Genomic DNA, 56541 nt, shown 5'->3' on the forward strand with positions numbered 1-56541 from the left:
CCGTCCCGTCGCCGGCAAAGCCGATGGTCGGGGTGTGGCCGCTGTTGTTGACGCTTGCGGCTTCGAGCGAGGTCAAAGAGATTCCACCGTTGATGATGCTGCCGCTGTTGTTGACGAGGCCGAATTGACCGGCACCGAGCAAAGGCGAGCCGGCGACATTGACCGTGTGATCGATGGTGCCGGCATTATCGACGGTGCCGCCGCCGAACAGGACCACGCCGAAGCGGTTCCCTTGGATGAAGCCGCCGGCGAGATTGGTGACCGAGCCGATGCTGGTCATGCCCGCGGTGTTCTGGCCATTGTAGGCGAACATCGAGATACCGTCGGCGCCAACACTCGTCCTGCCCGAGATGTAGCCGCTGTTGGTGACCGTTCCGCCGCCGATGAGCCGGATGCCATCATCGTTCTCGCCGATGATCGAACCGCCGTTGCCCACCGCGGTACCGATCGCACGGCCAACGGTCGAATTGTCGGGATTGGTAAAATAGATGGTAGAGATGCCGAAGCGCGCGCCGGAGATGTCGCCGGTGTTCGTGATCGCTGCCGGCCCTCCGGAAATGATGATTCCGCCATCCGAGTTGAAGACGCTGCCATTGCCGCCGTTGCCGCGGATCGTCCCGTCATTGGCAACCGTCAGCGACGGCCCGCTCGTCCGAATGCCGCTGGCGGAGCCGGTGATTGATGCGGTATCCGTATTGTCGACCGTGAGCGTGCTGTTGCTGATGATCGCGTCGCCCGTCGGGTTGGCGATAGTGCCGCTGTTGGTGACGGTCGCGCTGTCGAGCGAGTCGAAGTCGATGTTGCCGTTGATCGTGCCGCTGTTGTTGACTGCCCCGGCGCGCCCCGGGTCCCACCAGCGCGCGATCTCGACAGCGCGGAAGTCGCCGGTGATCGTCCCCGCATTGTTGACGGTTCCGCCGTCACCAATGAAAACGGCGAGCGAGCCCTGGATCAACCCGCCGGCAAGGTTGTTGACGGTGCCCAAGTCGGTGACCTGGCTGAGGTCCTGGTTACCGAATGCGAACATCACCACGCCGGACGCGTTGAGGCCAAGGAGCTGGCCGCTGTTGGTGACGGTACCGCCGCCGATCAGGTGGATGGCGTCGTCGTTGTCGCCCGAGATGACGCCGCTGTTGTTGATCGTGGTGCCGGTCGCGAGGCCGCTTTGCTGGCCGGTTTCGGGGTCGGTGAAATAGATCGTCGATATGCCGTACCTGGCGCCCGAGATGATGCCGCTGTTGGTGATTGTTGCCGGCCCACCGGCGATGATGACACCGCCGTTCCCATCGAAATAACCGCTGCTGGACCCGTCGCCGCGGATCGTCCCGGCATTGTCGAGGGTCAGGCTCGAGCCATTCGAGGTAATCCCGTTGGTCGCACCGTAGATGTCGCCGGTGGCTGCGTTTGTCAGCGATAGCGGGTTCCAGCTCTCGACGCCTGCGCGCAGCGGTGAGCTGCCATTGTTATTCGCGCTGGTGATGATCCCGGCATTGTCCAGGCTTGCGCTGTCGAGACTGTTGAAGCGAACACCTCCGAGGATCGATCCGGTGCCGCTGTTGGTGACTGTTCCGATCTTCCCAAGGTCCGAGTCACTCTGAGCCTGGATGAGGATGCCGCCGCCGTCAGTTCCCTGGATCAGGCCGCTGTTTTCGATGTTCCCGCCGCCGCTAAGGATCACGCCGAAGCGCTGGCCTTGGATGGTTCCACCAAGAAGGTTCGTGACCGTGCCGATGCCGGTCATTGCGCTCGTGTCCTGGTCTTCGAAAGCGAACATCGAGACGCCGTCCGCAGACGAACCGCTCATTCCCGCGATGTAGCCGCTGTTGGTGATTGACCCACCGCCTATCAGCCGGACACCGTCGTCAGAATCACCGATGATGGTTCCGCCGTTATTGGTCACCGTCGTGCCTGTCGCGCGGCCCTCCAATTCGCCTGTGGCGCTGTTGAAAAAATACGCGGTCGTGATCCCGAAGCGTGCGCCTTCGACGACGGGTGGGCTGACGGCAGGATCCTCAAAGACCAGGCTGATATCAGCGCCATCCCCGTTAATGACGATGCCACCGTCGGGTGAGACTGCGCCTCCATGGCCGCCATTCCCGATGATCCAGGTATAGCCGGAGATCGAGAGATTGAGCCGTCCGCCAGTTGAAAGCAGCCCGGTTTTGTCCCCGGTAATAAGCGAACCGTTGAATAGATTGAGGGGCGCTGGGTTCGGGTCCGAGACCAAGATGCCGTAATCGGCCGCGTAGGCGGAGCTGGTCGTCAGCCCGAGTGCCGTCGCGGCAAGCAGCCGCGCCGTGAATGGCGTCGCACGCATATTTATATGCCCCCCTTATGTATTCTTCCGGCACGAACGCTCACTGGCCAGGACGGCCGGCGCCCCTTCTCGCCGACTCGATCTAGCAACCGAAGTGCTTGCGCTAAGTGACTAATCGCTGTCATGACGTCGTTCTGAAGGTTTTCTGAAGGGGCGTGGGGGATGCCCGATTCGAGGCCGAGTGGAGTTGAGCAGCGTCGTCGTCGCCGCTGGGTGTTTGCGGACTGCGTTTTCGACGAAGCGAATTGGGCGCTGGTCGTCGCCGGGCAGCGCGTGCCGATCGAAACCAAGCCGCTCGAGCTGCTCCGCGAGCTGCTCGGCCGCGCCGGCGACCTCGTGTCCAAGGAAGAGCTGCTCGACCGCATCTGGCCTGACGTCACCGTCGTCGAAGCTTCGCTGACGACCGCGATCCACAAGCTGCGGCATGCGCTTGGCGACGAGCATCGCAACCCGCACATCATCGAGACGGTGCCGAGGATCGGCTACCGGCTCAGCATCCCGGTCGAGGTCGAGGGCAGCGAGACTGCGCCGCGGCTGTCGTGGGCGAACAGCGGCGAGTTGCGGCCTGCAGCTCCCGCGGCGCCCGTTAAGACGCTCCCGGCATGGACCGCCTCGCCGCGCCTGCTGTCGGTCTCAGGAGGGCTGCTGATTGCAGTTCTCGTCGCGGTGTTCGCGCTCGGGCCGGGGCAATACGTATCGGCAACGAGGACCAATGTGGCCGCCCCCGGCCTCACTCAACGCGACGCCGCCAACGCGCTTCGGAAGCTCGACGTCGGCACTATCGAGCGGATGCTAGCCGCTGGCTGGAACCCCAACACGCCTTTCGACAATGAGGGCAATGCAGCGATCAACTATGTGCTCGGCATGTGCGAGTGGGACCGCGGCCACAATCAGGAGCAGATGGTGCTGATGGTGCGCACCCTGATCGACGGCGGCGCCAGGCTCGACCATCGCAATGTCTGGGGTGACACGCCCTACAGCATCGCGAAGGCGATCCGTTACTGCGGGCCGAACCACCCGGTGACGCAGAGCATCCGGACGATGTGTTTCGCAGGCTACAGGCCGTACGGCGACCGCTGCCTGGCATCATACGAAATCGCGCGGCGCTAACGTCAGCTTCTCTGATGGGTCATTATGTCAAGCTTCACCGGTTGACCCTGCCGCCGGTTACTTGCCTCTGTTCGCGGCCAGCCTGCGCTGTCAGTTCACGGGCGCAGTTAAGCTGATGATTTGATTGGTGACCCCAACGGGACTCGAACCCGTGTTTTCGCCGTGAAAGGGCGACGTCCTAGACCGCTAGACGATGGGGCCGGTTAAGGGCGGCTCGCCGGTTAGGCGAGGGGCCCAAGGGCGTCAAGCAAAGGCGGCATCCTCAAGGTGCATCTCGGCGGCATTGCCGCCATTCCATTCGTCCCGCTTGATGGTGCCCGCCAGCCACCAGCGTTGATCGGCCGCCGACGAGAGCAGAGCCTGCCCAAGGGGGCCTGCGGCGCTTCTGAAGGCGATCCACTTGAAGGTCTTGCCGTCATCCCCGCAGCCAAGGCCGCGGACATGGCTGTCACCCACGATACCGGTCTTGAGTAGACGCACGGGCCCCGCGGCCACCCGCGGGTTCGGCCATCCGGCGCCATAGGGGCCCGCCGAATCGAGGGCGTCGCAGAGCGATGCTGCGACCCCGCCGGGGGCAATAAGTGCATCGAGAAGAAGGGCCCGGTCGCCCCGCGCCTTCTCGACGTCGGATGCGAGCCGTTCGCTGATGAAGTTCCGGAAAGCCTCGAGGCCTCCTTTTGGGAGCGTCAGTCCTGCCGCCATTGCGTGACCGCCCCCGGCAATGAGGAGGCCGGAGTCCTTCGCAGCAAGCACCGCCGCGCCAAGGTCGACACCCGAGAGCGAGCGTCCGGAACCCTTGCCGGTGCCATCTTCCGTCTCGGCGATGACGATCGCGGGACGGCCAAACCTTTCCTTCAATCGACCCGCGACGATCCCGATGACACCCTGGTGCCAGCCCGAACTCATGACCGTGATGACGGGGGAGCCCGCCTGCTCGGATGCCTGCGCCTCCGCCTGCTCGCAGACCAGCATCTCGATGGCCCGGCGTTCCTCGTTGAGACGGTCGAGCTCGGAGGCAATTGTCCGGGCTTCCTCGGGGTCATTGGACGTCAAGAGCCTGACGCCGAGATCGGATTTGCCGACGCGGCCTCCCGCATTGATCCTGGGTCCGAGCGCAAAGCCCAAGTCGCGGCAGGATGCGGGTTTCACCAGTCGCGCAGCCTCTGCGAGCGCGGACAGCCCGATGTTTCGCCGCGCCGCCATCACCTTCAGACCCTGCGCGACGAAGGCACGGTTCAGAGTTCTAAGCCGTGCAACGTCAGCGACCGTTCCCAGCGCAACGAGATCGAGGAGATCAAGGATTGCGGGCTCCGCAAGTGCTTCGAAAAAGCCGCGGCTTCTCAACTCGCGAAGAAGCGCGACGCCAAGGAGGAAAGCCATTCCGACCGCGGCGAGATGGCCGTGCGCGGCTCCGTCCGCATTCTCATCGAGCCGGTTCGGGTTGATGAGTGCAAAGGCCACCGGAAGAATGCTTGCACACTGGTGGTGATCGACAACGATTACGTCGAGCCCGGCGTGGCGCGCTTCTTCTAGCGCATCAAAGGCCTGCGCCCCGCAATCGACGCAGATTGCAAGACTTGCTCCTCGCGCCTTCAGCTCGACGAGTGCTTTGCCGGAGGGCCCATATCCCTCCATCAGCCGGTCAGGGATATAAATGATGGGCTCCCCGCCGAGCCGGCGCAGCAGTATGACGAGAAGCGCTGCGCTCGTTGCTCCGTCGACGTCATAATCGCCGAAGACCGCGATGCTCTCGCCGCGCTGAAGTGCATCGGCGAGCCGTGCTGCGCCCTTGTCCATGTCCTTGAAGCAGCTTGGATCGGGAAGGAAATCACGGATCCTGGGCTCGCGGTGCCGTGCGAGGTCCTCGCGTTCGATGCCCCGCGCCAGCAGCAGCTCGTCGACCAGCTCATCCATTCCAAGGGAAGCATCGGGTGGACGGCGCCAGCGCCATGGCTGCCCGGTCACCGAAATATCGATGTTGAGCGCGGACGCGCCGGCAGTCGGACAGTCGTTGCGAACGGAGTGAAGCAATCCTCGAGGGCCTCCCGCCCTATGAATTGCTTGGTTAGAGCGTTCCCCGCAATGGAGAATCAGAGGCCGCGGTGCTTGAGGTCGCGATATTCTGTGGAAACGCGCCTCACAGTACCCGTGCTTGCCCGCATCACGACGCTCTCGGTCGAGACGCAATTGTTGCGCCGATGAACGCCTTTTAGCAGCGAGCCGTCGGTGACGCCCGTTGCCGCAAAGATGCAGTCACCCTGCGCCATGTCCTCCATCGTGTAGATCCGCTCGAGATCCTCGATGCCCCAGCGGTGCGCCCGTTCCACCTCATCATCGTTCCTGAACACCAGCCGGCCCTGCATCTGGCCGCCAACGCAGCGCAGCGCTGCCGCGGCAAGAACTCCTTCGGGCGCGCCTCCGGTGCCGACATATACGTCGATGCCCGTATCGGGATCGGCAACTGCAATCACGCCGGCGACGTCACCGTCCGGGATCAGCCTGACGCTGCACCCAAGTGAACGGAGCTCCTGGATGATCTCCTGATGCCGGTCGCGGTCGAGTACGCAGGCGGTGATCTCGCCGGGCGCGACGCCCTTGGCCTTTGCGATCGAGCGGATGTTGTCGCTCACCGATCTTGAAAGGTCGATCGTGCCCTGAGGATAGCCTGGTCCCACAGCGAGCTTCTGCATATAGGTGTCCGGCGCATTGAGGAGGCAGCCGTTTTCCGCGATGGCGAGGACCGCGAGCGCGTTCGGACCTGCCTTTGCGGTGATGGTCGTACCCTCGAGCGGATCAAGTGCAATGTCGATCCTGGGGCCGCTACCCTGCGCCGAGCCCACCCGTTCCCCGATGTAGAGCATCGGAGCCTCGTCGCGCTCGCCTTCACCGATTACCACCGTGCCGTCGAACGGCAGTTCGTTCAGCGCCGCACGCATCGCTTCGACCGCGGCCGCATCCGCGGCCTTCTCGTCGCCGCGACCGATCAGTTTCGAGGCCGCGATCGCGGCCGCTTCGGTGACCCGTACCATTTCAAGAACGAGGACTCGGTCGAGTACGTGACTGCCGGCGGCGGACATGCGCGATTGGCTCCTGTTGTGGAGCGCCAGCCGATAGGGTTTAGGCCCATCCTTGTCGAGCGCGCCGGCTCAGGGCCGCTTGGCGGCTGAGGGCGTCGCGCGCTTTGGGAACTTGTCGTCGGCAGCTCTCAGCTTTTGCATCAGTTCGGGCATCAGTTTCATCAAATCGGGCATGCTCGAGAAGATCGAGCGGATCGTGTCGGGATCGATCCAAAGCTGCATATACTGGCCGGCGAACGCCTTCCCGGTCGGGCTGGCGAAGAAAAGATCGATTTCGCCGAGCTGTCGCGCATCGAAACGCCGCGCCATCGCGCGCGCAAGGCCCTCGCGCATGCGCGGATCGATGATCGCCGAGATCTTTCCCATTTCGGCGTCGACCGCCTCGTGCATGGCAACCATGCGCTGGTCGAAATAGGGGTCCTTGGCCGCAACCTGTTCGTGGAGCGGCACGTCTTTTCCTGCGGCCGCGGACTTGTGCGGCTTGCTCGAGAGCCCGTCGAGATCCGAGGTCTTGAGCTGCAGCATGCGATCGAACGTGCCGCCGATGAAATCCGACATCATCTTCCCATAAGCGCCGTTGGGCCACATCGCCTCGGTCGCGGTGCGCGCAAGCGCAAGGCGGGCGGAATCCGGGTCGGGCTGCGGCGGGAAGAGCTTGTCCATGAAGGCGAACATCGCATCGAAATCGGGCGGCGATTTTGCCGACTTGTTGGCCGGCAGCGCCGTGACCGGGGCCGGCGCCGCCGCTGCATCCTTGCCGGGCGAACCCCGAGCGGGGGCGGCTACCGATAGGCTTGCGAGCCAAACTGTTGCTGCAAAGGCAAGGGTCAAGCCGGACTTCTTCATCGTTGTCCCCCGTGCTGAGGGGCACGACTATGCGCAGCACTCTTTGCTGCGTCTAGCTTTCTTCTGCCTGGTGCTGGAGCAATTCGGAGCGCACCCGAACGGCCCGCGCAGCGACAGTGGTTTCAACCAGAAATACCGCGAAAGCGGTACCGATCGCGACCATCGAGGCCATGAACAGCCAGGCGATCTCCGTCCCCAGATGGGTGCGGATGAGATTGGCCGCAAATAACAGGATCACCACGAGACAGGTGAGGATGGCCGACAGGACGGATAGCCCCGTGGCCCAGCTGATCAGCGACATGCGCCGATCCAGGATCCTGAGGTCGGCGATCCAGCGGTCATGCTCGGTGCCACGGCTCGAAAGGAGGAGCGGCTCGATCTGCCGCGACCGGTCGACGATGCGCGACAGGCGCGATGCGAGCACATTGAGGAAAGCCCCGATGCCGCTGAGGAGAAAGACAGGAGCCAGTGCGACCCGGACGATCTCCGCGACCGTGTTGACCGAAAGATCGGGCGAGGTTTCGAACATATTTTTCCGTCTTAGGCGGCTGCCTCTCGTTCGCAACTGGCGACCTCAAGCAGCATCAGACCATTGGCGACAAAGCTCGCGGCGAGGAACCAGGCGAAGCTCGCGATGAGCTCGCGCGTCGGTCCAAAGAGGCTGACGACGAGGGTGGAGGCCGAGAGGCCGGCAATCAGCAGCACTGCAAGAAGAAAATCGACACCTGCCGAAAAGGCGGTCCAGATGCGCACGTTTCCCGATGTCTCCGTAAGCGCGCCAGCGAGGATCAGGCCGCGGATTAAAAGCCAGCCCACGATTGGCCAGACAGTAGGAAAGAAATGCGTTTCCGGATTGAGGATGAAGAGAAGCCCGGCCAAGGCAGTGACGATCCCGGCCGCCATGGCGAAGTGGCGAGCCTCGCGTCGAAGCGAACCGGCGATCGTTTCGATGAGGCCCGCAGTAATCAAAAGGGCGCCGATCATTTCGGAGTGGATCGTCTTTCCGGCAGGCAGCAGCGCGGAACCCGCGCCCAAGAGGATGATGAGCAAACCCGCAATGCGCAGTCCCTGTGCCCGTCTGCGGTCGGATAAGCCTCGATAGACGCGAGTGGCCAAGAAGCAGCCCCTTCCGTTCGGTGCCCGAACCCAGTCAGGCGCCTCGCGGTTCCCTGTCGCCCGTTATGGCGCGATCACCCGAAGTGCCTTCTTGCGGATCTTATAATCTAGTGGAGTCTCGGCGCGCACCACTTCTCCGTCAAGCGAGACAGCCAGCGCCTTGCGGCGACTGGAAACCCGCAGCCGCTCGACATTCTCGAGCTTTACCATGTCGTCATCGCGCGTGCGGTTGAGGAGTGCCCTGATGCTCGCCCCGATGAACCCGCGGCGGGTCTTCTTGCGCATGACGAACACGCTCAGGCGTCCGTCTTCGATGCTTTCCCGCTCGCCAGGAGCACCAATGTCGATCCGATAGTCGTTGTTGCCGACGAACAGCAAGGGAGTGTCGATCCGCGCCTTCTCGTCGTTCACGGTAAGTGTCAGCCGCTGGTGTCCGAAGCGCAGCAACGTCCTTGCCGAGGCAACGATCATCGCGAGCCGCTTGCTCCGGCCCAGTCTTCGCTGCTGGATGTCGCGGTCCCGGACCATCAACGGATAAAGCCCGATCGCGCTGTTGTTGATGAAAACGTGCTCATTCATTTCTGCAACGTCGACCTGGCGCGCGGAACGCTTGGCGATCAGCTTGGCCGCCTCCTCGATCTTCATTGGAACGCCAAGGTCCTTGGCGAAGTGGTTGAGGGTGCCGAGCGGGAGGATGCCAAGAAGGGTCTTCGTACCGACCAGCGCCGAAGCGGCAGCGCTGATCGTCCCGTCCCCCCCGCCCACGATCAGCAGTTCGTCGCCGCGCTCGGCAATTGCCCGGCAGCGAACCGGGCAATCGCTGCCGGTGACCAGCTCCACGTCGACCTTGAGACCTGCCGCGCCGAGCGCGGCAGCGACCTTGTCCCCGATCCGAGGGTCGGCTGCAGCGGCGCCGCCACCGCGATTGAGAAGCACGGTTACCGGCGTCATCGCCCTCCCTAACGCTTCGAGGGCTGCTAGCTATCCCTCCTTGCCTGTGCACTCTCCGATTCGGTGAGAATCGACATGCATTTTCATGGTCATGCCATTTTGCATGCCTCCGCCCGTGCCCTTGCTCGACATGTCCATCGAATAGCTCGTCGGCGTATATGTGCCGGCCATGTTGGTCGTCTGGGTCGCGCCTTCTTCACTGCACACCATCTGGATGTCGATCTTGCCGCCGCCCATGGTGAAATGCTCGTAGCGGCACGACTTGTCGGCGCCGAAAAAATCTTCCTTGGGCCGTTTCACATCCGCAGCGGTGACGCAGTGGCTGCTGGCGTCGTTTCGATGCTCCGCCATCGTCTCCTTCATCTTCTCGGCATATTGGGCCGGGAGTCCGGGGACGTTCATTTCCTGGATGTCGACCTTTGACTGCCACAGGCCCGGCTCGATCATCGTGTCGCTGGACATGATGCCGGCTTGCTTGACTGCAGCTGTGACCTCGTTTCCGCTCGCATTGTGGAGCTGCACCGACGGCCCCTTGTTGCAGGCGCTGAGCAAAGCGATCGACGCGGCGACGCACACGGCATGTTTCATACAAAGCCCCCTTTGTTGAGGCGCCCACCCATAAATCGACCGCTCAACGAGTGCTAGCGCCGCTTGTCGGTGGGCGCATGAAAGTCTGGCTCCTTGTTGGAGATCCACCTGAGGAAACGCCCGATGCGAGGATCGGCACGAATGGCCGCGAGGCTGCCGTCCAATAGGGAGACCTCGGCATTCGAGAATGTCCGGTGAAGCATCCGGTGGCAGATCGGATGGATGGGGACTGTCCGGCGGCCACCGCGGCTCTTCGGCACGGGATGGTGAAGTTCGATCCTCCTGCCAAGCGCGCGGGCGCACAGCCAGCAATGTTCCTCGGTTGTTCCTGCCATTGCCGGCGACCATATAGCGACGAATGGCGATTCAAATCCGGACCAGTCTTGCCGAACCGGAAACGGGTGAGAGCTTCGTCCCGCACAAACCCGCGCGTCCCGACAAGGCTGAAGGTGGCAAGAGGTTCAAGCTCGTAGCCGACTATGAGCCGGCGGGTGACCAACCCCAGGCGATAAAGGAACTGGTCGAGGCCGGCGAAAATGGCGAGGAAAGCCAGGTCCTCCTGGGCGTCACCGGCTCGGGCAAGACCTTCACCATGGCCAAGGTCATCGAGACCCTGCAGCGGCCCGCACTGGTGATGGCGCCGAACAAGATCCTCGCGGCCCAGCTCTACGGCGAATTCAAGAGCTTCTTCCCCGACAACGCGGTCGAATATTTCGTCAGCTATTACGATTACTATCAGCCCGAAGCGTACGTTCCGCGCACCGACACCTACATTGAGAAGGAGTCGAGCGTGAACGAGGCGATCGACCGGATGCGCCACTCGGCGACCCGGTCGCTGCTCGAACGCGACGACGTTATCATCGTCGCTTCGGTCTCGTGCCTGTACGGCATCGGTTCGGTCGAAACCTATTCGGCAATGACCTTCAGCCTGAAGAAGGGACAAAGCGAAGACCAGCGTGAGGTCATCCGCAAGCTCGTCGCGCTGCAGTACCGTCGCAACGACCAGGCCTTCGCGCGGGGCAACTTCAGGGTACGTGGCGACAACCTCGAGATCTTTCCCTCGCACTATGAGGACATGGCCTGGCGGGTCAGTTTCTTCGGTGACGAGATTGAGGATATCAGTGAGTTCGACCCGCTGACGGGCAAGACGATCGCAAGTCTCGAGAGCATCAAGGTCTATGCCAATTCCCACTATGTAACGCCGGGCCCGACGCTGAAGCAGGCGATGGAGGCAATTCGCCACGAGCTCATCGAGCGGCTGAAAGAGCTGACGGCCGAGGGCCGCCTGCTGGAGGCGCAGCGCCTCGAACAGCGTACCAACTTCGACCTCGAGATGATCGCCGCGACTGGATCATGCGCGGGCATCGAGAATTACTCGCGCTTCCTCACCGGCCGCCTGCCAGGCGAGCCGCCGCCGACCCTGTTCGAATATCTGCCTGATAATGCGCTCCTGTTCATCGATGAGAGTCACCAGACCGTTCCGCAGATCGGCGCGATGGCGCGCGGCGACCATCGCCGGAAGATTACGCTGGCCGAGTACGGCTTCAGGCTTCCCAGCTGCATCGACAACCGGCCGCTCCGTTTCAACGAGTGGGACGCGATGCGGCCTCAGTCCGTGTTCGTCTCGGCGACCCCCGGGCCCTGGGAGATGAATGAAACCGGGGGTGTCTTTTCCGAGCAGGTGATCCGGCCCACCGGCCTCATCGACCCGCCGGTAGAGATCAAGCCGGTCGAGGACCAGGTTGACGACCTCGTTCACGAGGCCAGGGAGACTGCGCGCAAGGGATATCGGACGCTTGTCACGACGCTTACGAAGCGGATGGCCGAGGACCTTACCGAATATCTGCACGAGGCGGGCCTCAAGGTCCGCTACATGCACTCGGATGTCGAAACCCTCGAGCGCATCGAGCTCATCCGCGAGCTTCGGCTCGGAGTTTATGACGTGCTGGTCGGAATCAACCTTCTTCGCGAGGGCCTCGACATCCCCGAGTGCGGGCTCGTCGCCATTCTCGATGCGGACAAGGAAGGGTTCCTGAGGTCTGAGACCTCGCTCATTCAGACCATCGGCCGCGCGGCCCGCAACGTCGAGGGGCGGGTCATCCTCTATGCCGACAGGGTCACGGGCTCGATGGAGCGGGCGCTCGCCGAAACCGGTCGCAGGCGCGAGAAGCAGCTCGAATATAATGCGGAGCATGGGATCACTCCGGAGAGCGTAAGGCGCAACATCACCGACCTCCTCGCGGATGTCTCCGAACGCGATCATGTGCTTGTCGACACCGGCGATGAGGAGCGCACGCACCTCGTCGGTCACAACCTCAAGGCCTACCTTTCTGATCTTGAGCAGCGCATGCGCAAGGCTGCCGCGGATCTCGAGTTCGAGGAGGCGGCCCGCCTTCGGGACGAGATTCGCCGCCTCGAGGAAGATGACCTTGGAATTCCTCAGCACGACCGCGTTGCTCCGCGTGCCCTCGGTCACTCGACCGAAGGAAAGCCGGGCACCCGCAAGGGGCGCTTCGGCAAGCAGCAGCGTACCCGTTTCGGAGGCCGCAGGGGCCTTGGCTAAAAGGCCGCCTTCACTCCGGCCTGCGCGCCGACTTCCTGGCCGTGGTTGCGACCCAGCGTCGTGGTTGCAAAGGCATCGACGCTAAGGCTGGAGGCAAGGCTTGCGCTGGCACCGCCCGAAAGACGCCCGTACGTCTCCTTCCGGCCGCGGACCTGCCAGCTGTTAACGATGGTGGGCGCATCGGTCTGCGCAAAGGTGATCAGGCGATCATCGCTGCTGAAATTATGCTCGGCAGTCACGTCGAGGAACGGATGGAGACCTGCAAGGTCGCCCCGGACTTCAAGGCCCGCCTGGCCCTTGAGGGCCTTGTAGCTCTGTGCCCCGACATTGAGTGAAAGCGCAGCGTCGCCGGTTTCGGTGTAACCGTTTACCTTCGCGCGGGCATAATCCAGCGCGACGATCGGTCCTGCACCAACGCCGGCGAAGGACATGAGATAACCGCCCTTGGCGCCGGCGATCCAATGATTGCCGTGGGCCGTCGCAGCGAGGTCCGAGACGACGCCGGTCCGGACGATACGATCGCGGTCCTTGCCGTAGCCCACGTAAGCCTGGCCGAAGAGGCCGCCCATGCCGAGGCTGCCGTACGCGCCCACCTGCCACGTCCGGCCGCGGATGCGCGATGCGTCGTTCCCGAACTTGACCCTTGGGCGACTGTAGTTGCCGGCGACACCGATGATGCCGCCTGTCATCCCATATTCGGCGCCGACGCTCGCGCCGTAGCTGTGGACTTCGAAGGCGCTGTTGGTGCTGGTCGCACCAATGTCGTGCTGGAGCATGTCACCCACGGCGTAAACACGAAGGCCTTCAGGACCACTTCCGCGGCCGTAAAGGTCGCCGCGGCTCGAGAGAGTCCGGCCCCATTGCTGGGCAGTATCGAGCCCGAGGTCCGAGGGCGCCTGGAGTGTCAGGGGCGCTGCGAGCTGGCGCGCGATATACTGGCCAACCAGCGCAAAGCCCTGCGAAGTGAGGTGCAGCCCGTCGCCGTAGAACAGGTAGCCGTTTGAACTGACGACGCACGTCGTGTTCGGGAAGGCTGGACAGACGAGGCCATTGGTGAAGCCGTAGGCGCTGGGGTTCGCGGCAACCTGTGCTGCGAGAACCGTGCCATCGAGATAGTGGACGATCGCCCCGTTCGACGCGTAGCCTGCAAGCACCGGCTGCAGGGCATTGTAAAATGCCGTCGAATAAGCGCCCCTTATCGCCTGCGCCGCCGGATTATTGGCGACCTCGGGCGCGACTGCACCGTTCAAGGCAAGGAAGCTGATGGTGGGATTGCCCTGGGCGACCAGCCGGTTGAGCTGCAGTCCCGTCGCGACGCCTGCCGCGGTGCCCGCCGCGGGTGCAGTTGCAAGAGGGCCGCCGGCCAGCTGGTAGACGCGGGCATCATTGCCGCCGATGGAAATGGCGAGGAGGTCGCTCCGGGTGAAGCTGGTGGAGGCGCTTGGGAATACCGCTGACTGGGTTCCGACGTTGAGGAACTGGTCGACTTCATATTGCAGGCCCTTGCCGCACAGCGGCGCTCCGTAGGTCGGGTCAAAGCAGAGCGTTCCGTTGTTGGTGCCGCCCATGGCACCGCCGATGGCGAAATTCTGCACAGGGACCCTGAGGATCTGCGAGAGCGTATCGATGTAGTTGCTTCCGCCCGAGAAACGGCCGGTCGGATAGACGGCGAGCGCCTGGGGGTTGGCGTAGCCGAGCGCAAAGGCGTTGCCCGTGTCGGCATAACTGTCGCCGAACGCAACGATCCGCTGGATTTGCTGCGCGGCAACGGGCGAGCCGATTGCCGCGAGCGAGATCAGCGATACGGTTGCAAGTGTGCGCAGCGTGCGACAACGGTTCATAATCAGTCTCCCCACCAGCCGCGGTCTGCTCCGCAGGCTCTCCGGAGACCATGGTCGCCATTATCGACATGGGTGCAAGTAGCATCGCACGCCGGGGCCCGAGAGCCCGGCAAGTGAAGCAATTCGGCAACAGCCCTTGGCAAGGGGCCGCGCGGGCGCGGCTCCCCTTTGCGGTCCTAGTGGAGGACGCCCTTCTTCTGCATCGCGTTTGAATAAGCGAGGAGCGCCGCGCCTATGACGATGATCACGTAGGGCATCATCGTATATAAGGCGCCCTGGGGCGCGCCCGGGAGCTTTGGTCCCGCGACGAGCTGGTAGCCGATGCTGAGCACGATCCCGATCATCGAGAGTGCGAACGCCCAAAGGGCATAGCGCGAACGGATCAGCAGCAGGATTGCTCCTAACAAACCGCCCCACACGCCAAGCGCCCAGCCGACCTTCGCGTAGATTGGAAAGGCGTCCATCCAGGCCAGCGCCGCGGTCGGATCAACCCCGGGCATCGCGCTTGCGATATAATGTGTGTCGCGCATGTGGCTCATCACGTAGTCGTAGGCGCCAAAGCAGTTCCAAAAGACAGACAGGATGCCGACAATCCAGAGGTGGGCCGGCGTACGAGCTTGTGCAGTCGTTGCCATTGTCTTGTCCCCAACGATGGCCGTGCCAACCATTGCGCGGCCGAAAGGATCAGGCTCTCATTCGCCCGAACTGTCAATGCCGCCGGCTTAGACCGTTCAATCGACGGGGATTTCCCGCTTCAGCACATTGCCGATCGCGGTAGCGAGGCTCTGGATTTCATAGGGTTTCTGAAGCAGCGGAAACTCGTGCTGCGCAGCGACCTGCTCGCTGTAGCCGGTGGTAAGCAGGATGGGCAGCTCCGGAAAGCGCTCGCGCACCTTGCGGGCAAGTTCGATGCCGCTGATCCCGCCCGGCATCACGATGTCCGTAAAGACGAGACTTGGCCGGCGATCGCCCGACAGGCGCTCCAAGGCTTCCCTGGCGCTGTGGGCGACCACGGTGTCGAAGCCCAGTTCGTCCAGCATTGCTGCTGCAAGTTCTGAAACGAGATGATCATCCTCGACCACCAGCACCCGGCCATTGCCATGACCCTGGCCATTCCTGGGCCCGTTGGGATCGCCGCGGCTGGCCGGCAGGTAGAGTGTAAAGGTCGCGCCCTTACCCGGTTTCGATTCGACCGCGATCGAGCCGCCGATCTGCTTGGCGAAGCCGAACACCTGGCTGAGCCCAAGTCCGGTTCCCTCGCCGAACGCCTTGGTCGTGAAGAAGGGCTCGAACACGCGGTTCATGGTGTCGCTGCTCATTCCCTCGCCCGTGTCGGACACGCGAAGCGCGACATAGTCGCCGGTAAGTCCGTCGGGTTTGCCGCTCAGCGTCTCGTTGGTCGCGCTGAGCTTCAGCGCTCCACCCTCCTTCATCGCATCGCGCGCATTGAACGCGAGGTTGAGAAGCGCGAGTTCAAGCGCCGCGGGATCCGCCTCTATGTCCCAGACATTGGCGGAAATCTCGATGGTGAGCTCGATGTTGCTGCGTACGGAGGGACGCAGCAACGTCGTGACCTCCGGAAGGAAGGTTTTCAGGTCGATCGCCTTGAGGTCGAGCGGCTGGGCACGCGCGAAGGCGAGGAGCTGCCTTGTAATGCCTGCACCGCGCTGCGCGGAATTGCGAATCCCGTCGAGCATCCGCCGCAGGCGCTCCTCATCGCCAAGATTTCGCAGCGCGAGATCGGTCGCGCCGAGGATCGCGGTCAGGAGATTGTTGAAATCATGCGCAAGGCCTCCCGTCAGCTGCCCGAGCGCCTCCATTTTCTGTGCCACGAACAGCTGCTCGCGCGACTCTTCGAGCCGAAGCTGCGCTTCGCGCTTCTCGCTCATGTCGCGGGTGATCTTTGCAAAGCCGACCAGCTCGCCGTTCTCGTCACGGATCGCATCGAGGATCACGCTTGCCCAGAAGCGGCTGCCGTCCTTGCGCACGCGCCAGCCCTCGGCTTCGTACTTCCCTGTCTCGAGCGCCGTGCGGAGGGCCTTTTTGGGCAGCCCGGCGGCAAGGTCCTCGGGGGTGTAGAAGCGGCTGAAGTGCTCGCCGATGATCTCCTCGGGCCTGTAGCCCTTGATGCGCTGGGCTCCCGCATTCCAGTTGGTCACCAGGCCCTCGGGGTCGAGCATGAAAATCGCGTAATCGGTCACGCCCTGAACGAGAATCCGGAAGCGTCTTTCGGCTTCCAGCAGCGCCTGCTGCGTCGCCCGCGTTTCGGTCATGTCGCGCGTGATCTTGGCGAACCCGATGAGCTCTCCCGTGTCGTCGTTGATCCGGTCGACGACGACATTCGCCCAGAAGCGGGACCCGTCCTTGCGCACGCGCCAGCCTTCGCCGGCAAATTTGCCCTCGCGCCGGGCCGTTTCGAGGACCTTCGCCGGCATTCCGGCCGCCTGGTCCTCGGGGGTGTAGAAGGTCGAGAAATGCTTTCCGACGACTTCGTGGGTCTGGAAGCCCTTGATGCGCTCGGCGCCTGCATTCCAGCTCGTCACGATGCCCGTGGGGTCGAGCATGTAGATGGCATAGTCGACGATCGACTGAACCAGCAGCCTGAATTGGTCGTCGGGACGTGATACGTCCGGTTTTCTAGGCGCCCCCGCCAAGATCAAACTCCTTACACCAGTGCAACGGACAGGCCGCCGCGAGACGCACAACACGCGAGTCGGGTGTCGGTTTCCTTCTCCGCCTGATTTCTGGTCCCGCCGCGATGAGCTAGCGCTTTTCCCTGGCGATGCGGCTCATCAGAATGGCTGCGCGCTTTGCCTGCTTAAAAATCGATGGAACGTCGACCACTTCCTTGTCGGTGTGGGATCCCTCGCTTGCTGGCCCGAGGCCAGCGAGGCCGTCAACTTCGGCCGCGACGAAGCTGATATCGCCCGCGCCCCGCTTGGCGGGATCAAGCTCGCCCATCTGCGGGAGACCCATGTCGGCATTGACCATGTTCAGCTGCTCGAGAAGCCGGCGATTGCCCTTTGTTGGCGGCATTGGCGGGTAGCCGTCCTCGTCGAAGCTGATCTCGGCCTTCGCACCGGCGAGCGAGCGCGAGACGATGGCGCGCATCTTGGCCCTAGTGCGATCGATCTGGTCCTGGCTGATCGCGCGCAGATCGCCTCGCGCAACGGCGGTTGCGGCAATGATGTTGGTCTTGCCGGTCGCCTCGATCCTGATCCTGCCCGCATCGAGCGCAGCTGTCTGGCCCCCGCCGATCAGTCCGACATTGTAGGTGAGCTTGTCTTCGGGAAGCTCGCGCCGAAATTCGTCGAGGATCCGGGCAAGCTCGTAGATAGCGCCATAATTGCCTGCTCCCACGCCGGCCGAATGGGCGCTTCGTCCAGTGATGGTCACGGTCCAGCTGCCTGCACTTCGCCGCGCGGTCGAACCCATGTCGAGCGGACCGCCGGGGCCATCCTCCTGCGCGAGGTCCTCGAAGTCTAGTGCGGCGTCGGCCTTCTTCGCTTCGGCAACGAGATCTCGTCGCGATATCGACAGCGGGTTTCCGGCGTCCTCCTCGTCTCCCGTGAGGAAGACGGTGATGTTGGCCTGCTTCAGTGTGCCCGCAGCCTGCATGGCGCGGAACGCTGCGACAATTACCGCTATTCCTCCCTTGTCGTCGCCTGCGCCCGGACCGTGCGCGAACCGGGCGTCAGCTACCCAGTGTTGGAAGGGCGAATCGGGCTCGAAGACCGTGTCTAGATGCGCGATGAGCAGCAGGCGCTTGCCGTTCCGGCTTCCGGCATGCCGGGCGACGAGATGTCCCGCCCGGCCCGCGGCCTTCATGTCGATCCACTGTGTCTTGAACCCCAATGCCTGGAACTCGGGCTCGACCATGCGCCGCACGGCCTCGACACCGGCAAGGTTCAGGGTGCCGCTATTCTGGTCAACCCAGTGCTGCAGCAGGGAAATTGTCCGCTGCTGCTCGCCGTCTACGGTCCGGACCATGATTTGCTCTGTCGGCGACAGGGCCGCTGTTGCGGGAGCGGATCCAGCGAGCGCGAGAGTTCCGATGAGGAGAGGGAATCCTGATTTCATGGGGCGAGGTTAGCGAAGCCCCCATCAGGGGTCACTATCCTTAGTTGGCTCGTTTTGTGAAAGATAACTTTACCAATTTGGTTCTTTGGACATCAGATGCTGACCGCTGGGTGTGGGTTCGAGAGCGTCGAATTCGCCGGGAATGGTTGACAATGGCCCTCCGGCAGTAGCGAGTTTGCGGCAGTACCAAGCGCCCCGGGGGGAAGCGGATGACACCGACCCGTCTCAATGCCCTTACCGATGGCGTGGTTGCGATCGTCCTCACCATCATGGTGCTTGAGCTCAAGATCCCGGCCGAGCCTACTCTTCGTGCAGTTCTCGCCGTCCTTCCCCTTCTTGCAGCTTACCTCGTCGCCTTCGTCAACGTCGCCATTTACTGGAACAACCATCATCACATGATGCAGTCCGCAAGAAGGGTGACGGGAGGCGTCCTGTGGGCCAACCACGCGCTGCTTTTCTTCCTGACGCTCTTCCCGCTCATGATCCGCTGGATCGACGACGCGGGCATCACCGCATGGCCGGTCGCATCCTATGGGCTCGTGCTCGTCGGAGCGGCACTTGCCTACCAGCTGCTCGAGCGCGCGCTGATGGCAGCGGAAGGTGAAAGCTCGGCCATTAAGCGCGCCGTGGGCGTTGGCGGAAAAGAGCTCATCAGCTTCGCTCTTTACGTGGCATCCGTGCCCGCGGCGTTCGTGTCGCCCTATATTTCGGTCGCGATGGTCGTTGGGGTTTCCGCGCTGTGGATAGTCCCGGACCGGAGGTTCGCGCCCGACCGGAACGCGGCCCCCAAGGATCAATAAAGCGGAAGATCGACATCCAGCGGGATCACGACCTCCTCATCGACCGGTGCTGCTTGCAAGCAACGCCGCCGCCTCCCACCTCAATTCCAAAGGAGAAAACTTTGGAAAATTGGCACGGAACGACGATCCTCGGCGTCAAGAAGGCCGGCAAGACCGTCATTGCCGGCGACGGCCAGGTCTCGATGGGCAATACGGTTATGAAGCCCAATGCGAAAAAGGTGCGCCGGATCGGCGAAAAGGGCGAGGTCATCGGCGGGTTCGCTGGCGCGACCGCCGACGCGTTCACCTTGTTCGAGCGGCTGGAGCGCAAGCTCGAGCAGTATAACGGCCAGCTGATGCGCGCCGCCGTCGAGCTCGCCAAGGACTGGCGCACCGACAAATATCTGCGCAACCTCGAAGCGCTGATGATCGTCGCCGACAAGGACATCATGCTCATCCTGACCGGCAACGGCGACGTGCTCGAACCGGAGGGCGGTATAGCTGCCATCGGCTCGGGCGGGAATTATGCGCTATCGGCCGCCCGCGCTCTTGCCGATTACGAGCAGGACCCCGAAGTGCTTGCCCGCAAGGCCATGGGGATCGCTTCGGAAGTGTGCGTGTTCACGAACGACCGGCTGACGCTCGAGACGATTGAAGCCTGAGCGCGAGCGGCTAGGCTGGCGTCCGTGCTGATCGACCGCCGTGCCTTCACCGCCGCCTCTGCCGCGCTTGTGTCCGGATGCGCGAGTGTTGGAACAAGGCGCATCGTCCGCTGCACGCCGCTTGCCCCGGTGCTTGCCGACGAGAGCCGGATCATTCGAACCATGGCGGGCCTCCGGCCCTATCGACGGAAGGGCTTCGTGGTCCGCGCCGACCAGTTGGCGGAAAAGCGGCTGGTTCATAATTATGGGCATGGCGGCGCCGGCATCACCTTGAGCTGGGGCACGTCCAAGCTTGCCATCGAGCTTGGCCTCAAGGGCCACAATGGCCCCGTCGCGATACTGGGTTCAGGGGTCGTCGGTCTCTCGACCGCGCGGCTTGTCCAGGAAGCCGGCTTCCCGGTCACAATCTACGCGGCCGCGCTTCCGCCGGACACGACCTCGAACATTGCCGGGGGCCAGTTCCACCCGTTCGCGACCTTCCACCCTGGCGAAGTCACGCCCGAGTTCATGGCGCAGTTCACAAGCGCACTCGACTACAGCTGGCGCCGCTACCAGATCATGGTCGGCGAGGATTACGGGATCCGCTGGCTCCCGACCTACGTCGAGACCGGCAGCCCCGAGGCAAGGAGCATCGCCACGTTCCCGCCCGTCAACCGGATGCTCAGCGCTGCCGAGAACCCCTTTCCCTGGTCGAGCACGCTTCGCTACGACACGATGTACATCGAGACCGGTCGGTACCTGAGGCAAATGATCCGCGATATTCAGGTCGCGGGAGGCAAATTCGAAGTCCGCAGATTCGGCGCGGCTTCTGACATCGCCTCTCTTCCCGAAGCGTTGGTATTCAACTGCACCGGTCTTGGAAGCCGCGACCTGTTCCAGGATCAGGACCTTCGGCCTGCGCGGGGCCAGCTTGCCATCCTCGAGCCCCAGCCCGAGGTTCAATATGCGATGACCGGTGGCCCGGGATACATGTTCCCACGGCCCGACGGCATCATTCTTGGCGGCACCTTCGAACTGGACGAGTGGGACGCCTCGCCCCAGCCTGCAACCATCGCCCGGATTGTCGAGAACCATAAGCGCTTCTTCGCTAGCCTGCGCTGCCCCGCTTGAACTGGCTGCCGGGCGCCCCGACATTGCCTCGCGAAATGAACTATCACACCACACTTCCCCAGAGCGGCGGGGAGCAGGCCCAAGTGCTCAAGGACAAGCTCACACCCAGGGCGATCGTCGCCGCACTCGACGAACATATCGTGGGCCAGGACGACGCCAAACGCGCCGTCGCAGTGGCGCTGCGCAACCGCTGGCGCCGCCAGCAGCTTCCAGCTGAGCTGCGAGAGGAAGTCACGCCCAAGAACATTCTGATGATCGGCCCGACGGGCTGCGGCAAGACCGAAATCAGCCGCCGCCTTGCCCGGCTTGCCGATGCTCCCTTCGTCAAGGTGGAGGCGACCAAGTTCACCGAGGTCGGTTATGTCGGCCGCGACGTCGAGCAGATCGTACGCGACCTCGTCGAGGAAGCGGTCCGGCTCGAGCGCGACCGGCGCCGCGCCAAGGTTCGCTCGGCCGCCGAAGAAGCCGCCATGGAAAAGCTCCTGGATGCGCTCACCGGCAAGGGCTCCAGCGAAGCCACCCGGCAGAGTTTTCGGCAACGCTTTGCCGACGGCAGTCTCGACACCGCCGAGGTGGAGATCGAGGTCGACGAGGCATCGTCCATGCCTTTTGAAATTCCCGGTATGGGAGCGCAGGTATTCGACCTGAAGTCGATCATGGGCAAGGCGATGGGCCAAGGTCCGAGGAAACGGCGCAAGCTCAAGGTCCCGGAGGCCTTCGCGCGGCTAACCGACGAGGAAGCCGACAGGCGTCTCGACCCCGACGACATCAACCGTTCGGCACTTGCCGATGCGGAGGCGAACGGGATTGTCTTCATCGACGAGATCGACAAGATCGCAGTGAGCGACGTGCGCGGGGGCTCGGTGAGCCGCGAGGGCGTGCAGCGGGACCTGCTGCCCCTCATCGAGGGAACTACCGTCGCTACAAAATACGGCCCGCTCAAGACCGATCATATCCTCTTCATCGCTTCCGGGGCCTTCCACATCGCCAAGCCGGCTGATCTCTTGCCCGAACTCCAGGGCCGGCTTCCGATCCGTGTTGAATTGAAGGCGCTGACGCAGCAGGATTTCGTCCGGATCCTCTCGGCGACGCGTGCGAGCCTCACCGAGCAATATCAGGCGTTGCTGGCGACCGAGGGTGTCACCGTGGAATTTGCAGAAAGCGGGACCGAGGCGCTGGCGCGCATTGCCGCCGAGGTCAACGAGGCGCTCGAGAATATCGGTGCACGCCGGCTCCAGACGGTCATGGAGAAATTGCTCGAGGACGTGAGTTTCGATGCCGAAAACCGTCGTGGAGAGACGCTCGTGGTCGACGGGAATTTCGTCGAGCAGCAGCTGAGCGACATCGCCAGGAACGCCGATCTCAGCCGCTACGTGCTTTAGGGTGCGTTGAGCGGCTGGCAGGCTTGCGGCCTGGGATCCCGGAACCAGCCCCGGGGCAAGGCTCATTCTGCGGCGCGGCGGTATCGAAAGGTGAGCCCGTTCACGAAGGGCGGCCAAAGGCTCGTCCTAACGCCCGCAAGCCTCAGCCAGCGAGCCGCGATGACGTTGCAGGTATGCAGCATATTGGCTTTTCCGGTTGCGCCATAGAAAGCGTCCGCGGGGCCGTAACCTCGATGGTCGAGGCGCTGAGGAAGGCCGTTTCTGCCGAGCTTGAAGTCCGCCCGGACAGCGGCCCAGAGGCGGCGATATTCCTCGGGTCGCAGGCGGACCTCGCGGGCGGCGTAATAAGGCGAGGGCACATATTCGACGTGCATGACCCGTTCGCCGCCCGCCAGAGCCGACCAGACGGTCTTCGGCTTGATGTCCCACCAGCTCGGAGTCTCGAGATAAACGCGCTTCTCGCCCGAACCGAACGCGATCCACTGCGTCCCCGGGGGCACCGCGGCGAAGTCCTCCTTCCGGATAAAGCGTCCCCAGTCGAGTCCCTGCGCCTTCACGGGCATGATGATGTCGGCATGGACCCCGTTGTCGGCGATATAGATGGTGGTCCCCTCGGCCGGTTCGCTCCAGCTTCGGTTCACCGGGACCAGCGATCCGCCCAGCGCCGCTGCGAGATAGAGTGCTGGAAGGACGAGCAGCGCAGTCAGGAGCCGCCCGAACCCGTTTCCAAATTTCCCTTTTCGACGCCGCCGCACCCCTGCCAGACCCCGCTGTACCTTGCCTTGTCGGGTAGCCCTGCCTAGATGCGCCGCCAAGTCGGGGCGTAGCGCAGCCTGGTAGCGCATCACACTGGGGGTGTGGAGGTCGCTGGTTCGAATCCAGTCGCCCCGACCATGATTGCGATAGGCAGTCCGGAGGACTGCCGTTATTCGTCAATGATCATCCCCTCATTCGGAAAGTCTTCAACCCTCCATGGCCAGCCAACCGATTCTGATGATGATGCAGGCGGCGCCTGCGGGACAGCCGGGCGGAACGATGGCGTTCCTCGTGCAGATGTTCCCGCTTCTGGCCGTCTTCGTCATTTTCTATCTGATCGTGATGCGTCCCCAATCGCGCCGGATGAAAGAGCATCAGAACGCGATTGCCGCCGTGAAGAAAGGCGACGAGATTGTCACGGGCGGCGGCATCCGCGGCAAAGTGACGAAGGTCACCGACGATGAGGCGGAAGTTGAAATCGCGCAGGGCATCAAGATTCGCGTCGTCAAGTCGACGATCAGCCAGGTGCTGAACCCCGTCAGCAAGCCGGCGAACGACTGATGCTCGAATTTCCCCGCTGGAAGGTCTGGCTCATCGCGATCATCATTGCGATCGGCGTCCTCCTGTCGATTCCAAGCCTGCTGGCAGGAACGCCTGCTGCCGGGAGCTGGCCCAAATGGCTTCCCCAGTACCGGATCAGCCTTGGCCTCGACCTTGCCGGCGGCAGCCACCTGCTCCTCGAAGCGGATGCGCAGGATGCGTTGAAGACCCGGCTCCAGGCGAAGGAAGATGAGGTCGCGACCGAACTTCGCCGTGATCCCCAGATCGAGATTGGCGACATTTCGACGGCCGGTGGCCGCCTCGCGTTCATGGTCCGCGATCCGCGACAGGTCGACGCTGCCGTCGAGCGGATGCGCAACCTCACTCGACCTGTTCAGCTGACCGGCAACCGAGACTGGGACGTCCAGGTCGTCGATTCGACCCGCGTCGTCCTGACGCCGACTCCGAGCGGGACGGCGCAGGCGCTGAAGGACGCGATGGGCGTTGCGCGGGATGTCGTGCGCCGCCGCATCGACCCTTCGGGCACGAAGGAAATCACCGTCATTACGGAGGGCGGCAATCGAATCCTCGTCGAGGTCCCGGGCGTCGAGGATCCTGAAGCCCTCAAGCGCCTCATCGGCCAGACGGCTCGGCTGGAATTCAAGCTTGTCGACGTCTCGGCCAATCCCGCCGATGTGCAACAGGGCCGCGCTCCGCCCGGCAGCCAGGTGCTGCCGATGGCCGACGGCACCGGTAATATCGCAGTGAAGCGGCGCGTCATGGTTTCCGGCGATCAGCTGACCGACGCGCGGCAAAGCTACGACCAGGACGGCCGGGCGAGCATCGAAATCCGGTTCAACACGACCGGTGCCCGCCGCTTCGCCCGGACCACGCAGGAGAATGTCGGCAAGCCCTTCGCGATCATTCTCGACGACAAGGTTCTGTCGGCACCGAACATTAACGAGCCGATCCTTGGCGGCAACGCCCAGATCACCGGCAGTTTCACGGTCCAGAGCGCCCATGACCTCGCCGTCAGCCTCGCCTCGGGCAAGCTGCCGGTGAAGCTCAACGTCATCGAGGAGCGGACCGTCAGCGCCGAGCTCGGCGCCGATTCCATTCACAAGGGGGTGATCGCCTCGGTGGTGGCGGTGCTCGGCGTCATCATCTTCATGCTGGTGACCTACGGGCGCTTCGGCGTCTATGCGAACATCGCGCTCGTCGTGAACGCCTTCCTGATCCTCGGGATCATGGCCATGTTCAACGCGACGCTGACCCTTCCGGGCATCGCGGGTTTCATTCTGACGATCGGCGCCGCTGTCGATGCGAACGTCCTCATCAACGAACGAATCCGCGAGGAAATCCGGCGCGGGCGCCGGCTGATCGATGCCGTCGATACTGGTTATCACGAGGCTTTCCGGGCGATCTTCGATGCCAACGTGACCCACGTCATCTCGGCCGCGATCATGGCCTATTTCGGCTCGGGCCCCGTCCGCGGCTTTGCCGTCGTGCTGCTCATCGGTGTCGTTACTTCGGTCTTCACCGCCGTTTATTTCACCCGCATGCTGGTGGCGCTCTGGATTCGGCGCACCCGTCCGCGGGCACTGCATATTTGAGGCGCCAAGGCCATGAAGCTTCTGAAGCTCGTTCCCGATCACACCAATCTCGACTTCATGCGATGGCGCAACCTGGCGCTGGTGCTCTCGCTGATCGTGACGGTCGTCTCGATCGCCTTCACGATCTACAAAGGGCTCAATCTCGGCATCGACTTCGTGGGCGGCGAGGTCGTCCGGGCGGAGTTCGCGCAGCCGGTCCACATCGACGATCTTAGGAACAGGGTGAACCAGCTGGGCGTCGGCGAGGCGAGCATCCAGGCGCTTGGCAATGACCGGACCTACCAGATCCGCCTCCCCAAGCCCGCCGGAGCCGAGACCGCGTCGAACGCGATGGTGAGCAAGCTTCGAACGACGATTCCGCAGCAATTTCCCGGGGCCCGCGTCGACGCCGGCGAATCGGTTTCGGGAAAGGTCAGCGAGGAACTCGCCCAGGACAGCGCCATGGCGATCGGTTTCGCCATGCTCGGGATCGCGATCTACATCTGGATCAGGTTCGAATGGCAGTTCGGCGTGGGCGCTCTCCTGACCCTTGGTCACGACATCGCGATGACGCTCGGCTTCTTCGCCTTCACGCGGCTTCCCGTCGACCTCAACGTCGTTGCGGCCTTCCTCACCATCGTTGGCTATTCGCTGAACGACACGGTCGTCATCTATGACCGGATTCGAGAGAATCTGAGGAAATATCGGAAGATGGCGATATTGCCCCTCCTCAATCTCTCGCTGAACGAGACGCTTGCTCGAACGGTGGTCACCTCGCTGACGGTGCTCATTGCGCTTGGCGTTCTGATGCTGATCGGACCGCAGGTCATCTTCGGTCTCGCGATCGCCATCTTCCTCGGCGTCGTGATCGGCACCTATTCATCGATCTACATCTCGGCCCCCGTGCTGGTCTGGCTTGGAGTTCAGCCCGACAGCTTCCTCAAGTCCGAGGAGAAGGACACTGCCGAGGCGCAGCCAGCCTAATCGTTCAGCGATGGCCAAGCTTTGGCTGTCCATGCCCTGCTTGGCCTCCTTCGGAGCGCACGCTAATGAGGTCCCCATGCTGAAGTCTTTCCGTCCTGCTCTTCTTCTTTCCGCTGTCGCCGTGCTTCCACTTGCGGCCTGCGCCCACGGGGGCAAGAAGGCGGACACCGCCTATGTCGCCCGCGACGTGAGCTCGCTCTACACCGCCGCGAAAAAGTCGATGGACCAGGGCGATTATGAACAGGCAGCAAAGCTCTATGACGAGGTCGAGCGCCAGCATCCCTATTCGGTATGGGCCCGCCGCGCCCAGCTGATGAGCGCGTTCAACTATTATCTCGCCCGCAAATATACCGACGCCATCAGCTCGGCCCAGCGCTTCATTACGATCCACCCGGGCAATGCCGAGGCACCCTATGCCCAATATCTGATCGGCATGAGCTATTATCAGCAGATCGACGAAGTGACGCGCGACCAGACGACGACCCAGCAGGCGTCCGACGCGCTCGGCGAGCTGATCCGACGGTATCCCGACACGCGCTACGCTGCCGACGCGCGGCTGAAGCTGGACCTCATCAAGGACCACCTTGCCGGCAAGGAAATGGAGATCGGCCGCTTCTACCAGCGCTCCGGCCAGTGGCTCGCCGCGACCTACAGGTTCCGCAGCGTCGTCGATCAGTATCAGACGACCTCGCACACGCCGGAGGCGCTCGAGCGTCTCGTTGAAAGCTACCTGGCGCTCGGCGTTCCCGAGGAAGCCCAGAAGGCGGCGGCGGTGCTTGGCCGCAACTATCCGGAATCCTTCTGGTACAAGCAATCGCTGCGGCTGCTTGGGCGCGAGAACCGGCAGGTCGAGCGGCGGACGGCTTCCCGGAAGTGAGCCTGAAGCGGGCGGTCCTCACATGCTGAGGCAGCTCGCCATCAACAATATCGTCCTGGTCGAACGGCTGGAGCTCGACTTCGAGCCCGGACTGGGCGTGCTCACCGGCGAGACCGGAGCGGGCAAGTCGATCCTGCTCGATGCGCTCGGGCTTGCGCTGGGCGCGCGTGCCGACACGGCGCTAGTCCGAACGGGCCAGCCCCAGGCCTCCGTGTCGGCCGAGATCGAGCTCAACCGGGAGCATCCTGTCCTTGCCATGCTCGCCGAGCAGGGCATCGAGCTCGAAACCGGAGAACCGCTGATCGTGCGGCGCACTCTCAAGAGCGATGGTGGCAGTCGCGGCTTCGTTGGCGGGGCCAGCGTCCCTGCGGGCGTACTTCGGGACGTTGGCGCGCTGGTCATCGAGATCCATGGCCAGCACGACGATCGTGGATTGCTCAACCCCAGGGGCCACCGTGCGCTTCTGGATGCCTTCGGAAAGCTCGATCCGACCCGGGTCGAGCAGGCCTGGCACAAGGTCACCCGGATTGAAGGGGAACTGCTTGCAGCACGGGAAACTGCTGCCACGGCCGAGCATGACCGCGAGTGGCTCGAACATGCCTCCCGCGAAATCGAGGCACTGGCGCCGGAAGAAGGCGAGGAAACGCGCCTTGCCGAGGAGCGTGCTGCCATGCAGGCCGGGCTTAAGGCAGGCGAATCGCTTGTGGGGCTCGACGAGCTTCTTGGAGGATCCGACGGGGCCCTCTCGCAGCTTCGGCAGGCGGCCCGCAGGATCGAGCGAGGTGCTGCCGATCATGCACTGCTCGCGGAGGCCTTGGCAGCCCTTGACCGCGCGCTCATCGAAACAGGCGAGGCCGAAGACCGCATCGCCCGGGCTGCCGAGGCCATGACGTTCGACCCCGCACGATTGGAACAGGTCGAGTCGCGCCTGTTCGACATTCGGGGACTCGCTCGAAAGCACCGGGTCGAAGCCGATCGGCTTGCGGTGCTTGGCGAGGAGATGCGGATGCAGCTTCAGGCGATCGAGGCCGGAGGAGAGCGGATCGCTGCTCTCGATCAGGAGCTGCTGGCCGCGCGGGCAGCCTATTCAGAAGCGGCGGACGAGCTCGGCAAGGAGCGCCGCGAGGCCGCTTCGCGTCTCGATCGGGCGGTGGCATCTGAGCTTGCGCCACTGAAGCTCGATGCTGCCCGTTTTCGGACCGCGATCGAAAGGGCGGAGGCGGGGCCTTCGGGCACAGACCGCGTCGAATTCGAAATATCGACCAATCCCGGCGCCCCGTTCGGCCCATTGAGCCGCATCGCCTCGGGCGGTGAGCTCTCGCGATTCATTCTCGCACTCAAGGTCGCGCTCGCTGAGGCGGGCAGTGCTGCAACGATGATCTTCGACGAGGTCGATCGCGGCGTCGGGGGCGCCGTTGCAAGCGCCATCGGCGAACGGCTCGCGCGGCTTGCCCTCCAAAGCCAGGTACTCGTCGTCACCCATAGTCCGCAGGTCGCGGCCCGAGCGTCGCATCATTATAGAATCGAGAAGAGCCATGGGCCTCAGGGCACGCGAACGACCGTTCGCAAGCTCTCGGCCGAGGATCGGCGCGAGGAAATCGCGCGGATGCTTTCGGGGGCCTCGATCACCGAAGAGGCACGGGCGCAGGCATCGCGCCTGCTCGACGCAGCGTGAAGAGCCAGGTCGCGCTGCTGCGCGGCATTAATCTGGGAAAGCGGCAGCTCAAGATGGACGATCTTCGAAGGATCGCCGCCGAACTGGGGCTTGATCAGCCGCGAACCTATATCGCAAGCGGCAACCTGCTCTTCCGGAGCGATCAGTCCGAAACTGCACTCAAAAGGATGCTTGAGTCCGCGCTTGCAAATCATATGAGCGCGAGGGTGGAAGTAATGATCCGCACTGCCGACGAGCTTGCCGCAACGGTGAGGGCCAATCCGTTCGCAAGTGAAGATTCGAGCCGCGTCGTTGCGATATTTCTCGATTCCAGGCCCGGCCCCGACGCGCTTGGCAACGCACAGAATGTCGAGGACGAGCGCATGGGTGCGCGCGCGCGCGAGATCTACGTCCATTATCCAAGCGGGCAGGGGCGCTCGAGGCTGAAGATCCCAGCGGCCGCGAGCGGCACTGCCCGCAATATGAACACAATCGCGAAGCTCGCTGAGCTTGCAAGGGAGAAGCCATGAGTAAGGACCGCCCAGTTCCGCATCAGTTCGAGGACGAGCAGCTCGAGAGCGTGTTCGTCGGCCGGCGTGATGGCCAGGCGCGGCCGACGGTGATCCTCATTCCAACGGTCATGGGCGTTTGCGAGCTCGAGATCCGCTTTGGGAGGCAGCTCGTTGAACTGGGCTATAATGCGCTCGTGGCCGACGTCTTCGGCAAGCAGTTCCGAGGCGCCTCGCGCGACACGATGTTCGGTGAACTCAACCGGCTGAAGAGTGACCGGGCAGCTCTGAGGCGGCGCCTCGAGCACGTGTTGGAGCTGACTCGCGCGCTCGATGAAGTCTCGGAGGGACAGATCGTCGTTGCCGGCTATTGCTTCGGAGGCATGTGCGCACTCGACCTTGCCAGAAGCGGGGCGGACATCGCCGCGGCGGTGAGTTTCCACGGCCTCTTTGACCCTCCCGGTCTTCCGGAAGAAAAGATCAGGGCGAAGGTGGTCGCGTTCCACGGCTGGGACGACCCGATGGTACCGCCCGAGAAGGTCGTTGCATTGGGCAACGAGCTGACCAAAGCCGGGGCCGACTGGCAGATCCACGCTTACGGCAATGTCGCGCACGGATTTACCAATCCCAATGCGAGCGAACTCCAGATTGACGGCGTAAGCTACAATGCGCTTGCAGCGGAGCGCTCGTGGACGAGCTTCATCAACCTGCTTGAGGAATTGTTCGCAGGGCATGTCTGACGGCGCGGACGTGACGGAGGCTGAAGCCGCGAACCGCCTGATGCGGCTGGCGCGGGAGATCGCGCGTCACGACAGGCTCTACCACGACCAGGATGCACCCCAGATCAGCGACGCCCAATATGATGCGCTGGTCAGGGAGAACCGCGAACTTGAGGCGCAGTTTCCGGACCTTGTCCGGGCCGATTCTCCCTCCAGGCGCCTCGGCGCGGTGCCGACGAGCGGGCTCGCTAAGGTCACGCACGCGCGGCCGATGCTCAGCCTCGACAATGCCTTTTCAGCGCAGGAGGTCGAGGAATTTGTTGCTCGCATTCGCCGCTTCCTCGCGCTTTCCGGGGATGCGACCATCGCATTCACTGCCGAACCCAAGATCGACGGACTGAGCTGCTCTTTGCGTTTCGAAAAAGGGCGGCTGGTGCTTGGAGCGACGCGCGGCGACGGCGCAGTCGGAGAGGATGTCACTGCCAACGTTCGAACCATTCGCGACATCCCGCAGGAGATCGCCGATGCGCCGGACCTCCTCGAAGTGCGCGGCGAAGTCTACATGTCCAAGAGCGACTTCGAAGCACTGAACGAGCGCCAGGAAAGAACGGGCGGGAAGGTCTTCGCCAACCCGCGCAACGCCGCGGCTGGATCGCTCCGCCAGAAGGATCCGGATGTCACTGCAGCGCGCCCCTTGCGGTTCCTCGCTCACGGATGGGGTGAAATTAGCGAAGCGCTCGGTGAAACTCAGTTTCAAGCAATGAAGCGGATCGAGAGCCTGGGCATACCGGTCAGCAACCTTCTCGTCCGATGCGAGAACAGCGAGGCGATGCTCGCACATTACCGCGCGATCGAGGCGATCAGGGCAGACCTGCCGTTCGATATCGACGGCGTCGTCTACAAGGTCGACCGGCTCGATTACCAGGAGCGCCTGGGCTTTGTTGCGCGAGCTCCCCGATGGGGCCTGGCGCATAAATTTCCCGCGGAGCAAGCCGAGACGACGCTCGAGGCGATCGACATCCAGGTGGGCCGCACGGGCAAGCTGACGCCGGTCGGGCGGCTCAGGCCCGTGGGGGTCGGCGGCGTGATGGTCGCCAATGTAACGCTGCACAACCGTGACGAGATCGAGCGCCTCGGACTTCGCGTCGGCGACCGCGTCAGGATCCAGCGTGCAGGCGACGTCATCCCCCAGGTCGTCGAGAACCTCACCCGAAGCGAACCCCGTCCCCCGTTCGTCTTTCCCGATCATTGTCCCGAATGCGGGAGCGAGGCCGTGGCCGAGGAGGGCGAGGTCGACGTGCGCTGCACTGGCGGTCTCGTGTGTCCCGCCCAGCGCTTCGAGCGGCTCCGCCACTTCGTGTCGCGGGGTGCGCTCGACATCGAGGGTCTCGGCGAAAAGTCGATCGCCGAGTTCATCGACCTTGGATGGCTGCACTCGCCCGCCGACATCTACCGGCTACGCAATCATCGCAGCGAGCTCGTCGGCCGCGAAGGATGGAAGGAGAAATCGGTCGACAATCTTCTTGGCGCAATCGAGGCCAAGCGCGCGCCGCAGGGTCCGCGCTTTCTCTTCGGCCTTGGGATCAGGCACGTCGGCATCGTCACTGCTCGGGACCTGCTGAAATGCTTCGGCACGATCGAGGAGCTTCGCAAGACGGCGTTGTCGCATAACGGCGAGGCGGAGCTGTCCTCGGTTCAAGGCGTCGGCCCGGTCGTCGCCGAGGCGCTCGTCGATTTCTTTCACGAGCCGCACAATCAGGAAGCGCTCGACGATCTCCTTTCGGAAGTTGCTCCGGCGCCCTTCGTCAGCGACGCGAAACAGACCCAATGGACGGGCAAGACGATTGTCTTCACCGGCAGCCTCGAAACCATGAGCAGGGACGAGGCGAAGGCGCAGGCCGAACGGCTCGGCGCCCGCGCGGCGGGTTCGGTCAGCGCCAAGACGGATCTCGTCGTCGCCGGTCCGGGCGCGGGTTCGAAGCTCAAGAAAGCCGAGGAGCTCGGCATTCGCGTGATCGGTGAGGAGGAATGGGCGAGGATCGTTGCCGCCGCCTAGCCTGAAAACGATACCGCGAAAGCGGAAGGTCGCGGGAGATAGACGGATCCTTCAGCGGCTTATTTGCCCCGCATTCTCACTGCCCGCTTTTTCCAGGTCTAGCGTGCGACTTCCGTCCGCCGGATGAAGTCGGCGACATTGTCGTGCAGCTCGTGAAGCGTATCGGGCCGGACGTAAACCATGTGGCCCGACTGGTAGTAATGATATTCGATGTTCCCGAGGAGACTGGCCGGGACGGGCAGGTGGCGCAGCTCCATCTTCCCCTCGAAATACGGCGTTGAAACATCGAAATACCCGCCGTTCACCATCACCTTCATCGTCGGGTTCTGCTTCATCGCCGAGGCAAGGTCCGGAAGCACGTTCGGCAGCATGATCAGCGGTTTGTCAGCGCCGGGCGGCTGGTGTTTGTAATCCCACTTGCCGTAGATCGGGATGCCCGACTTGAACTGTATCCCGGGCTGGTAGCGGAGCCGGTCTCGAACATAATCGTGATAGGCCGCGACATAGGCGGCTCCGATGGCTGCGCTCTGGGGATCGTAGCTGGCGACTTTGCTGAGCGGATCGAGTGTCGCTCCGGCGAAGCGCGTATCAAGGGTGCCGGTGGTCAGCGCCTGGCTGCTAAGCAGTTCCTTCTGAAACGCGCCATATTCGATCCGAAGATTGGACTTGAGAAGATAGGATACGGGCAGTCCCGTATAGGCCGACAGTCTCTGGGCGATCCGCTGCCGTTCGGCGTCGGGAAGCGCGTTGCCCTTGAGGAGCGCCTGCGCATAATCGCCGGTTGCAAATTGTTCGACGCCGTCGAGGAAGGCGTGGAGATCGGCGGGACGGTCGGCTGCCTTGTTGAAGTACCAGGCCGTTGCAGCATAGGTCGGGAGCGCCACGATGTAGGGCGTGTCGATGCCGGGATTGAGCTGCGGGTCGTCGGGCATGAAATCCCAGTTGAGGATATCCGACAACAGCATGACCCCGTTGAGGTCGACGTCGGCCTTTTTAAGGGCGAGCGTCAGGCCCGCTGCCCGCATCGTGCCGTAGCTCTCGCCGAAGACATATTTGGGCGAATTCCAGCGCCCGTACTTGGTCAGGAATTGCGTGATGAAGTCGGTAAAGGCGTGGATGTCCTGGTCGACGCCGTAGAAGGCCTTGTCCTTGTCCTTGCCCGCGACGCGGCTGAAGCCGGTGCCCGGAGCATCGATGAAGACGAGGTCGCTGGCGTCGAGCAGGCTCGCGTCGTTGTTGACGGTGGAATAGGGTGCCGGCGGATTGTGCCGGGCATCGAGAGTCTGCACCCGCACCGGGCCAAAAGCGCCCATGTGCAGCCAGATGCTCGATGAGCCGGGGCCGCCGTTGAACAGGAAGCTGATCGGGCGCCCGGCCGCGGGAGCGCCCTGCCTGAAGTAGGCGACATAGTACATCGAGGCTTCGGGCTTGGGCGCGTTCTTGTCCTTCGCGCTCGAACTATCCGCATCGGCCTCGACCTCGTCGGTATCTTCCCAATCCTTGGCATGGACGACGAGGGTGCCGGCAACGGCGTCATAGGCGATCTGCTGGCCGCCCACCGTCACGAGGCCGGCCGAACGGGTTTCGCTCGGCTGGAAGAATTGCTTCACCGCCTGCTTGGGCTCGGGCTTCTTGTCCGCGCTACCTTCGGCCCGCGGCGGACGCGCTGCTCGCTCTCTTGTCTGATGCGCTGCGGGCGGCGCTGACATTGCGGCGGTGGCAGCGAGCAAACCCGCAAGGGCCAAAGCGATGGATGATTTCATGGCCATGCTGTTGCAGCCGTAATCAGGCCCGGCAAGCGGATTTGAAGTTCAGGAGCGCCGTTCGCAGATGAGCACCGGCCATTCGCCGATCCCCTTGTCGGCGATGCTTAGCCCTTGCGCCTCGTAAGCCGCAGCGACGCTATCGGACTGTGAGTCAAGAAGGCCTGCAAGAAGGATGCGTCCACCGTTCGAGAGCGCAGCGTTGAAAGCCGGTGCAAGCTCGATGAGCGGTCCTGCAAGGATATTGGCAATGAGAAGGTCGAACGGGGCCCTTGCCTCCAGCAACGGGGAGTCCATCCCGTCGGCAACGGCAAGGACAAGCTCGCCCGGTCCGTGTCCGAGTCTCACGCCGTTGATCGCGGCATTCTCCCTCGCGACGTCGAGCGCGACGCCGTCTATGTCGGTCGCGATCGATTTCGCTTCGGGCCACAGGGCCAGTGCGGCAAAGGCAAGAAGGCCCGTGCCGGTGCCGATGTCGGCGATATTGGTGAAGCGGCACCCTTCCTGTTCGAGGCGGTCGAGCGCGGCGAGGCAGCCACTGGTAGTCGCGTGCTGCCCGGTTCCAAAGGCGAGCCCGGCATCGATTTCGAAATTGATGCGGCCCGCTTCGGGCGCATAAGTGGGGGTGTGGACGGTGAAGCGTCCTGCGCGGATCGGCTGCAGCCCCGCCTGGCTCATCGTCACCCAGTCCTGTTCGCCGAGCTGCTCGATCCGGGGGGGACCGTTGCCGAGGCTGCTGAGGACCGCGATCTCGCTGCCGAGCGGCTCGTGATCGAAATAAGCGTGGAGAACCCATTCGTCGGGCTTGGTGGCGTCGGGTTCATCGGCGACCAGGACCGGCGGGTTGTCAGCTTCGGCAAAATAGTCGGCGCGGGCGACCCCTTCACCACGCGCCCGAGTGCACGGGACCGTGACGCGGTAGCTCACTTTGTGCCGGCTTCCTTCGCCAGCCGCTCGCTTAGCTGTTTCGAGAGGTCGGCCGCATAAGCGCGACACCCGTCGGGATCGAACAGCGGCTTTCCCAGCGCAAGCCGGTGCGGCATGTCGCTCGCGCCAGGATGCGGCGACAGCAGGATCTCGCACGGGCTTGCGGCAATCTTGGCGATCGAGGCGCGGTACGCGGCAAGATAGGCAGGGTGATCGCTGAACCGGTAACCAGGGCTGCTCACCGGAGTGAGGCTGTCGGCATAGACGATGGTCCTGCAGACGCCGCCGTCGCAGCTCACCCAGCGCCAGCTGAGCGCGCCCGGCGTGTGGCCGGGCGTTGCCATTGCGGTCAGCATCAGGTTGCCAAGAAGGACTTCCTGATTATCGCCGATCGTCCGCCCCACCTCGGCAGTCGGGATGGGCTTCAAAGTGCCGGCCTGGGGATCCTCGGCGGTAGCAACGCCCGATTGGAACACTTTCCTCGCCGGAGCCGAGGCAATGACGGTGGCACCGCTCAGCCGCTGCAGTTTGGCGATACCGCCAATGTGATCGGGATGCTCGTGGCTGTTGAGGATGAAGCGGATATCCTGGACCTTAAAGCCCAGCGCCCGGATGTTGGCAGCGATGAGGTCGGCATCTTCCTCCGTGCCGCCGTCGATCAGTATATCGCCCTGGTCCCCGACAATCAGGATCGATGAAATCCCGCAGCTTCCAACAAGGTAGGTGTTGGCGTGAATGCGCACGGGAGGCGCGGGTCTGTTGTAGTCGGCCGATCCGCCGCACTTGGCCGCCCAGAGCGGCCCAGCCGTTTCGAGGGGCGCCCTTGGCTGTTCGATCACCCGGGGCTTGCCGAACGGGACGACGATGCCCTGCGCGGCCGCGAGGAGCAGCAATGTCTTAGCGAACATAGCTCGCCCCGTTGACGTCGATGATGCTTCCAGTCGCCGATGAGGGCGCCTCGGTCGAGAGCCAGCGGATCACTTCAGCAACTTCGTCCGTCGAGGCGACCCGTCCAAGCGGAATGTCGGCGATGATCTGGGCGCCGCCCCGGCCCTGGAGATATTCCGCGGTCATCTCGGAGACGGTAAATCCCGGAGCAACGCCAAAGCAGAGGATGCCCTCGCCGGCATAGCCCCGTGCAATCGTCTTCGTCATGCCGACCATGGCTGCCTTGGAAGCGGCATAATGCCAGTGCTGGGGACTATCACCGCGAAAGGCGGCGCGGCTCGCGACATTGATGATGCGTCCGGAAATGCCAAGGTCGAGGAAATGCGAGACGGCAAGCTTGCTGAGGTCGGCCGCCGCCTGCAGGTTGATCGTCATCGTCCGGGTCCAGGCACGGTGCCATTCCTCGTCGGTCGCATTGTCGGCCACCCCTTCGTAGATGCCGGCATTGTTGACGAGCACGTCGATCCTGCCGCTCAGCTCCGCAACGGCGGTTTCCCAGATGGCGCGCGGCGCCTTGGGATCCATGAGGTCGCCCGCAACGAGCTCGGCGCTGCCCTTGGTCGAATGACCCACGACCTGCTGTCCATGCTTCTTGAGGAGCGCGTAGGCGGCCGCGCCAATGCCGCGGCTCGCGCCGGTGACGAGGATGTTCATGGGGCTGCCGATTAAAGCAGCTCAAACCTCATTGCGAGGAGCGAATGTGGAAAAGGGGCCTCCGAGGCGCGGGAGCCCGATGGCGGGCAGGTGGCGACGGAGCGACTTTAAGCGGCCATCCCGTTGACGAACGCCTTCGCACTCGCCTTGAAGCCCGCGATCTGTTCAGAAAACCGGCCGAAGCCCTGCTCCACCTGGTCGATGTCCTTCGCGACATTTTCCGTGTCCGAACGGATTGCTGCAATGGTCGAGCTCATCGAATCGGCGGCAAGCGCGGTCTCGTCGACGGCAGCTGTGATCATCGTCACGGTCTGAGCCTGCAGTTCCATTGCCTCGCGGATCCGGTCGGCCGAGCTTTGAACCTCTTCGACCGTGCCCTGGATCGAGGCATTGGACTCGACCGTCTGGCGCGTCGCCTGCTGAATTGCGGTGATCTTCGCGGTGATGTCGTCGGTTGCGCGCGCGGTCTGCGAGGCAAGGCTCTTCACTTCCTGTGCAACGACTGCGAACCCACGCCCCGCATCGCCTGCGCGCGCGGCCTCGATCGTTGCATTGAGCGCGAGAAGGTTTGTCTGCCCCGCGATGTCCCGAATGAGGCTGAGGATCGACTCGATCGCCTCGACATGGGCGCTGAGTGCCTGGCTGACCTTCACTGCCTGGCTCGCCTGGTCCCCTGCCCGGGTTGCAACGCCCGCTGCTACCTCGACTTCCGAACGGGCGTCCTCGATCGCCCTGATGAGCCCCGCTGCCGTCTGCGCCGCTTCGCGCATCGCAACGGCTGATTGTTCGGCGGCCGCAGCCACTTCACTCGTCTTGCCAAGCATTCCGCGCGCCGAGGCGGCGGTCGAGCGGGTCCGCTCCGTCAGCGACTTCGATTGCTCGGTGCTTGCGCGTACGAGTTCGGCGACGCGGCGCTCGAACTGGCCGCTCTCGCTTCCGCGCTGCTCTGCTGCGTCTACGGCTTCCAGTAGGGCTACCTGCGCGAGGATGATGTCGGTCTCCACCGAACTCATCCGATGAAGGGCGCAAAGGACCTGCTCAAGCTTGTCAGGGTCGCTTGAGAACCGTTCCGTGATGCGCGCAATTATCCGGCTGGCGGCCTGCATGCGTGCTGCGATGTACAGGGGCACGGGAACCTGCTCGGCATAGATCTGGCGGCCGTATTCCGCGATGCTCTGGATCCACTTGGCGTCGACTTTCGAGCCATAGTTGCTCGAGAAGCGCTCGGCGCGCTCGACCCCGAACTGGGCGGTGATTTCCTCGCCGATGATGTCGGCGACCTGGTCGCGAAGCAGGGCGACGTCACGGTCGAGCGAGCCATCGCCATTGTAGGCCGAGAGCCGTGCGCTCACCTGCTCGTCCGTCAGCCGCTGCAGCTGTCCAGTCTGGGCACTCATTTCAAAGGGTCTCCGTCAGTCCGCCTGGTCGTTTCGGCAAAGCTCTTGCGCTCCGAATGGTTAAGAGCCGGTTAGGCGGCTCCCGAAACTTGCCTCGCTCGTGCCCCCGCCCTAAGCGAGCCGCACCATGGCTACCGTCCGATCTCGCCCGCTGTCGCCCCACCTTTCCATTTGGCGCTGGGGACCCAACATGGTCGCATCGATCATCCATCGCGCAAGCGGTGTCGCCCTGTCGTTCGCGGGGCTTGGCATCCTCACCTGGTGGCTGTTTGCACTCGCCAACGGCCCCGACGCCTACGCAAGTTTCACCAGGGCAGCGACTCACCCGGTCGGGATTGTCGTCCTGATCGGCATTACCTGGAGCTTCTTTCAGCATCTCCTCACCGGCATCCGCCATCTGGTCACCGACAGCGGTGCGGCCTTCGAGCTGGGGATTAACAAGACGTCCGCGCTGCTGACCTTCATCGGCGCGGTGCTGCTTACCGCGCTCACCTGGTACTATTTCCTGGGAGTGGCCAAATGAGCCTGGGCGACAGCTCCACTCCGATTGGCAAAGTCCGCGGGCTGGGCTCTGCGCACCAGGGCGGTGAGCATTGGCTGACGGAGCGCGTCACCAGCATTGCGCTGCTGCTCCTTGGCACCTGGCTCATCGCTTCGCTGCTCCTGCTTCCCAAGCTCGACGAGCGGACATTGATCGAATGGCTGCATGCGCCGAGCGGCGCTGTACCGATGGCTCTCCTCATCATTGTGGGCTTCCGCCACGCGCTCGACGGAATGAAGGTGATCGTCGACGACTATGTCGACAATGAGGGCGCACGCTTCGCCTGGAACACGCTCTTCCTGTTCCTCGCCGTTGGCGGCGGAGCACTCGCCTTGTTCGCTTTGGCGCGCCTCGCCTTCGGAGCCGTTGCGTGAGTCCTTACCAGATCGTCGATCACACCTATGATGTCATCGTGGTGGGCGCCGGCGGCGCTGGCCTTCGCGCAACGATGGGCGCGGCGGGAGCAGGTCTCAAGACGGCCTGCGTAACCAAGGTCTTTCCGACCCGCAGCCACACCGTCGCCGCGCAGGGCGGGATCGCCGCCGCCCTTGGCAACATGGGCCCTGACCATTGGCAGTGGCACATGTACGACACGGTCAAGGGCTCGGATTGGCTCGGCGACCAGGACGCGATCGAATATCTCTGCCGCGAGGCGCCTGCTGCAGTGATCGAGCTCGAACATGCGGGGCTGCCCTTCAGCCGCACCGCCGACGGCAAGATTTACCAGCGCGCATTCGGCGGCATGACCCAGAACATGGGTGAAGGACCGGCTGCGCAGCGGACGTGTGCGGCAGCGGACCGCACCGGCCATGCGATGCTTCACACGCTCTACCAGCAGAGCCTCAAATACGACGCGGACTTCTTCGTCGAATATTTCGCGATCGACCTTATCATGGAGAAGGGTGCGTGCCGCGGAGTGATCGCTCTGTGCCTCGACGATGGGTCGATCCATCGCTTCCGTGCACAGGCAGTCGTCCTTGCGACCGGCGGTTACGGCCGGGTCTATTTCTCGGCGACGAGTGCTCACACGTGCACTGGCGATGGCAATGCGATGGTGCTGCGCGCCGGCCTTCCGCTCCAGGACATGGAGTTCGTCCAGTTCCATCCGACGGGCATTTACGGAGCCGGCGTGCTGATCACCGAAGGAGCACGGGGCGAGGGCGGCTATCTGACGAATAGCGAAGGCGAGCGCTTCATGGAGCGCTATGCACCGAGCGCAAAGGATCTTGCCAGCCGCGACGTCGTCTCACGCTCGATGGCCATGGAGATCCGCGAGGGACGGGGGGTTGGCGAGCACAAGGACCATATCTTCCTGCACCTCGACCATATCGATCCCAAGATCCTTCATGAGCGGCTGCCCGGCATTACCGAGACCGCCAAGACCTTCGCGGGCGTCGACCTCACGCGCCAGCCGATCCCGGTCGTTCCGACCGTGCATTACAACATGGGCGGCATTCCCACGAACTATCACGGTGAAGTCGTCACCCTGAAGGAGGGCAATCCCGACGCTGTCGTCCCCGGCCTATTCGCGGTCGGTGAAGCGGCATGCGTCAGCGTTCACGGGGCCAACAGGCTCGGCTCGAATAGTCTCATCGATCTCGTTGTCTTCGGCCGCGCCGCGGGGCTGCGCCTCGCCGAAGTGGTGAAGCCCGGCACGATCCAGGAACCGCTACCGGCGGGTTCGGCCGACTTCGCGCTGTCGCGTCTCGACCGGTTCCGGCATGCCGAAGGAGGAAGCCCGACCGCGGAAATCCGCCTCGAGATGCAGCGGACGATGCAGTCCGACTGCGCCGTGTTCCGCACCGACCGTACGCTTGCCGAGGGCATTACGCGCATCGACAAGATCTTCCAGCGCATGGCCGACGTGCATGTCACCGACCGGAGCCTCATCTGGAACAGCGACCTTGTCGAGACGCTCGAGCTCGACAATCTACTCGCTCAGGCTGTCGTCACCATGCATTGCGCTTCGAACCGCAAGGAAAGCCGGGGCGCGCATATGCAGGAGGACTATCCCAAGCGCGACGACAAGAACTGGATGAAGCACACCGTGGCCTGGTTCGATGCCTGGGGCGGCCAATGGCCTGCCAGCGGCGTCAAGATCGACTATCGCCCAGTGCACGAGTTCACTCTCACCAGCGACATCGACTATATAAAGCCCAAGGCGCGCGTTTACTGAGCGAGCGGCGTCAGCTCAGCTGAATAGCGCTCGGCTTTTTGTGCATAGTGCGCTGCTGACGCACGAAGGAGCTGCCGCTCGGCGTCGGTGATCTGGCGTATGGCGCGCGCAGGCGACCCGACGATGAGACTGCCTGCGGGAAATGTCTTGCCCTCCGTCACCAGCGCGGCCGCGCCGACGATGCACCCGGGTTCGATCACTGCACCGTTGAGGATCCTTGCACCCATGCCGATGAGACAATCATCGCGAACCGTGCAACCATGGAGAATTGCCTGGTGGCCCACCGTCACCCGCGCGCCGATGGTGAGCGGGAAACCGGCGTCGGAATGGCAGACGGACCCGTCCTGGATGTTGCTTTCATCGCCGATGATGATTGCGGTGTTGTCGGCGCGGATGATCGCCCCGAACCAGATGCTCGACCGTTCGCCAAGCCGCACATCGCCGATGAGATCTGCCGAGGGCGCGGCCCACGATCCGGATCCGAGGCGGGGCGAGAGGTCGCCAAGCGCGTAAAGGGTCATTCTCTTTCCTCGAACGCGCCGACGAACTCTTCCTCGCCCGCGATGCCCTCGAGCTCCGCATCGAGCGCGCGATACTGATCGCGGTAATCGCGGCCAAAGCTTTCAAAGTCTGAGAGCGAATCCCAGCGGTCGATGGTCATCCACCAGCCGGCCGGCTCACCGGGACGAAGCAGGCTGGTTCCCCGGTAGCCCTTGCCTTTGCCGAACAACCCGGCCCAGCGACCCTCGGCCGAGTAAGCCGCCGCAAACGCGGCCTCGCTCTTCTTAGGCGGGCGGAATTTCCAGACCCGGACATGCATCGTCGCCGGAGCTAGCGCCGGACGCGCCGAAGATAAAGAAAGCCCGGGCGAAACTGGTCCGCCCGGCCTTTCCGAAGCTTGGAGAGCTTGCGGTTAGAAACTGAGTCGAGCGCCGATACGGATCGAATAGAGCGACGATCCATTCACGGTGATCAGCTGATCAGCCAGGAACGAGTCGCTGCTCGGTGCGGAATACTTGTACTGCGCGCAGGCGTTCGCGCCGCTTGCAACGCACGACACCTTGGTCACGACGTCGGTGTACGGGAAGAAGTTGCGCAGCTGCTCACCCCATTTGTGATTGATGAGGTTCGGCAGGTTTTCGATATCGGCGAACACCGAGATCCGCGACTTTCTGACGAAGGTCGGAATTTCCTGTTCGAGGTGAAGATCGATTTTCGTGAACCACTTCGAGTTGAATGCATTTCGCGGGGCGATTTTGCCGCGATAGTTCTTGAGGGCCGTCGAGTTGATGATCTGATCGATCCGCGCGGCAGTGGCTGCGCTGTCGTAAGTCACCCTGGGGTCGGTGAGACCGGTCGGCACATAGAACAGGAAGCGGCTGGTATTGCCCGCCGTTCCGAACACCGCGCTACGACCGCTGACCGTTCCTGCGTCCTGCATGGTATAGCTGAATGGCGAACCGATGCGGGTTTCCCCGAAAAGGTCGATCCGGGTCCTGTAATTGCCGAAGAAGGCATGATCAAAGCCAAGGTCGTACTTGACCGAATAGCGGACCTCGTCGTTCGAATGGCCGAAAGCGCCGCTGTTTGCATCGTAATATGCCGTGTTGCCATAGTTCGACGATGCGATCGACGACACGACCGCGGCCTGATCGCGCACGTCCTGATACGTGAAGCTGGCGAATGCGCTGAGACCGAAGTCCCACTTTTTGCTGAGGCTCGCGACTCCGATATAGCCGTGACCGCGCTTAGTGTTCCCAAGAATGGTGTCGGCGTTGCCCGAGACACCACCCTGGCTCGCGGGCGTGGCATCAAAATACCGCTGACGGCCGTCCGGCGTCAGCGCGCTGGCGCCGACGATCGGATGGTCGCGGCCATCCCGATAAAGAATAGCTTCGCGGGTCTTCGAGATGAGCGCGCTAGCTGCGAAAATCCAGTGATCGCCCAGCGGCCCGAAGTTGAAGTCATAAGTGCCCGACAGCGAACCGCGCCACTGGGACGGAATCTTGAAGTTGGGATCGATCGCGGCAACGGGCGCGTTCTGCAGTCCCTTCAGCGCTGCAGTTGCAGCCGGCGGTACCTGCGTCAGGCTGACGTTGGTCAGGAACGGACTGCCCGGAGTTGCGGTGCTGAACAGGACCGGCTGGACGCCGCTGGATGAGAAACTGTTGCCAATATATACGTCCGGCGTACCGCCGCCGAAGATGCCGACTCCGCCGTGGACGTCGAGCCGCGGGGTGACCTTCCAGTCAAAGCCCACGCGCGGCTGGAGCAGCCCGCGTCCGTCCATGAAGCCAGTGTTCGAGAATCCTTCGCGCGCCAGGAATGCCAGATTGATCAATGGGTGGCTGCTGCTTCCGTAGACGTCGTAACGAAGGCCGGCTGTTACGGTCAGCGTGGGCATAACCCGCCAGTCGTCCTGGGCGCCGAAAGTCTGGGTCGAATAGCTGAAGATGGCAGCCGCATCGTTCGGGTTTCCGGTCGTCGCGTTTGCGTAACCGAACTCCTGCGCCTTGCCCGCCTGGAACGCAGCAATCGAGTCGAAGTAGTAGGCACCGAAAGCGCCCGACGAGATGCCGGTGCTGCCCGGGTTCGCCGTCTGGCCAATGAACAGATTGTAGTTACTGACGTGCTGATAGTCGTACAGGAACCGCACGTTGTGGTTTCCCAGCGAGAGTCGCACCAATTCCTGCGCGTCAAACGTCTTCGTGTGCAGGACGTTGGTTTGTGCCGAACCGAGAGGCCCCACGGCGAGCGATGTCACGTTCGACGAACATTGCGTCGCGTTGCCGACGGTGATCGCCGCCGGAGTGCCGGCATCCGTGCAAACCAGAGCGAGCGCGGTCTTCGCGAGGATCGGATTCTGGCCGCTCTGATAATCTTTGTACATCACGCGCGTCTCGGTGGAGACGAGGGGAGACCAGGTCGAGTTGAGCGTCGCTACGCCAGCCCAAAGGCGGTTCGGCTTCACATAGTCGTTCGATTCGGTCGACTGCGAAGTGGGTGAATTGAAGCCCAGCGTGTTGATCTGGTCCTTCGTATAGATGCCCGTAACCGAAAGGCGCTGCCTATCCGTCAGGTTGGCGTCGATACGGCCGACGACACGGTCGTCCTTGTCGCCCTGATTGGTCAGGATGCCGCCGGCATCCACGCCGTACTTGTTCTTCGCGATGCTGACGACTTGGTTGAATTGATCCGATGTGATCGAGCTTTGCGACAGGTTGAACGGATTGTTCGCACGCACGCGTTCCGCCGCCACCATGAAGAACAAGCGGTCCTTGATGATCGGACCTGATAATTCGACGCCGTAATCCTGGCTCTTGAATTTGGGCTGCGGCACGAAGCCGGTGGGGTTGGAGATATAGGGCTTGAGATGGGAACCGGTCAGCTTGTTAGTGTTGACGCTGTAAAAGCCAGTTCCCTGAAAGCGATTGGTACCTGAACGCAGGATCGCGTTGATGACTCCGCCTTGGAAGAAGCCTTCGCGAATGTCGTATGGTGCGACCTTGGTCTGAAACTCGCCGATCGAATCAAGCGGCACCGGACCGCGGCGCGATGGGAGCGCGTCGGGATTGAGGCCGAAGCTGTCGGTGATTGGCACGCCGTCAACGGTGAAGCGATTGAAGCGGGGATTGGTGCCGGCAAAGGTCACCTGCCGCCCGGTCGATTGGGAGGTGTCGAGCGTTGCAAAGGGGTCGCGGCGCATGAGGTCGCGAATATCGCGGTTGACCGAAGCTACCTTCGAAATGTCGTTCGCGTTAAGAACGGTCGAGGGACCAGTGCCGATCACGTGCGCGCCAGCGCGAGTCCCCGTGATGACGATGGCTTGCTGCTGCCGTGAAGCGGCAACGAGCTGAACTGGAACGCTGAGCGATTGGCTGGACTGCGTATAATTGTCGGTGACGGTTGTGGGCTCAAAGCCTTTGGCTGAAACCGTAATCGTGTAAGGTCCGCCGACGCGCAGCCCGGAGGCATTGAATGAGCCGGTGCTGTCAGTCGCTGTCTTGGTGACGGTGCCCGACGGAACGTGAGTTACGACGACCTGAGCGTTTGCGACCGGCTGACCGTTGGCGACGACCTGACCTGTAATGGTACCGGTCGTCTCCTGAGCCATTGCTGGCGTTGCAATGATCGCACCTGCTGCGACCGGCACGAAAAAGGCTGCGCACGAGCGCAGCAGAAAGGCTTTCTTCACGGAAAAACTCCCCCGCAACAGACTGATTCTGAATGGAACCCCTGCGCCGCTATTAGCCGATTAAGGCAGCGATGTTACAGCCTCCAAAGCCCTGCCAACGATTCCGCGAAACCGTTGCAGATATGCCACGCTTCGATTGGTGTCAGCCCGCGTCGAGGCGCCGGCCGAGTCCCACGAAGAGATAGACGAGAGGCGGGACGAGGAGGGCCGAAAGCGCCACCTTGGCGAGCATCTGTCCAAGAAGAAGCTCGCTGATCGGGAACACGCCGTAGAAGGCGATGGTGATAAAGATGAGGGTGTCCACAACCTGGCTGAGGACACTTGCGATGGCCGCGCGAAGCCACAGCAAACCTTGACCCTCGCGCGACTTCAGGCGGCTGAAGATCGTCACGTTGAGGAAGGTCGAGACGCCGTAAGCGCTGATCCCGCCGATCCAGATTCTCGGCGTGCCGCCCATCACCGTGTTGAAAGAACTGAGACGCTCGGGATCCATCTCCGGCGAGGCGGGAAGGGCAAGAACCAGGAAACTCAGGAGCAGCGAGACGATCAGCGGCACGAAGCCGATCAGGACCAGGCGATTCGCGACCGATCTGCCGTGCAGCTCGGCGACGGAACTCGAAGTCACGACGAGCAGAAGAAATGCAAAGATGCCCGCTTCGACCGCGAGCGGTCCAAGAGCGACCTGCTTGTTGCCGAGCACTCCTGCGATGCAGACCATGCCGCCGTAGAAAATAGATAGGGCGAAGAGCGAGAGCGGGATGGATCGAGGCTGGTCGGTCATGCCTGAGAATGCGTAACGGCTTTGAGGCGCCGCGCAACCGGCGTTGACCGCGCCGCGCCCGCGCGGCTAGCGAGCCGCCCCGTGACTTCCTCAAGCCTCGACATCGTGGCGATCGGCGATGCAATCGTCGACGTCATTGCAACGACGAGCGACGCGTTCTTGAACGAACGCGGGCTTGCCAAGGGCGGGATGCAGCTGCTGACTGCTGCCCAGGCCGACGAGCTGTATGCCGCCATGGGACCAGCCCGCGAGATCAGCGGGGGTTCGGCGGCAAACAGCATGGCGGGAGCTGCAGCGCTCGGCCTCGACGTCGCCTTTGTCGGCCAGGTCGCGCGGGACCAGCTGGGCGACATCTTCGCCCATGACATGCGTTCGCTCGGCGTCGAGTTCAAAACGCCGCCCATTGCCGGCCCGCCGCCGACCGGCCGCTGCCTCATTCTCGTGACCCCGGACGCCCAGCGAACGATGAACACCTGCCCGGGCGCAAGCCATGAGCTTACGCCTGCCTCGCTCGATCCGGACTTCATATCCTCTGCGAGCATCACCTTCCTGGAAGGCTATCTCTGGGGCCCCGAGCGTCCCCGCGCGGCGATGCTCGAGGCTGCGAGCATCGCTCATTCGGCCGGACGGACGGTCGCCTTCACCTTGTCGGAGAGCCTCTCAATCGGCGATCGGCGTGAGGGTGTTCGCGGCATGATCGAGGCAGGAACCGTCGATATCCTCTTCGGGAACGAAGACGAGGTGCGTCACCTCACCTCGTGCGGCGACCTTGCCGACTGCATCCGATCGCTGTCGAGCCGCGTGCGCACGCTCGTCATCACCAGGGGGCCGCATGGAGCCGTTGCGAACGAGGACGACCAACTCGTCGAAATCAAGGCCGCGCCGATCGAGAGGGTCGTCGATACGACCGGCGCAGGCGACCTGTTCGCCGCGGGCTTCCTCGCCGCGCGGTGCCGCGAGCGGCCGCTCAAGGCCTGCCTCGAGACCGGCGCCATCTGCGCGGCAGAAGTGATCTCTCATTTCGGAGCGCGGCCCGAAGCGAACCTCAAGGAGCTTGCCCGCCTGTGAATCATATCAAGCGCCTTGCAGTCTATTGCGGATCGGCGTCGGGCTCGAACGGCGTGTTCGCGGATGCAACCCGGGCGACCGCAGCCGCCATGCTCGCGCGCGGAGTCGACCTTGTCTACGGGGGCGGCCGGCTTGGCCTGATGGGCCTTATTGCCGACAATATCCTCGCCGGCGGCGGCCGTGTGTACGGGGTGATCCCCAAGGCCCTCGTCAAGCTCGAGGTCGCCCATACGGGTGTCACCGAGCTTCGGACCGTCGAGACCATGCATGAGCGCAAGGCCGAGATGACGGAGCGGGCCGACGCCTTTCTTGCGCTTCCGGGCGGCATCGGCACGCTCGATGAATTGTTCGAGGCGTGGAGCTGGAACGCGCTCGGCTATCACAAAAAGCCGCTCTGCCTGCTCAACGTGGAAGGGTATTGGGACGGCATGATCGAGTTCATCGACCATGCGACGGCGAGCGGTTTCCTGTCCGGCCAGCGGCGCAGCCAGCTGCTCGTCGCCTCCACTCCCGAGGAGGCGCTGGATTTGCTGGACGAAGCCGCCGCAGCCGCTACGCAGGGCATGGTCTGGTAAGAAATTCTCGCGCCTCGGGGGAGGGGCTTCATGAATCAAAAGCTGCTCGGCGTTGCCGGCATCATCGTCATTCTTGCGATCGCCTTCGCGCTATCGACGAACCGAAGGGCAATTCGGATCCGGGTGGTCGGCGCCGCTTTCGCGCTGCAGGCGGCCATTGCCTTCCTGGTGCTGTACACGAGCTGGGGCCGCGCCGCGATCCAGACTCTCTCGAACGGGGTCGGCAATCTCCTTGGCTATGCAACCAAGGGGACCGAGTTCCTGTTCGGCCCAAGCGAATCCAATCCGCTGGCGCACAGCTTCGCAATCGCTGCGCTCCCCGTGATCATCTTCTTCGCCTCCCTCGTCGCCATCCTTTATTATCTCGGGATCATGCAGCGGATCGTCCGCTGGGTCGGCGGGGCGATCGGCTGGGTCACGGGCATCAGCCGGGTCGAATCTCTTTCGGCTGCCGCCAACATCTTCGTCGGCCAGTCCGAGTCCCCGCTTGTCGTCCGGCCCTATCTTGCAGCGCTTCCCCCTTCGCGTCTTTTCACCGTCATGTGCGTCGGCATGGCAGGCGTCGCAGGAACAATCCTTGCGGCCTACGCGAGCCTCCTTGGCGCAAGCTATCTGCCCTACCTTCTTGCAGCCGCATTCATGTCGGCGCCGGGCGGCATCCTCATGGCCAAGATGATCATGCCCGACGACCCCGCCGATACCGATAAGGCCGAGGACACGAAGGTCGATGTCGCGGAGACTTTCGAAGAAGGAATGCAGCCGGCAAACATCATCATGGCCGCGGCGCAGGGCGCGCAGACGGGCGTCAAGCTTGCAGTCGCGGTCGGGGCCATGGTCCTCGCCTTCGTCGCGCTGGTTGCGCTCGCCAACGGTCTCCTCGGCGGCCTTGGCAACCTGGTGGGAATTCCCGATCTCAGCTTCCAGCGGCTGATCGGCTATGTCTTCCAGCCAGTCATGTTCCTCATCGGCGTGCCGTGGCGCGAGGCGGGAACAGCGGGCGGACTATTCGGCACCAAGCTCGTCCTCAACGAATTCGTGGCGTTCATCGAGCTTGGCAAGATGGACCCGGCAACTTTGAGCGCGCGGAGCCGCGCGATCGTCACCTTTGCGCTCTGCGGTTTTGCCAACTTCAGCTCGATCGCGATCCAGATGGCCGTGACCGGCGGCCTTGCGCCCAATCAGCGCCCGGTGATCGCAAGGCTTGGTATTCGCGCGCTTCTCGCCGGAAGCCTTGCCAACCTCATGAGCGCCGCGCTTGCAAGCCTGATGCTTCCCTGAAGCAGGGACGCGGGGGCGAGGAGACGCAGCTCGATTGCTTCGCTTCGCTCGCATTGACGAGTAGAGAGTAACGTCATGGCAACGATGACTGACGACGAAATCGCATCTGTTTCGCTGAAGGACGCGGACCGCGACCCCCAGCAATTCGCACGCAAGCTCGGCTCGAGCTTCGAGGAATACGGCTTTGCGATCATTGCCGACCACGGCGTTCCAGGTGAGCTGATCCTCCGCGCCGAAGAGAAGGCCAAGGCCTTCTTCGCGCTGCCCGAGGAAGTGAAGCGCAAATATCTCGTCCCGGGCGGAGGCGGCGCTCGCGGCTATACGCCCTTTGGGATCGAGACGGCCAAGGGCCACAAGGCGCACGATCTCAAGGAATTCTGGCACGTTGGCCGCGACCTCCCTGCCGGGCACAGGTTCCGCGATCATATGCCTGACAATCTTTGGCCCTCGGAGGTGCCGGGCTTTAAGGAAACCTTCCTCGAGCTGTTCGCGACCTTCGACCGAACCGGGCTCAAGATCCTCAAGGCCATCGCGCGCTACCTCAAGATCGACGAGGATTATTTCGAGGACGCGGTGCGCGACGGCAATTCAGTGCTTCGAGCACTCCATTACCCGCCGCAAACGGAGCCTACGGGAGAGCATATCCGCGCAGGAGCGCACGAGGACATCAATGCGATCACCCTGCTCCTTGGCGCCGAGGAGGCGGGGCTCGAGCTTCTGACCACCGATGGTCGCTGGATTCCGGTGTCGCCCAAACCTGGCGAGCTGGTGATCAACATCGGCGACATGCTGCAGCGTCTGACGAACGGGAAACTGCGCTCGACATCCCACCGGGTCGTCAACCCGGCGCCCGACCGGGCAGCGCTTGCGCGCTATTCGATGCCATTCTTCCTGCACTTCCGCTCGGACTTCCTTATCGAAGCCCTTCCCGAGACGGTCGCTGCTGGGGAACAGCCCAAGTGGCCGGCGATTACAGCGAACGACTATCTCCAGGAGCGCCTCAGGGAGATAAAGCTCGTCTGAAGATTTCATCCCGGGCAACCGGCTTGTCGAGGAGCCTTCAATGGACATCACGCAGCTCATCGCCGACGATCATGCCGAACAGCGCCGTCTGTTCGCCCTCATCGACGAGCTCTCACCCGCCGACGCCCAGACGCTAAAGGCGGTCTGGGCGCGATTGCGGGCACTCCTGGACACGCACGCGCTTGCCGAGGAGCGGTTCTTCTACCCCGAGCTATTGAAGGTCGGCCGCGGCGCCGACGATGAAAGCCCGCGCGACGAGACCCGCGATGCGATCAAGGATCATAACGAGATCCGCGATACCGCATCGAACGTCGATGGCTGCGAGCCTGGTTCCCGGCAATGGTTCGATGCGGTTGCAGCCTGCAACAAAGCCAACAGCGATCACATGGCCGAGGAGGAAAGACAGGGCCTCGCCGATTTCCGCCGGCACGCGGACCGTGAGCTTCGTCACCGTTTGGCGCTGCAATTCCTGCAGTTCGAGTCCGAGTATCTGAGCGGTGAGGGCGTGAAACCGGTCGACCGCGACGTCGACGCCTACGTCCTTGAAAACAGCTAGGCGGGGCGCTCAAGATTGGCCGGTCCAAAGCCGAACGGGATGAGCTCGCCAACGCTGTGCCGTTCGATCTTGGACCCGTCGCCGCTCCCGCACATGATCTCAAGATCGCGGCCGCTGAGCTGTGCTGCCTCGAGGATCGCCTGGCGGCAGCCTCCGCAGGGCGTGCAGACCACGTCGCCGGTCCCGCCCACCACCGCGATCCTCGCAACCTTGCCGAGCCCGAAGCGATGCTGCGCCGCGCTGAGCGCGCTCTGCTCCGCGCAGATACCGAGCCGGTAGCAGGCATTTTCCATGTTGGCGCCGGTCACGACCTCGCCGTCGACCGACTCGATCGCACAGCCGACATTGAACCTCGAATAAGGAGCATAGGCCCTCGCCGCCGCCGTCCGTGCAAGCTCAAGCAATTGTTCATCTGTCATGCTCTTGTCCTTAGGCGGCTGCACAGGGCATGCGCTAGCAGTTCCGAATCTCAAGAGTGTTCGTCAATGAAGCCATGGTTGACTGTTGCCGCGGCCGCCGCGGCCTTGCTTCCAAGTCCGGTATTCGCGTGGGGCAAAACCGGCCACCGGGTCGTCGCGGCAATCGCCGATCGGGAACTCAGCGGTCTTGCGCGCGCAAAGATCGAGCAGATTCTCGAACCGGGCGAGAGCCTCGATGAAGCCGCGAACTGGCCCGATGAAATGCGCGCCGCGCCTGGCGAATTCTGGCAGAAAACGGCAACGCCCTGGCACTATGTGACACTGAACGGAACGGTCTACGATCATGCACCGCCCGAGGGCGATGCGCTCGAGGCCCTCGGCCGCTTCAGCCGCATCCTGCAGGATCCGAGCGCGAGCCGTGAACAGAAGAAGACGGCGCTCCGATTTGTTATCCATCTCGTTGGCGATCTTCACCAGCCGCTCCACGTCGGCAAATTGAACGACAGGGGCGGCAATGAGGTGAAGGTGACTTTCTTTGGCAAGCCCACCAACCTCCACAGCGTCTGGGATTCGCTTCTGGTCGACGACGAACAGCTTTCGTTCAGTGAACTTGCAGCGAAGCTCGAGCGGCATATCAGCAACGAAGACGTGGTGAAGTGGTGGGACGCAAATCCTCGCGACTGGATCAGCGAGAGCGCAAAGATTCGCGACACCCTTTATCCGACTGCGAGCGACCTTCCGCGCTCCAGGGGGAACGCGCCCGAAGCGGCAGCGGTACCCGATCTTTCCTACGGCTATGTCTTCAGGTTCACGCCGGTGATGCAGCAGCGACTGAGCCAGGGGGGCATTCGGCTCGCCGCCTATCTTGATGCCATCTTTGCTGAGCCCGAGGCGCGTTCCGCAAAATGATCCGCCGCCTTGCCGCCGCGTTTCCGGCCATTCTACTCGGGGCCTGCGCTGCCCAGGTTTCGCACCCGCTCGCTGCCGGGCCGGGGCCCGCACCGATCGAGGTGCAAATCCTCGCCTTCAACGACTTCCACGGTAATCTCGAGACGCCGGATCCGGTCGAGGTCACGGAGCCCGATGGCAGCAAGCACAAGATCGCGACGGGGGGCGCTTCACATCTCGCGGCGGTTCTCAGCGAGCTCCGTGCAGGGCGCAGCAGCACGATCACCGTTTCCGCCGGCGACACGATCGGCGCATCCCCGCTCGTCTCGGCCAATTATCTTGATGAGCCCGCCATAGATGCAATGAATCTCCTGAAGCTTGAGATCAATTCTGTCGGCAATCACGAGTTCGACCGCGGCAGCGACGAACTGAAGCGCATGCAGGCGGGCGGCTGCGCCAAATACACTCGCCGCGTGCCTTGCGCCGTCGAACCCTTCGGCGGCGCGCGCTTCCGCTACCTTGCCGCAAACGTGGTCGCAGCGGACGGCTCGACCATCTTTCCTGCAACCGCGATCAAGCGTTTCCAGACGCCCTCTGGCCCGATCACGATCGGCTTCATCGGCGAGACGCTCAAGGGAACCGCGACGCTGGTGACCCCGTCGGGGGTCAAGGGTCTAAGCTTCAGGGACGAGGCGGAGACTGCAAATGCTCTGGTGCCGCAGCTGAAGGCCGAAGGCGCGGACGCCATCGTCCTTCTCATCCATCAGGGCGGCAAGACCCCGACCTTCACCCGCGGCGAGGCCTGCGATGGTCTAAGCGGCGAGATCCTGCCGATCCTGAAGAAGCTCGATCCCGCGATCAGGACCGTGATCTCGGGTCATACCCACTGGGCCTACGTCTGCAGAGGTACGCCAGGCATTGCCGATGGGCGGCTCCTCACCAGCGCCGGCAAATACGGCTACTTCGTCACCGACCTGCGCCTCCAATTCGATCCGGCGACGCACCGGCTGGTCCACCAGGACGCCCACAACGTCACCGTCGGCAACGGCGAGCATGGGGAGGACATCGCTGAACAGGCGCTGGTTGGCCGCTATGCCGCGGCGGTCGCGCCCATCGCAAGCCGGGTCGTCGGCCACCTCGCCGGACCTGCAGCGAGGAACGTGCAGGATGGGGAAAGCTCGGCTGCGGACCTCGTCGCTGATTCCATGCTCGCCGCAACAAAAGCTCCGGATAAGGGCGGGGCCGAGCTGGCGCTCGTCAATGCGACCGGCGTCCGGGTCGATCTTCCAGGCGGTGACGTTCGCTACGATGCGGCCTTCGCCATGATGCCCTTTGGCAACAACCTTGTCGTCATGACGCTAACCGGTGCTCAGCTGAAGAGCACGCTCGAGCAGCAATTCGGATCGGCGATCCGCGCTGGCTTTAGGACTCCCGCAGCGCTCGCGCCCTCCCAAGGCTTCACCTACGCGGTCGACATGTCGAAGCCGGCCGGCAACCGGCTATTCGACATGCGTCTCCAGGGCCGGCCGATTGACCCGGCGCGCCGCTACCGCGTGGCCGTCAACAATTACCTCGCTTCGGGCGGCGACAATCTCAGCGCCTTTACTGCCGGGACCGATATCACCGACAGCAATATCATCGACCTCGACGCACTCGTCGACTGGATTGCTCCTGGCAGGACGCCGCCCGTTCCCGACCGCGTGCGCATCACCGGCATCCACTGATGTCATTGCAAGCGCCGCTCGCTAGCGAAGCGGCGGCTCGTCGAAGCTGCGGAGCTTGCGGCTGTGAAGGTCTTCACCTTCGCGTTGCAACAGGTTGAGCGCCTGGATCCCGATCCTCAAATGCTGGCTGACCGCGCGTTCGTAGAACGCGTTGGCCTGGCCCGGGAGCTTCAGCTCGCCGTGGAGCGGCTTGTCCGAAACGCACAGCAACGTGCCGTAGGGCACGCGGAAGCGATAACCCTGGGCGGCAACCGTTGCCGATTCCATGTCAATCGCGACGGCGCGGCTCTGGTTGAAGCGCAGCGACGAGGCGGCGTAGCGTAATTCCCAGTTGCGGTCGTCAGTCGTCACGACCGTCCCCGTACGAAGGCGCCGCTTGACGCTGTCCTCGTCCTCCCCGGTAATACTGGTCGTTGCGTCGAAAAGGGCATTCTGCACTTCGGCGATCGCGGGCAGCGGCACTTCGGGTGGAAGTACATCGTCCAGCACATGGTCGTCGCGAAGATACGCATGGGCGAGCACATAATCGCCGATTGTCTGGCTCGGCCGCAGGCCCCCACAATGGCCGATCATCAGCCACACTTCGGGACGAAGCACTGCGACATGGTCGCAAACCGTCTTCGCATTCGAAGGCCCGACCCCGATGTTGACCAGCGTGATGCCGCTGCGACCCTCGGCCATGAGGTGATAGGCGGGCATCTGGTGACGTCGCCACTGGCCTGCAGCGATCTGCGCTTCCGCGTCGGTCAGCTCGCCCGGCTCATAGAGAGCGCCGGGCACGGAGAGGGCCGTGAACCGCGAGTCCTTTCGCCTCAACGTGTCGATTGCAACGCCGACGAACTCGTCGACATAGCGGACATAGTTGGTGAAGAGGACGAACTGCTGGAAATGCTCCGGGGGTGTCCCGGTATAGTGCCGCAGGCGCGCGAGGCTGAAGTCGGTACGCGGCCCGTCGAACAGGGCGAGCGGCCGCGGCTGCTCCGGGCTTCTCACCCAGACGCCGTCCGCGATCTCGTCGCCAAGGTGCACCAGTTCGTTAGAGGGAAAGAAGCGGGAGAGTTCGGCGGTGCCGATGTCACCGACCTGGATGCCGCTGTTCTCGATCACGTAGGCGTAGGGGATCTCGCTTGCAGAGTGTCCTACCGAGACGACGACGTCATAGTCGCGGGCGATATGTTCGAGCTGATCGACGAGATAATCGCGGAAAAGCTCGGGGCGCGCGATGCTCGTTGCGTAGGTGCCGGGCTGGTTGAGCCGTGCGAACGCGCGCGCGGGCGCGGGCGCCGGCATCTTGCCGCCGTATTCGATCCGAAGCTCGGGATAGGCGAATGCGCCCTTCTTGCGGAAGCGCGCGTCGGGAGCGGTGCGATCATCCACATAGCGCGCAAGCGCCTGACGAAGATTGCCCACGGATTCATCGTAAATCGCCGCGAGCTCGTCGACGATTGCGTGGGCGTTGAACTGACGTTTCATGGCCTGCACTAATCGGGAGTGAGGTGCAGAGGCAAGATCGCGGTCGGCAACGAAGCATAGCCAACGCGGCGAGGCGCCACTCCCGCGGCCTCAATCCGGCTCCGGCAGCCTGCCATTCGTCCGTCCAAGGCGCAGGAGGACGAAATATGGATGTGAGCGCATCTCTCACGTCTGCTGAAAAAACAGCCTTATCCAGGCATTGAAGGCGGGTAACACCTCCCTCAGAAGTCGAACTCGTACTCCAGTAGCAGTCTCGCCTGGCCCCTCGCCTCATCGCGTGCAGCGCCGACAGCAACCAGATAGCCGGCTTCGATGCCCAGCTCGCCGCGAGCAGGCAGATGCTCAAGCTCGGTCTTTAGAATCGGGCCGACAAAATGCCCGGCTCGCGGGAAGAGGTGTCGCGTCGAACCCAGCTCGCCGAACGCCTCTACGCCGCCTCGAAGGTCTCCAATGAGCTTCCAATCGGCCGAAGCTCCGTACCCAAACTCCACGGGGCTGCCACCTTCGAGCTGCTTCTCGGCAATCAAGTTGAGCCGCCCGTCGAATGTCCCTCGGCGATGCTGGAGCAACAGCTTGGTTTCCAGGTTGTCCGCACCGTGCCGCTCCGCTTCGTACTCACCGTAGATCGCGACGTCGGTGTCGATCGCATTGATGTGACCGAGCGTTACAATGCCTTCAGCCCCCACGGCCTGGAATTGACGGGAACCGCCCGGTTCCCGCTCAAACCCGAGCAGCACTCCGGCATAAAGACGGTCCGAGAAACCATGCGACAGTTCCACGACAGTTGCGTCTTCGCCGGCGGCCACGCCGCCTACCAGCCTACCGTAGCGAACTTCGACCTCCGATACGCCCGTCTCCACCGTGGCCCCGTAAACCTTCTCATCCAAACCCGGAGCTGCATGGAGGGCGCTGCCGCCGAGAGCCAGGACAGCTGCGGCAGCGATTGAAAACGACTTCATGAACACCCCATCGTTTGACTGTTGCAGGGGCATCTATTGCGACTGACTCTCAGTTGCAACTACGGATTGGGCACACCGGGGTCTTGAACATTGCGCTGGCGCCGCTAGGTGGAGTCCACGTTGGGGAGTAGCTTCCGGCCTCTTGGTCGGCATCGCGTCAACATACTTGCGCTGCGGCGCATGGCGCGAAGGGCGGCACGTTTCGCTTAGCGAGACCAGCACACCCCAGGTCCACCGGGCGGCCTAGCGGGATGTGCTGTCTTGCGCCCGGCGGAGCTCTTCGATGACCCCCGGTGCAATCGCCGTTCTCGCCTTCAGTATGTCAGCGGACGCTTGCGCTGCGGCAATGGCGCGCGGCGCATCTACGCGGCCCAACTTCCGGAGCGCCTTGAAAGGCGGCCTGGTCTTCGGTTCTGTCGAGGCCGTCACGCCGCTGCTCGGCTGGGCCATCGGGCTCGCAGCCAGCCGGTTCATCGCTGCTATCGATCACTGGGCCGCTTTCGTGTTGCTCGGCATTGTCGGCGGCAAAATGGCCTTTGAGAGCATTCGCAGGCTCGGCCAAGCTGAAGAACTTTCAGACAAGGCCCCGATTAGAGCCGGCGTGCTGACGCTGGTCCTGACCGCATTCGCCACCAGCATCGATGCAGCCGCAGTCGGGGTGACGCTAGCGCTGGTGAACGTGAACATCGTTTCAGTGTCTCTGGCGATAGGCGCTGCGACCTTCACAATGGCGACCGCAGGCTTGCTGGTTGGCCGGGCCTTCGGAGTGCGCTTCGGGCCTATCATCGAGCTGATCGGAGGCCTGGGTCTCATCGCCATCGGCACCGCGATCTTGCTTGAACACACCGGCTTTATCGGCTGATTACGGAGGCAGTCCCCATGTTGTATCTCGCAATCAAAGCCGGTTTGTCTGGCATCATCATCGCGATCGTATCGGAGGTAGCCAAGCGGTACCCGGGTTTCGGGGCGCTCATAGCGTCGCTGCCGCTGGTGTCGGTCCTTGGGATCCTGTGGCTGTGGCACGACAAGCCAGATGTGCCGAACATGGCCTCGCACATCCAGGCGACCTTTTGGTTCGTCCTCCCCT

At 63.2% G+C, this 56541-nt stretch carries 52 protein-coding genes, 2 tRNA genes and 1 riboswitch (2 of these 55 only partly in view); of the genes, 27 read left to right on the forward strand and 27 right to left on the reverse strand.

Annotated elements, in window-relative coordinates:
- A protein-coding gene (locus tag V8192_RS03250) for a hypothetical protein (RefSeq protein WP_341631613.1) crosses the window boundary here: on the reverse strand, positions 1-2317 show its 5' end (the start). It extends 3980 nt beyond the left edge of the window; 2317 of the gene's 6297 nt are visible here — the first part of the coding sequence; it begins with the start codon at positions 2315-2317; its stop codon lies beyond the left edge, outside the window.
- Positions 2318-2479: 162 nt separating this feature from the next.
- On the opposite strand from V8192_RS03250, the gene V8192_RS03255 reads away from it, so the two are divergent.
- Positions 2480-3427 carry a winged helix-turn-helix domain-containing protein gene (locus tag V8192_RS03255; RefSeq protein ID WP_341631614.1) on the forward strand — a complete coding sequence of 316 codons (948 nt, stop codon included), beginning with the start codon at positions 2480-2482 and terminating at the stop codon, positions 3425-3427.
- Positions 3428-3552: 125 nt separating this feature from the next.
- Here the strand turns inward: V8192_RS03255 and V8192_RS03260 are convergent.
- The 9 genes from V8192_RS03260 to V8192_RS03300 all read right to left on the reverse strand — a co-directional run bounded on the left by V8192_RS03260 (position 3553) and on the right by V8192_RS03300 (position 10340).
- Positions 3553-3628 (reverse strand) — tRNA-Glu (locus V8192_RS03260).
- Between the two features lie 42 nt (positions 3629-3670).
- Positions 3671-5458 carry a single-stranded-DNA-specific exonuclease RecJ gene (recJ, locus tag V8192_RS03265; RefSeq protein WP_341631615.1) on the reverse strand — a complete coding sequence of 596 codons (1788 nt, stop codon included), beginning with the start codon at positions 5456-5458 and terminating at the stop codon, positions 3671-3673.
- 59 nt (positions 5459-5517) lie between these two features.
- A complete protein-coding gene (gene glpX, locus V8192_RS03270; protein ID WP_341631616.1) occupies positions 5518-6504 on the reverse strand; it encodes a class II fructose-bisphosphatase in 987 nt (328 codons plus the stop codon).
- 69 nt (positions 6505-6573) lie between these two features.
- The gene (locus V8192_RS03275; RefSeq protein WP_341631617.1) at positions 6574-7350 is read right to left on the reverse strand and encodes a DUF2059 domain-containing protein; all 777 of its coding nucleotides are present in this window, start codon (positions 7348-7350) and stop codon (positions 6574-6576) included.
- Between the two features lie 52 nt (positions 7351-7402).
- Positions 7403-7879, reverse strand: a complete 477-nt coding sequence (locus tag V8192_RS03280; protein WP_341631618.1) for a DUF2721 domain-containing protein — start codon at positions 7877-7879, stop codon at positions 7403-7405.
- Positions 7880-7890: 11 nt separating this feature from the next.
- On the reverse strand, positions 7891-8466 hold the full coding sequence (locus tag V8192_RS03285) for a hypothetical protein (protein ID WP_341631619.1): 576 nt from the start codon (positions 8464-8466) through the stop codon (positions 7891-7893).
- Between the two features lie 63 nt (positions 8467-8529).
- Positions 8530-9417 (reverse strand): diacylglycerol/lipid kinase family protein, encoded by an 888-nt coding sequence (locus V8192_RS03290; protein ID WP_341631620.1) that lies wholly within the window; start codon positions 9415-9417, stop codon positions 8530-8532.
- Positions 9418-9447: 30 nt separating this feature from the next.
- A complete protein-coding gene (locus V8192_RS03295) occupies positions 9448-10005 on the reverse strand; it encodes a DUF3617 domain-containing protein (protein ID WP_341631621.1) in 558 nt (185 codons plus the stop codon).
- A gap of 53 nt (positions 10006-10058) precedes the next feature.
- Complete coding sequence (locus V8192_RS03300) at positions 10059-10340, reverse strand: HNH endonuclease (RefSeq protein WP_341631622.1); 282 nt, start codon at positions 10338-10340, stop codon at positions 10059-10061.
- Positions 10341-10363: 23 nt separating this feature from the next.
- Between V8192_RS03300 and uvrB the strand changes: the two genes are divergently transcribed.
- The gene (uvrB, locus tag V8192_RS03305; protein WP_341631623.1) at positions 10364-12568 is read left to right on the forward strand and encodes an excinuclease ABC subunit UvrB; all 2205 of its coding nucleotides are present in this window, start codon (positions 10364-10366) and stop codon (positions 12566-12568) included.
- On the opposite strand, the gene V8192_RS03310 is transcribed toward uvrB, so the two are convergent.
- From V8192_RS03310 to V8192_RS03325, 4 genes are all read right to left on the reverse strand, one after another.
- Positions 12565-14409 carry an autotransporter domain-containing protein gene (locus tag V8192_RS03310; RefSeq protein WP_341631624.1) on the reverse strand — a complete coding sequence of 615 codons (1845 nt, stop codon included), beginning with the start codon at positions 14407-14409 and terminating at the stop codon, positions 12565-12567. The genes uvrB and V8192_RS03310 overlap by 4 nt on opposite strands.
- Positions 14410-14585: 176 nt before the next feature.
- Positions 14586-15044 carry a hypothetical protein gene (locus V8192_RS03315; RefSeq protein ID WP_341631625.1) on the reverse strand — a complete coding sequence of 153 codons (459 nt, stop codon included), beginning with the start codon at positions 15042-15044 and terminating at the stop codon, positions 14586-14588.
- 96 nt (positions 15045-15140) lie between these two features.
- On the reverse strand, positions 15141-17063 hold the full coding sequence (locus V8192_RS03320; RefSeq protein ID WP_341631626.1) for a hybrid sensor histidine kinase/response regulator: 1923 nt from the start codon (positions 17061-17063) through the stop codon (positions 15141-15143).
- A gap of 109 nt (positions 17064-17172) precedes the next feature.
- Entirely contained in the window at positions 17173-18489 is a 1317-nt protein-coding gene (locus tag V8192_RS03325) for a M20/M25/M40 family metallo-hydrolase (RefSeq protein ID WP_341631627.1), read from the reverse strand.
- A gap of 209 nt (positions 18490-18698) precedes the next feature.
- On the opposite strand from V8192_RS03325, the gene V8192_RS03330 reads away from it, so the two are divergent.
- The 4 genes from V8192_RS03330 (at position 18699) to hslU (ending at position 22422) form a co-directional block, all read left to right on the forward strand.
- Positions 18699-19289, forward strand: a complete 591-nt coding sequence (locus V8192_RS03330; protein WP_341631628.1) for a TMEM175 family protein — start codon at positions 18699-18701, stop codon at positions 19287-19289.
- Between the two features lie 101 nt (positions 19290-19390).
- Positions 19391-19930, forward strand: a complete 540-nt coding sequence (hslV, locus tag V8192_RS03335) for an ATP-dependent protease subunit HslV (protein WP_341631629.1) — start codon at positions 19391-19393, stop codon at positions 19928-19930.
- A gap of 24 nt (positions 19931-19954) precedes the next feature.
- Positions 19955-21040, forward strand: coding sequence for an FAD-dependent oxidoreductase (locus V8192_RS03340; RefSeq protein WP_341631630.1), 1086 nt, complete (start codon positions 19955-19957; stop codon positions 21038-21040).
- Positions 21041-21075: 35 nt separating this feature from the next.
- Positions 21076-22422, forward strand: coding sequence for an ATP-dependent protease ATPase subunit HslU (gene hslU / locus V8192_RS03345; protein WP_341631631.1), 1347 nt, complete (start codon positions 21076-21078; stop codon positions 22420-22422).
- A 62-nt stretch (positions 22423-22484) separates the two neighbouring features.
- Here the strand turns inward: hslU and V8192_RS03350 are convergent, their stop codons facing one another.
- Positions 22485-23177: a TIGR02117 family protein gene (locus V8192_RS03350; RefSeq protein ID WP_341631632.1), complete on the reverse strand. Its 693-nt coding sequence runs from the start codon at positions 23175-23177 to the stop codon at positions 22485-22487.
- 62 nt (positions 23178-23239) lie between these two features.
- Here V8192_RS03350 and V8192_RS03355 point away from each other — a divergent pair.
- The 9 genes from V8192_RS03355 to ligA all read left to right on the forward strand — a co-directional run bounded on the left by V8192_RS03355 (position 23240) and on the right by ligA (position 32109).
- Positions 23240-23316, forward strand: a tRNA-Pro gene (locus V8192_RS03355).
- A 78-nt stretch (positions 23317-23394) separates the two neighbouring features.
- A complete protein-coding gene (gene yajC / locus V8192_RS03360; RefSeq protein ID WP_373276311.1) occupies positions 23395-23739 on the forward strand; it encodes a preprotein translocase subunit YajC in 345 nt (114 codons plus the stop codon).
- A complete protein-coding gene (secD, locus tag V8192_RS03365) occupies positions 23739-25331 on the forward strand; it encodes a protein translocase subunit SecD (RefSeq protein ID WP_341631633.1) in 1593 nt (530 codons plus the stop codon). The genes yajC and secD overlap by 1 nt, the downstream gene beginning before the upstream one ends.
- A gap of 12 nt (positions 25332-25343) precedes the next feature.
- Positions 25344-26294: a protein translocase subunit SecF gene (secF, locus tag V8192_RS03370; protein ID WP_341631634.1), complete on the forward strand. Its 951-nt coding sequence runs from the start codon at positions 25344-25346 to the stop codon at positions 26292-26294.
- 76 nt (positions 26295-26370) lie between these two features.
- Positions 26371-27171, forward strand: coding sequence for an outer membrane protein assembly factor BamD (locus V8192_RS03375; protein WP_341631635.1), 801 nt, complete (start codon positions 26371-26373; stop codon positions 27169-27171).
- A gap of 22 nt (positions 27172-27193) precedes the next feature.
- A complete protein-coding gene (gene recN / locus V8192_RS03380; protein WP_341631636.1) occupies positions 27194-28846 on the forward strand; it encodes a DNA repair protein RecN in 1653 nt (550 codons plus the stop codon).
- Positions 28843-29355: a DUF1697 domain-containing protein gene (locus V8192_RS03385; RefSeq protein WP_341631637.1), complete on the forward strand. Its 513-nt coding sequence runs from the start codon at positions 28843-28845 to the stop codon at positions 29353-29355. Before recN ends, V8192_RS03385 begins: the two co-directional genes overlap by 4 nt.
- Positions 29352-30074 (forward strand): dienelactone hydrolase family protein, encoded by a 723-nt coding sequence (locus V8192_RS03390; RefSeq protein WP_341631638.1) that lies wholly within the window; start codon positions 29352-29354, stop codon positions 30072-30074. Before V8192_RS03385 ends, V8192_RS03390 begins: the two co-directional genes overlap by 4 nt.
- Positions 30067-32109, forward strand: a complete 2043-nt coding sequence (gene ligA, locus V8192_RS03395; protein ID WP_341631639.1) for an NAD-dependent DNA ligase LigA — start codon at positions 30067-30069, stop codon at positions 32107-32109. The genes V8192_RS03390 and ligA overlap by 8 nt, the downstream gene beginning before the upstream one ends.
- Before the next feature lie 98 nt (positions 32110-32207).
- On the opposite strand, the gene V8192_RS03400 is transcribed toward ligA, so the two are convergent.
- The 5 genes from V8192_RS03400 to V8192_RS03420 form a co-directional block, all read right to left on the reverse strand.
- Positions 32208-33878 carry a S10 family peptidase gene (locus V8192_RS03400; protein ID WP_373276312.1) on the reverse strand — a complete coding sequence of 557 codons (1671 nt, stop codon included), beginning with the start codon at positions 33876-33878 and terminating at the stop codon, positions 32208-32210.
- A gap of 42 nt (positions 33879-33920) precedes the next feature.
- Entirely contained in the window at positions 33921-34799 is an 879-nt protein-coding gene (locus tag V8192_RS03405) for a 50S ribosomal protein L11 methyltransferase (RefSeq protein WP_341631641.1), read from the reverse strand.
- Entirely contained in the window at positions 34796-35707 is a 912-nt protein-coding gene (gene bla, locus V8192_RS03410; RefSeq protein WP_341631642.1) for a subclass B3 metallo-beta-lactamase, read from the reverse strand. The genes V8192_RS03405 and bla overlap by 4 nt, the downstream gene beginning before the upstream one ends.
- A complete protein-coding gene (locus V8192_RS03415) occupies positions 35697-36401 on the reverse strand; it encodes an SDR family NAD(P)-dependent oxidoreductase (protein WP_341631643.1) in 705 nt (234 codons plus the stop codon). Before V8192_RS03415 ends, bla begins: the two co-directional genes overlap by 11 nt.
- A 107-nt stretch (positions 36402-36508) precedes the next feature.
- The gene (locus V8192_RS03420) at positions 36509-37798 is read right to left on the reverse strand and encodes a methyl-accepting chemotaxis protein (RefSeq protein ID WP_341631644.1); all 1290 of its coding nucleotides are present in this window, start codon (positions 37796-37798) and stop codon (positions 36509-36511) included.
- A 127-nt stretch (positions 37799-37925) separates the two neighbouring features.
- Between V8192_RS03420 and sdhC the strand changes: the two genes are divergently transcribed.
- Genes sdhC through sdhA form a run of 3 tightly spaced genes read left to right on the forward strand, consistent with a single transcriptional unit; the run spans position 37926 to position 40515 of the window.
- Positions 37926-38321, forward strand: a complete 396-nt coding sequence (gene sdhC, locus V8192_RS03425) for a succinate dehydrogenase, cytochrome b556 subunit (protein ID WP_341631645.1) — start codon at positions 37926-37928, stop codon at positions 38319-38321.
- Positions 38318-38713, forward strand: a complete 396-nt coding sequence (gene sdhD / locus V8192_RS03430) for a succinate dehydrogenase, hydrophobic membrane anchor protein (protein WP_341631646.1) — start codon at positions 38318-38320, stop codon at positions 38711-38713. Before sdhC ends, sdhD begins: the two co-directional genes overlap by 4 nt.
- On the forward strand, positions 38710-40515 hold the full coding sequence (sdhA, locus tag V8192_RS03435; protein ID WP_341631647.1) for a succinate dehydrogenase flavoprotein subunit: 1806 nt from the start codon (positions 38710-38712) through the stop codon (positions 40513-40515). The genes sdhD and sdhA overlap by 4 nt, the downstream gene beginning before the upstream one ends.
- Here sdhA and V8192_RS03440 read toward each other — a convergent pair.
- From V8192_RS03440 to V8192_RS03455, 4 genes are all read right to left on the reverse strand, one after another.
- Entirely contained in the window at positions 40509-41036 is a 528-nt protein-coding gene (locus tag V8192_RS03440) for a gamma carbonic anhydrase family protein (RefSeq protein ID WP_341631648.1), read from the reverse strand. The genes sdhA and V8192_RS03440 overlap by 7 nt on opposite strands.
- On the reverse strand, positions 41033-41335 hold the full coding sequence (locus V8192_RS03445) for a hypothetical protein (protein WP_341631649.1): 303 nt from the start codon (positions 41333-41335) through the stop codon (positions 41033-41035). The genes V8192_RS03440 and V8192_RS03445 overlap by 4 nt, the downstream gene beginning before the upstream one ends.
- A 93-nt stretch (positions 41336-41428) precedes the next feature.
- Positions 41429-44710 carry a TonB-dependent receptor gene (locus V8192_RS03450; RefSeq protein WP_341631650.1) on the reverse strand — a complete coding sequence of 1094 codons (3282 nt, stop codon included), beginning with the start codon at positions 44708-44710 and terminating at the stop codon, positions 41429-41431.
- A 142-nt stretch (positions 44711-44852) separates the two neighbouring features.
- Complete coding sequence (locus tag V8192_RS03455) at positions 44853-45491, reverse strand: queuosine precursor transporter (RefSeq protein WP_341631651.1); 639 nt, start codon at positions 45489-45491, stop codon at positions 44853-44855.
- A gap of 81 nt (positions 45492-45572) precedes the next feature.
- Between V8192_RS03455 and V8192_RS03460 the strand changes: the two genes are divergently transcribed.
- The 5 genes from V8192_RS03460 (at position 45573) to V8192_RS03480 (ending at position 49991) form a co-directional block, all read left to right on the forward strand.
- Positions 45573-46559 (forward strand): adenosine kinase, encoded by a 987-nt coding sequence (locus V8192_RS03460; protein ID WP_341631652.1) that lies wholly within the window; start codon positions 45573-45575, stop codon positions 46557-46559.
- A complete protein-coding gene (locus tag V8192_RS03465; RefSeq protein WP_341631653.1) occupies positions 46556-47134 on the forward strand; it encodes an LOG family protein in 579 nt (192 codons plus the stop codon). Before V8192_RS03460 ends, V8192_RS03465 begins: the two co-directional genes overlap by 4 nt.
- Before the next feature lie 30 nt (positions 47135-47164).
- Positions 47165-48412, forward strand: coding sequence for a NupC/NupG family nucleoside CNT transporter (locus V8192_RS03470; protein ID WP_341631654.1), 1248 nt, complete (start codon positions 47165-47167; stop codon positions 48410-48412).
- An 84-nt stretch (positions 48413-48496) separates the two neighbouring features.
- Complete coding sequence (locus V8192_RS03475; RefSeq protein ID WP_341632298.1) at positions 48497-49435, forward strand: isopenicillin N synthase family dioxygenase; 939 nt, start codon at positions 48497-48499, stop codon at positions 49433-49435.
- 40 nt (positions 49436-49475) lie between these two features.
- Positions 49476-49991: a hemerythrin domain-containing protein gene (locus tag V8192_RS03480; RefSeq protein WP_341631655.1), complete on the forward strand. Its 516-nt coding sequence runs from the start codon at positions 49476-49478 to the stop codon at positions 49989-49991.
- Here the strand turns inward: V8192_RS03480 and cdd are convergent.
- Positions 49988-50410: a cytidine deaminase gene (cdd, locus tag V8192_RS03485; RefSeq protein WP_341631656.1), complete on the reverse strand. Its 423-nt coding sequence runs from the start codon at positions 50408-50410 to the stop codon at positions 49988-49990. The two genes, V8192_RS03480 and cdd, sit on opposite strands and share 4 nt — an antisense overlap.
- A 66-nt stretch (positions 50411-50476) precedes the next feature.
- Here cdd and V8192_RS03490 point away from each other — a divergent pair, with 66 nt between their 5' ends.
- Both V8192_RS03490 and V8192_RS03495 read left to right on the forward strand, forming a co-directional pair.
- A complete protein-coding gene (locus tag V8192_RS03490) occupies positions 50477-51319 on the forward strand; it encodes a S1/P1 nuclease (protein WP_341631657.1) in 843 nt (280 codons plus the stop codon).
- Positions 51316-53022, forward strand: coding sequence for a bifunctional metallophosphatase/5'-nucleotidase (locus V8192_RS03495; protein ID WP_341631658.1), 1707 nt, complete (start codon positions 51316-51318; stop codon positions 53020-53022). Before V8192_RS03490 ends, V8192_RS03495 begins: the two co-directional genes overlap by 4 nt.
- A gap of 21 nt (positions 53023-53043) precedes the next feature.
- Here the strand turns inward: V8192_RS03495 and V8192_RS03500 are convergent, their stop codons facing one another.
- Positions 53044-54495: an AMP nucleosidase gene (locus tag V8192_RS03500; protein ID WP_341631659.1), complete on the reverse strand. Its 1452-nt coding sequence runs from the start codon at positions 54493-54495 to the stop codon at positions 53044-53046.
- Positions 54496-54716: 221 nt separating this feature from the next.
- On the reverse strand, positions 54717-55454 hold the full coding sequence (locus tag V8192_RS03505; protein ID WP_341631660.1) for a hypothetical protein: 738 nt from the start codon (positions 55452-55454) through the stop codon (positions 54717-54719).
- A gap of 115 nt (positions 55455-55569) precedes the next feature.
- A riboswitch (yybP-ykoY riboswitch) is annotated at positions 55570-55733 on the forward strand.
- 67 nt (positions 55734-55800) lie between these two features.
- Here V8192_RS03505 and V8192_RS03510 point away from each other — a divergent pair.
- A complete protein-coding gene (locus tag V8192_RS03510; RefSeq protein ID WP_341631661.1) occupies positions 55801-56316 on the forward strand; it encodes a manganese efflux pump MntP in 516 nt (171 codons plus the stop codon).
- Positions 56317-56333: 17 nt separating this feature from the next.
- Positions 56334-56541, forward strand: the 5' portion of a protein-coding gene (locus tag V8192_RS03515; RefSeq protein WP_341631662.1) for a DUF3147 family protein. The gene runs 143 nt beyond the window's last position; the window shows 208 of its 351 coding nt (coding positions 1-208); the start codon lies at positions 56334-56336; its stop codon lies beyond the right edge, outside the window.

Origin of the sequence: Sphingomonas agri (genome assembly GCF_038148795.1) — a bacterium.
In the GTDB taxonomy this organism is placed as follows: Bacteria; Pseudomonadota; Alphaproteobacteria; order Sphingomonadales; family Sphingomonadaceae; genus Sphingomicrobium; species Sphingomicrobium agri.

What these genes read in the sequence shown, in the direction of transcription:
- V8192_RS03255 (WP_341631614.1), top strand. Translation starts at nt 2,480, where the DNA reads ATGCCCGATTCGAGGCCGAGTGGAGTTGAGCAGCGTCGTCGTCGCCGC.
- glpX (WP_341631616.1), bottom strand. Translation starts at nt 6,504, where the DNA reads ATGTCCGCCGCCGGCAGTCACGTACTCGACCGAGTCCTCGTTCTTGAA.
- V8192_RS03275 (WP_341631617.1), bottom strand. Translation starts at nt 7,350, where the DNA reads ATGAAGAAGTCCGGCTTGACCCTTGCCTTTGCAGCAACAGTTTGGCTC.
- V8192_RS03280 (WP_341631618.1), bottom strand. Translation starts at nt 7,879, where the DNA reads ATGTTCGAAACCTCGCCCGATCTTTCGGTCAACACGGTCGCGGAGATC.
- V8192_RS03290 (WP_341631620.1), bottom strand. Translation starts at nt 9,417, where the DNA reads ATGACGCCGGTAACCGTGCTTCTCAATCGCGGTGGCGGCGCCGCTGCA.
- V8192_RS03295 (WP_341631621.1), bottom strand. Translation starts at nt 10,005, where the DNA reads ATGAAACATGCCGTGTGCGTCGCCGCGTCGATCGCTTTGCTCAGCGCC.
- V8192_RS03300 (WP_341631622.1), bottom strand. Translation starts at nt 10,340, where the DNA reads ATGGCAGGAACAACCGAGGAACATTGCTGGCTGTGCGCCCGCGCGCTT.
- uvrB (WP_341631623.1), top strand. Translation starts at nt 10,364, where the DNA reads ATGGCGATTCAAATCCGGACCAGTCTTGCCGAACCGGAAACGGGTGAG.
- V8192_RS03310 (WP_341631624.1), bottom strand. Translation starts at nt 14,409, where the DNA reads ATGAACCGTTGTCGCACGCTGCGCACACTTGCAACCGTATCGCTGATC.
- V8192_RS03315 (WP_341631625.1), bottom strand. Translation starts at nt 15,044, where the DNA reads ATGGCAACGACTGCACAAGCTCGTACGCCGGCCCACCTCTGGATTGTC.
- V8192_RS03325 (WP_341631627.1), bottom strand. Translation starts at nt 18,489, where the DNA reads ATGAAATCAGGATTCCCTCTCCTCATCGGAACTCTCGCGCTCGCTGGA.
- V8192_RS03330 (WP_341631628.1), top strand. Translation starts at nt 18,699, where the DNA reads ATGACACCGACCCGTCTCAATGCCCTTACCGATGGCGTGGTTGCGATC.
- hslU (WP_341631631.1), top strand. Translation starts at nt 21,076, where the DNA reads ATGAACTATCACACCACACTTCCCCAGAGCGGCGGGGAGCAGGCCCAA.
- yajC (WP_373276311.1), top strand. Translation starts at nt 23,395, where the DNA reads ATGGCCAGCCAACCGATTCTGATGATGATGCAGGCGGCGCCTGCGGGA.
- secD (WP_341631633.1), top strand. Translation starts at nt 23,739, where the DNA reads ATGCTCGAATTTCCCCGCTGGAAGGTCTGGCTCATCGCGATCATCATT.
- secF (WP_341631634.1), top strand. Translation starts at nt 25,344, where the DNA reads ATGAAGCTTCTGAAGCTCGTTCCCGATCACACCAATCTCGACTTCATG.
- V8192_RS03375 (WP_341631635.1), top strand. Translation starts at nt 26,371, where the DNA reads ATGCTGAAGTCTTTCCGTCCTGCTCTTCTTCTTTCCGCTGTCGCCGTG.
- recN (WP_341631636.1), top strand. Translation starts at nt 27,194, where the DNA reads ATGCTGAGGCAGCTCGCCATCAACAATATCGTCCTGGTCGAACGGCTG.
- V8192_RS03390 (WP_341631638.1), top strand. Translation starts at nt 29,352, where the DNA reads ATGAGTAAGGACCGCCCAGTTCCGCATCAGTTCGAGGACGAGCAGCTC.
- ligA (WP_341631639.1), top strand. Translation starts at nt 30,067, where the DNA reads ATGTCTGACGGCGCGGACGTGACGGAGGCTGAAGCCGCGAACCGCCTG.
- V8192_RS03400 (WP_373276312.1), bottom strand. Translation starts at nt 33,878, where the DNA reads ATGGCCATGAAATCATCCATCGCTTTGGCCCTTGCGGGTTTGCTCGCT.
- bla (WP_341631642.1), bottom strand. Translation starts at nt 35,707, where the DNA reads ATGTTCGCTAAGACATTGCTGCTCCTCGCGGCCGCGCAGGGCATCGTC.
- V8192_RS03415 (WP_341631643.1), bottom strand. Translation starts at nt 36,401, where the DNA reads ATGAACATCCTCGTCACCGGCGCGAGCCGCGGCATTGGCGCGGCCGCC.
- V8192_RS03420 (WP_341631644.1), bottom strand. Translation starts at nt 37,798, where the DNA reads ATGAGTGCCCAGACTGGACAGCTGCAGCGGCTGACGGACGAGCAGGTG.
- sdhC (WP_341631645.1), top strand. Translation starts at nt 37,926, where the DNA reads ATGGCTACCGTCCGATCTCGCCCGCTGTCGCCCCACCTTTCCATTTGG.
- sdhD (WP_341631646.1), top strand. Translation starts at nt 38,318, where the DNA reads ATGAGCCTGGGCGACAGCTCCACTCCGATTGGCAAAGTCCGCGGGCTG.
- V8192_RS03440 (WP_341631648.1), bottom strand. Translation starts at nt 41,036, where the DNA reads ATGACCCTTTACGCGCTTGGCGACCTCTCGCCCCGCCTCGGATCCGGA.
- V8192_RS03445 (WP_341631649.1), bottom strand. Translation starts at nt 41,335, where the DNA reads ATGCATGTCCGGGTCTGGAAATTCCGCCCGCCTAAGAAGAGCGAGGCC.
- V8192_RS03455 (WP_341631651.1), bottom strand. Translation starts at nt 45,491, where the DNA reads ATGACCGACCAGCCTCGATCCATCCCGCTCTCGCTCTTCGCCCTATCT.
- V8192_RS03470 (WP_341631654.1), top strand. Translation starts at nt 47,165, where the DNA reads ATGAATCAAAAGCTGCTCGGCGTTGCCGGCATCATCGTCATTCTTGCG.
- V8192_RS03475 (WP_341632298.1), top strand. Translation starts at nt 48,497, where the DNA reads ATGACTGACGACGAAATCGCATCTGTTTCGCTGAAGGACGCGGACCGC.
- V8192_RS03480 (WP_341631655.1), top strand. Translation starts at nt 49,476, where the DNA reads ATGGACATCACGCAGCTCATCGCCGACGATCATGCCGAACAGCGCCGT.
- cdd (WP_341631656.1), bottom strand. Translation starts at nt 50,410, where the DNA reads ATGACAGATGAACAATTGCTTGAGCTTGCACGGACGGCGGCGGCGAGG.
- V8192_RS03490 (WP_341631657.1), top strand. Translation starts at nt 50,477, where the DNA reads ATGAAGCCATGGTTGACTGTTGCCGCGGCCGCCGCGGCCTTGCTTCCA.
- V8192_RS03495 (WP_341631658.1), top strand. Translation starts at nt 51,316, where the DNA reads ATGATCCGCCGCCTTGCCGCCGCGTTTCCGGCCATTCTACTCGGGGCC.
- V8192_RS03500 (WP_341631659.1), bottom strand. Translation starts at nt 54,495, where the DNA reads ATGAAACGTCAGTTCAACGCCCACGCAATCGTCGACGAGCTCGCGGCG.
- V8192_RS03505 (WP_341631660.1), bottom strand. Translation starts at nt 55,454, where the DNA reads ATGAAGTCGTTTTCAATCGCTGCCGCAGCTGTCCTGGCTCTCGGCGGC.
- V8192_RS03510 (WP_341631661.1), top strand. Translation starts at nt 55,801, where the DNA reads ATGGCGCGCGGCGCATCTACGCGGCCCAACTTCCGGAGCGCCTTGAAA.